The 57671-nt window shown below is 43.2% G+C and carries 58 protein-coding genes (2 of these 58 only partly in view); 42 read left to right on the forward strand and 16 right to left on the reverse strand.

The window, feature by feature from the left end; all coding sequences use genetic code 11:
* The 3 genes from LU297_RS09330 to maiA form a co-directional block, all read left to right on the forward strand.
* Positions 1-119: the 3' portion of a fumarylacetoacetate hydrolase family protein gene (locus tag LU297_RS09330; RefSeq protein ID WP_263076241.1), read on the forward strand. 880 nt of this gene lie to the left of the window's left edge; the window shows 119 of its 999 coding nt (coding positions 881-999); its start codon lies off the left edge, out of view; the stop codon is at positions 117-119.
* Between the two features lie 153 nt (positions 120-272).
* Positions 273-1658 (forward strand): Na+/H+ antiporter NhaC family protein, encoded by a 1386-nt coding sequence (locus LU297_RS09335; protein ID WP_263076242.1) that lies wholly within the window; start codon positions 273-275, stop codon positions 1656-1658.
* Positions 1659-1713: 55 nt separating this feature from the next.
* Entirely contained in the window at positions 1714-2349 is a 636-nt protein-coding gene (maiA, locus tag LU297_RS09340) for a maleylacetoacetate isomerase (RefSeq protein ID WP_263076243.1), read from the forward strand.
* A 60-nt stretch (positions 2350-2409) separates the two neighbouring features.
* Here maiA and LU297_RS09345 read toward each other — a convergent pair whose 3' ends face one another.
* Positions 2410-3903 (reverse strand): DUF3360 domain-containing protein, encoded by a 1494-nt coding sequence (locus tag LU297_RS09345; RefSeq protein ID WP_263076244.1) that lies wholly within the window; start codon positions 3901-3903, stop codon positions 2410-2412.
* A gap of 328 nt (positions 3904-4231) precedes the next feature.
* On the opposite strand from LU297_RS09345, the gene LU297_RS09350 reads away from it, so the two are divergent.
* The 4 genes from LU297_RS09350 to LU297_RS09365 all read left to right on the forward strand — a co-directional run bounded on the left by LU297_RS09350 (position 4232) and on the right by LU297_RS09365 (position 6101).
* Positions 4232-4411, forward strand: coding sequence for a DNA gyrase inhibitor YacG (locus LU297_RS09350; RefSeq protein WP_263076245.1), 180 nt, complete (start codon positions 4232-4234; stop codon positions 4409-4411).
* A 59-nt stretch (positions 4412-4470) separates the two neighbouring features.
* Positions 4471-5349, forward strand: coding sequence for a threonine/serine exporter family protein (locus LU297_RS09355; RefSeq protein WP_432806257.1), 879 nt, complete (start codon positions 4471-4473; stop codon positions 5347-5349).
* On the forward strand, positions 5349-5801 hold the full coding sequence (locus LU297_RS09360; protein WP_263076246.1) for a threonine/serine exporter family protein: 453 nt from the start codon (positions 5349-5351) through the stop codon (positions 5799-5801). The genes LU297_RS09355 and LU297_RS09360 overlap by 1 nt, the downstream gene beginning before the upstream one ends.
* Before the next feature lie 123 nt (positions 5802-5924).
* Positions 5925-6101, forward strand: a complete 177-nt coding sequence (locus LU297_RS09365; protein ID WP_263076247.1) for a ribbon-helix-helix domain-containing protein — start codon at positions 5925-5927, stop codon at positions 6099-6101.
* Positions 6102-6154: 53 nt separating this feature from the next.
* Here the strand turns inward: LU297_RS09365 and LU297_RS09370 are convergent, their stop codons facing one another.
* Positions 6155-7315, reverse strand: a complete 1161-nt coding sequence (locus LU297_RS09370; protein ID WP_263076248.1) for a cupin domain-containing protein — start codon at positions 7313-7315, stop codon at positions 6155-6157.
* 194 nt (positions 7316-7509) lie between these two features.
* Between LU297_RS09370 and prmB the strand changes: the two genes are divergently transcribed.
* The 3 genes from prmB (at position 7510) to LU297_RS09385 (ending at position 9654) form a co-directional block, all read left to right on the forward strand.
* A complete protein-coding gene (gene prmB, locus LU297_RS09375; protein ID WP_432806292.1) occupies positions 7510-8565 on the forward strand; it encodes a 50S ribosomal protein L3 N(5)-glutamine methyltransferase in 1056 nt (351 codons plus the stop codon).
* Between the two features lie 73 nt (positions 8566-8638).
* Positions 8639-9412 carry a protein NO VEIN domain-containing protein gene (locus LU297_RS09380; RefSeq protein WP_263076250.1) on the forward strand — a complete coding sequence of 258 codons (774 nt, stop codon included), beginning with the start codon at positions 8639-8641 and terminating at the stop codon, positions 9410-9412.
* Positions 9406-9654 (forward strand): hypothetical protein, encoded by a 249-nt coding sequence (locus tag LU297_RS09385; protein ID WP_263076251.1) that lies wholly within the window; start codon positions 9406-9408, stop codon positions 9652-9654. Before LU297_RS09380 ends, LU297_RS09385 begins: the two co-directional genes overlap by 7 nt.
* Positions 9655-9739: 85 nt before the next feature.
* Here LU297_RS09385 and LU297_RS09390 read toward each other — a convergent pair whose 3' ends face one another.
* The gene (locus LU297_RS09390; RefSeq protein ID WP_263076252.1) at positions 9740-9877 is read right to left on the reverse strand and encodes a hypothetical protein; all 138 of its coding nucleotides are present in this window, start codon (positions 9875-9877) and stop codon (positions 9740-9742) included.
* Between the two features lie 92 nt (positions 9878-9969).
* On the opposite strand from LU297_RS09390, the gene aroC reads away from it, so the two are divergent.
* The 7 genes from aroC (at position 9970) to LU297_RS09425 (ending at position 18156) form a co-directional block, all read left to right on the forward strand.
* Positions 9970-11058 carry a chorismate synthase gene (gene aroC, locus LU297_RS09395; protein ID WP_263076253.1) on the forward strand — a complete coding sequence of 363 codons (1089 nt, stop codon included), beginning with the start codon at positions 9970-9972 and terminating at the stop codon, positions 11056-11058.
* 129 nt (positions 11059-11187) lie between these two features.
* Complete coding sequence (locus tag LU297_RS09400; protein ID WP_263076254.1) at positions 11188-11655, forward strand: hypothetical protein; 468 nt, start codon at positions 11188-11190, stop codon at positions 11653-11655.
* 71 nt (positions 11656-11726) lie between these two features.
* Complete coding sequence (locus LU297_RS09405; protein WP_263076255.1) at positions 11727-12389, forward strand: thiamine phosphate synthase; 663 nt, start codon at positions 11727-11729, stop codon at positions 12387-12389.
* Positions 12390-12415: 26 nt separating this feature from the next.
* Positions 12416-15982 carry a transcription-repair coupling factor gene (mfd, locus tag LU297_RS09410; RefSeq protein WP_263076257.1) on the forward strand — a complete coding sequence of 1189 codons (3567 nt, stop codon included), beginning with the start codon at positions 12416-12418 and terminating at the stop codon, positions 15980-15982.
* Between the two features lie 100 nt (positions 15983-16082).
* Positions 16083-16520, forward strand: coding sequence for an HIT domain-containing protein (locus tag LU297_RS09415; protein WP_263076258.1), 438 nt, complete (start codon positions 16083-16085; stop codon positions 16518-16520).
* Between the two features lie 513 nt (positions 16521-17033).
* Positions 17034-17459, forward strand: coding sequence for a 2-amino-4-hydroxy-6-hydroxymethyldihydropteridine diphosphokinase (locus LU297_RS09420; protein ID WP_263076259.1), 426 nt, complete (start codon positions 17034-17036; stop codon positions 17457-17459).
* A 58-nt stretch (positions 17460-17517) separates the two neighbouring features.
* Positions 17518-18156, forward strand: coding sequence for an FMN-binding negative transcriptional regulator (locus LU297_RS09425; protein ID WP_263076260.1), 639 nt, complete (start codon positions 17518-17520; stop codon positions 18154-18156).
* Positions 18157-18198: 42 nt separating this feature from the next.
* Here the strand turns inward: LU297_RS09425 and LU297_RS09430 are convergent, their stop codons facing one another.
* The 4 genes from LU297_RS09430 to LU297_RS09445 all read right to left on the reverse strand — a co-directional run bounded on the left by LU297_RS09430 (position 18199) and on the right by LU297_RS09445 (position 23396).
* Entirely contained in the window at positions 18199-19203 is a 1005-nt protein-coding gene (locus LU297_RS09430) for a M48 family metallopeptidase (RefSeq protein ID WP_263076261.1), read from the reverse strand.
* A gap of 5 nt (positions 19204-19208) precedes the next feature.
* Complete coding sequence (locus LU297_RS09435; RefSeq protein ID WP_263076262.1) at positions 19209-20288, reverse strand: YjgN family protein; 1080 nt, start codon at positions 20286-20288, stop codon at positions 19209-19211.
* Between the two features lie 115 nt (positions 20289-20403).
* Positions 20404-21444, reverse strand: a complete 1041-nt coding sequence (locus LU297_RS09440) for an LpxL/LpxP family acyltransferase (protein WP_263076263.1) — start codon at positions 21442-21444, stop codon at positions 20404-20406.
* On the reverse strand, positions 21441-23396 hold the full coding sequence (locus LU297_RS09445; RefSeq protein WP_263076265.1) for an ATP-binding cassette domain-containing protein: 1956 nt from the start codon (positions 23394-23396) through the stop codon (positions 21441-21443). Before LU297_RS09445 ends, LU297_RS09440 begins: the two co-directional genes overlap by 4 nt.
* Positions 23397-23607: 211 nt before the next feature.
* Between LU297_RS09445 and LU297_RS09450 the strand changes: the two genes are divergently transcribed.
* The 12 genes from LU297_RS09450 to ykgO all read left to right on the forward strand — a co-directional run bounded on the left by LU297_RS09450 (position 23608) and on the right by ykgO (position 32807).
* Positions 23608-23826, forward strand: a complete 219-nt coding sequence (locus tag LU297_RS09450) for a SlyX family protein (RefSeq protein WP_263076266.1) — start codon at positions 23608-23610, stop codon at positions 23824-23826.
* A 207-nt stretch (positions 23827-24033) separates the two neighbouring features.
* The gene (locus tag LU297_RS09455) at positions 24034-25521 is read left to right on the forward strand and encodes a hypothetical protein (RefSeq protein WP_263076267.1); all 1488 of its coding nucleotides are present in this window, start codon (positions 24034-24036) and stop codon (positions 25519-25521) included.
* 252 nt (positions 25522-25773) lie between these two features.
* Entirely contained in the window at positions 25774-26451 is a 678-nt protein-coding gene (gene rpe, locus LU297_RS09460; protein ID WP_263076268.1) for a ribulose-phosphate 3-epimerase, read from the forward strand.
* Entirely contained in the window at positions 26448-26747 is a 300-nt protein-coding gene (locus LU297_RS09465) for a hypothetical protein (RefSeq protein WP_263076269.1), read from the forward strand. The genes rpe and LU297_RS09465 overlap by 4 nt, the downstream gene beginning before the upstream one ends.
* Complete coding sequence (locus LU297_RS09470) at positions 26747-27049, forward strand: hypothetical protein (protein WP_263076270.1); 303 nt, start codon at positions 26747-26749, stop codon at positions 27047-27049. The genes LU297_RS09465 and LU297_RS09470 overlap by 1 nt, the downstream gene beginning before the upstream one ends.
* Positions 27050-27107: 58 nt before the next feature.
* Entirely contained in the window at positions 27108-27743 is a 636-nt protein-coding gene (locus LU297_RS09475) for a hypothetical protein (protein ID WP_263076271.1), read from the forward strand.
* A 57-nt stretch (positions 27744-27800) separates the two neighbouring features.
* Positions 27801-28742 carry a signal recognition particle-docking protein FtsY gene (ftsY, locus tag LU297_RS09480; protein ID WP_263076272.1) on the forward strand — a complete coding sequence of 314 codons (942 nt, stop codon included), beginning with the start codon at positions 27801-27803 and terminating at the stop codon, positions 28740-28742.
* A 16-nt stretch (positions 28743-28758) separates the two neighbouring features.
* Positions 28759-29271, forward strand: a complete 513-nt coding sequence (locus LU297_RS09485; protein ID WP_263077392.1) for a methylated-DNA--[protein]-cysteine S-methyltransferase — start codon at positions 28759-28761, stop codon at positions 29269-29271.
* 97 nt (positions 29272-29368) lie between these two features.
* Positions 29369-30388 (forward strand): quinone-dependent dihydroorotate dehydrogenase, encoded by a 1020-nt coding sequence (locus tag LU297_RS09490; protein WP_263076273.1) that lies wholly within the window; start codon positions 29369-29371, stop codon positions 30386-30388.
* 10 nt (positions 30389-30398) lie between these two features.
* Entirely contained in the window at positions 30399-30905 is a 507-nt protein-coding gene (locus LU297_RS09495; protein ID WP_263076274.1) for a CvpA family protein, read from the forward strand.
* Positions 30906-30980: 75 nt separating this feature from the next.
* Entirely contained in the window at positions 30981-32504 is a 1524-nt protein-coding gene (purF, locus tag LU297_RS09500) for an amidophosphoribosyltransferase (protein ID WP_263076275.1), read from the forward strand.
* A 162-nt stretch (positions 32505-32666) separates the two neighbouring features.
* Positions 32667-32807, forward strand: coding sequence for a type B 50S ribosomal protein L36 (gene ykgO / locus LU297_RS09505; protein WP_263076276.1), 141 nt, complete (start codon positions 32667-32669; stop codon positions 32805-32807).
* A 164-nt stretch (positions 32808-32971) separates the two neighbouring features.
* Here the strand turns inward: ykgO and LU297_RS09510 are convergent, their stop codons facing one another.
* Positions 32972-35011: a UDP-glucose:protein N-beta-glucosyltransferase gene (locus LU297_RS09510; RefSeq protein WP_263076277.1), complete on the reverse strand. Its 2040-nt coding sequence runs from the start codon at positions 35009-35011 to the stop codon at positions 32972-32974.
* 372 nt (positions 35012-35383) lie between these two features.
* On the opposite strand from LU297_RS09510, the gene LU297_RS09515 reads away from it, so the two are divergent.
* Together LU297_RS09515 and LU297_RS09520 are read left to right on the forward strand one after the other, a co-directional pair.
* On the forward strand, positions 35384-35815 hold the full coding sequence (locus LU297_RS09515) for a NirD/YgiW/YdeI family stress tolerance protein (protein WP_263076278.1): 432 nt from the start codon (positions 35384-35386) through the stop codon (positions 35813-35815).
* Positions 35816-35968: 153 nt separating this feature from the next.
* Positions 35969-36688 carry a YoaK family protein gene (locus LU297_RS09520; RefSeq protein WP_263076279.1) on the forward strand — a complete coding sequence of 240 codons (720 nt, stop codon included), beginning with the start codon at positions 35969-35971 and terminating at the stop codon, positions 36686-36688.
* Positions 36689-36698: 10 nt separating this feature from the next.
* Here LU297_RS09520 and folE read toward each other — a convergent pair whose 3' ends face one another.
* Positions 36699-37304 carry a GTP cyclohydrolase I FolE gene (folE, locus tag LU297_RS09525; RefSeq protein ID WP_263076280.1) on the reverse strand — a complete coding sequence of 202 codons (606 nt, stop codon included), beginning with the start codon at positions 37302-37304 and terminating at the stop codon, positions 36699-36701.
* A gap of 228 nt (positions 37305-37532) precedes the next feature.
* Between folE and LU297_RS09530 the strand changes: the two genes are divergently transcribed.
* Positions 37533-38354 carry an enoyl-ACP reductase FabI gene (locus LU297_RS09530; protein WP_263076281.1) on the forward strand — a complete coding sequence of 274 codons (822 nt, stop codon included), beginning with the start codon at positions 37533-37535 and terminating at the stop codon, positions 38352-38354.
* Between the two features lie 62 nt (positions 38355-38416).
* Here LU297_RS09530 and LU297_RS09535 read toward each other — a convergent pair whose 3' ends face one another.
* From LU297_RS09535 to lipB, 3 genes are all read right to left on the reverse strand, one after another.
* Positions 38417-39574 (reverse strand): sugar transporter, encoded by a 1158-nt coding sequence (locus LU297_RS09535; RefSeq protein ID WP_263076282.1) that lies wholly within the window; start codon positions 39572-39574, stop codon positions 38417-38419.
* Positions 39575-39692: 118 nt separating this feature from the next.
* Positions 39693-40223, reverse strand: coding sequence for an inorganic diphosphatase (locus tag LU297_RS09540; protein ID WP_263076283.1), 531 nt, complete (start codon positions 40221-40223; stop codon positions 39693-39695).
* 50 nt (positions 40224-40273) lie between these two features.
* Entirely contained in the window at positions 40274-41014 is a 741-nt protein-coding gene (gene lipB, locus LU297_RS09545) for a lipoyl(octanoyl) transferase LipB (RefSeq protein ID WP_263076284.1), read from the reverse strand.
* Between the two features lie 287 nt (positions 41015-41301).
* Between lipB and pncB the strand changes: the two genes are divergently transcribed.
* A complete protein-coding gene (pncB, locus tag LU297_RS09550; RefSeq protein WP_263076285.1) occupies positions 41302-42549 on the forward strand; it encodes a nicotinate phosphoribosyltransferase in 1248 nt (415 codons plus the stop codon).
* Positions 42550-42577: 28 nt separating this feature from the next.
* The gene (locus tag LU297_RS09555; protein ID WP_263076286.1) at positions 42578-43462 is read left to right on the forward strand and encodes a glycosyltransferase; all 885 of its coding nucleotides are present in this window, start codon (positions 42578-42580) and stop codon (positions 43460-43462) included.
* A gap of 34 nt (positions 43463-43496) precedes the next feature.
* Here the strand turns inward: LU297_RS09555 and xseB are convergent, their stop codons facing one another.
* The gene (xseB, locus tag LU297_RS09560) at positions 43497-43712 is read right to left on the reverse strand and encodes an exodeoxyribonuclease VII small subunit (RefSeq protein ID WP_263076287.1); all 216 of its coding nucleotides are present in this window, start codon (positions 43710-43712) and stop codon (positions 43497-43499) included.
* A 276-nt stretch (positions 43713-43988) separates the two neighbouring features.
* Here xseB and LU297_RS09565 point away from each other — a divergent pair, with 276 nt between their 5' ends.
* Positions 43989-45431, forward strand: coding sequence for an SLC13 family permease (locus LU297_RS09565; RefSeq protein WP_432806258.1), 1443 nt, complete (start codon positions 43989-43991; stop codon positions 45429-45431).
* A gap of 66 nt (positions 45432-45497) precedes the next feature.
* On the opposite strand, the gene LU297_RS09570 is transcribed toward LU297_RS09565, so the two are convergent.
* Positions 45498-46442 carry a LysR substrate-binding domain-containing protein gene (locus LU297_RS09570; RefSeq protein ID WP_263076288.1) on the reverse strand — a complete coding sequence of 315 codons (945 nt, stop codon included), beginning with the start codon at positions 46440-46442 and terminating at the stop codon, positions 45498-45500.
* A 414-nt stretch (positions 46443-46856) separates the two neighbouring features.
* On the opposite strand from LU297_RS09570, the gene LU297_RS09575 reads away from it, so the two are divergent.
* The 3 genes from LU297_RS09575 to LU297_RS09585 are packed head-to-tail and all read left to right on the forward strand — an operon-like array spanning position 46857 to position 50587.
* Positions 46857-48398, forward strand: a complete 1542-nt coding sequence (locus LU297_RS09575; protein ID WP_263076289.1) for an AmpG family muropeptide MFS transporter — start codon at positions 46857-46859, stop codon at positions 48396-48398.
* Complete coding sequence (prmC, locus tag LU297_RS09580; RefSeq protein WP_263076290.1) at positions 48391-49242, forward strand: peptide chain release factor N(5)-glutamine methyltransferase; 852 nt, start codon at positions 48391-48393, stop codon at positions 49240-49242. Before LU297_RS09575 ends, prmC begins: the two co-directional genes overlap by 8 nt.
* 58 nt (positions 49243-49300) lie before the next feature.
* Entirely contained in the window at positions 49301-50587 is a 1287-nt protein-coding gene (locus LU297_RS09585; protein ID WP_263076292.1) for an ABC1 kinase family protein, read from the forward strand.
* Between the two features lie 66 nt (positions 50588-50653).
* Here the strand turns inward: LU297_RS09585 and LU297_RS09590 are convergent, their stop codons facing one another.
* Positions 50654-52033, reverse strand: a complete 1380-nt coding sequence (locus LU297_RS09590; protein WP_263076293.1) for a DUF3482 domain-containing protein — start codon at positions 52031-52033, stop codon at positions 50654-50656.
* 205 nt (positions 52034-52238) lie between these two features.
* Between LU297_RS09590 and LU297_RS09595 the strand changes: the two genes are divergently transcribed.
* From LU297_RS09595 to ruvA, 4 genes are all read left to right on the forward strand, one after another.
* Entirely contained in the window at positions 52239-53441 is a 1203-nt protein-coding gene (locus tag LU297_RS09595) for a phosphoglycerate kinase (protein WP_263076294.1), read from the forward strand.
* 151 nt (positions 53442-53592) lie between these two features.
* Entirely contained in the window at positions 53593-53868 is a 276-nt protein-coding gene (locus tag LU297_RS09600; protein ID WP_263076295.1) for a hypothetical protein, read from the forward strand.
* 235 nt (positions 53869-54103) lie between these two features.
* Entirely contained in the window at positions 54104-55141 is a 1038-nt protein-coding gene (fba, locus tag LU297_RS09605) for a class II fructose-bisphosphate aldolase (RefSeq protein WP_263076296.1), read from the forward strand.
* Between the two features lie 83 nt (positions 55142-55224).
* Positions 55225-55839 (forward strand): Holliday junction branch migration protein RuvA, encoded by a 615-nt coding sequence (ruvA, locus tag LU297_RS09610; RefSeq protein ID WP_263077395.1) that lies wholly within the window; start codon positions 55225-55227, stop codon positions 55837-55839.
* Positions 55840-56518: 679 nt separating this feature from the next.
* Here ruvA and LU297_RS09615 read toward each other — a convergent pair.
* Positions 56519-57671, reverse strand: partial view of a ShlB/FhaC/HecB family hemolysin secretion/activation protein gene (locus LU297_RS09615; RefSeq protein WP_263076297.1) — the 3' portion only. Its footprint extends 791 nt past the window's final position; the window shows 1153 of its 1944 coding nt (coding positions 792-1944); its start codon lies beyond the right edge, outside the window — the gene reads right to left on this strand; the stop codon is at positions 56519-56521.

The following is a 57671-nucleotide window of genomic DNA, read 5'->3' on the forward strand; positions in this document are numbered from 1 at the left end:
AGAGTGGCAAACCCCAAACCGAATTTTTGGATAATGGCGACACTGTCAAGATTTATATGAATGACAAAGACGGCAACAGCATTTTTGGCGAGATTGTTAATACGGTGAAGACGATTTGATTATTTGGCTTTGCCGATAAATGGCTTAAAATGTCAATGAATGGTCGTGTGGTTTTGTTTGGATTGCACGACCATTTTTGATTATAATACAAAATATTTTATGATGACAAGGGTATGAGTTATAATGTCATCAAATGGTTATAAGGAATTTTTATGAGCAATCAAACCCCTCTTCTACACCTAACCCCCAAACAAGCCGTCCCCATTGCCGTCATCGTGGTCTTTGTGCTGGCTTTGACGATGATTAAATGGGGCTTTGTGCCCTTGTTGTCGCTACTGATTGTCATTTTAGGTCTGTTGCTGTTTGGTTTGTCAAAGGGGCTAAAATTTGACGATATGCAAGAGCGAATGATAGGCGGCGTGTCCACAGGTATGGGGGCGATTTATCTGTTTTCGTCCATCGGTCTTTTGGTGTCTGCTTTGATGATGAGTGGGGCGATTCCCACTTTGATGCATTATGGTTTTGGGGTGTTAAGTGCCGAGTGGTTTTATCTGTCTGCCTTTATTTTGTCAAGCGTGGTGGGCTTGGCGTTGGGTAGCGGTTTTACCACTTGTGCCACCGTGGGTGTGGCGTTTTTGGGCATGGCAAGCGGTTTTGGGGCAAATCCTGCGATTGTCGCAGGAGCGGTGGTCTCTGGGGCGTTATTTGGCGATAAGATGTCGCCTTTGTCCGACACCACCGCCATTGCCGCAAGCATTGTGGGCGTGGATTTGTTTGACCATATCAAAAATATGATGTACACCACCATTCCTGCGTGGCTGATTACCGCCATTATTTTTATGTTTATGCCGTCAGCGACAGGCGATTTGTCGGCGGTGGTAGAATTAAAAGACAATCTGTTAAAAAGCGGATTGGTGCACGGATATACATTAATTCCCTTTGCCATTTTGATTGTGATGGCTTTGATGAAAATCAACGCCATCTACGCCATTTCAGCCAGCATTGTTACCGCCATTGTGCTAACCTACACCCATTCTAACCCCACCTTATCACAAATGGGTGGCTGGTTCTTTACAGGCTATGCCTTGCCAGAGGGTGTGGATTTGGGCGATGTGGGCAAACTGGTTTCTCGTGGCGGTTTGCAAAGTATGTTTTTTACCCAAATTTTGGTGATTTTGGCATTATCCTTAGGCGGACTGCTGCAAGGTCTTGGTATTTTGCCTGCCCTACTTGATGGAATGAGACACCTACTTACCAAAGCCTCTCGTGGTGTGGCAGCCGCTGCCTTTACTTCCTTTGGTATCAATATCTTGGTAGGCGAACAGTATTTGAGCCTATTATTATCAGGCAACGCCTTTTTGCCAGAATATAAGCGTTTGGGACTGCACCCAAAAAATCTATCACGCACCATTGAGGACGCTGGTACGGTCATCAATCCCCTTGTGCCGTGGGGCGTGTATGGCGGATTTTTGACAGGGGTGTTTGGTATGCCTGTGATTAGTTATGTGCCATTTGCCTTCTTTTGTTATTTGTGTTTTATTTTGACGCTGATTTTTGGTTTTACTGGATTTACTTTGACCAAAATTAAGCCTGAATAATGCCAATGGGGTGTGTTGTTGCACGCCCTTTTTTTATATTTTAAAGGAAAAAACAATGAAACTTTATTCGTATTTTAGAAGTTCGGCAAGTTATCGGGTGCGTATTGCCCTAAATATTAAAAATTTGCCTTATGAGATTGTCCCTGTTCATTTGGTTAAAGGCGAACAAAAATCAGACGATTATAAAGCCAAAAACCCAAGTGGTCTTATTCCTGCTTTGGAATTAGAAAATGGCAAAGTGATTACCCAATCAATGGCAATTTTGGATTATTTGGAAAATGAATATCCAGCCATACCATTATTACCAAAGGATAATGTCAATAGAGCCATTGTTTTGTCAATGTGCAATATCATTGCTTGCGATACCCACCCTTTAAATAATTTAAGGGTGTTAAAATATTTAACAGGCGAATTAAATATCAGTGATGAGCAAAAACAAGATTGGTATGCCCATTGGATTTTGGTGAATTTTACTGCCTTAGAAGAATTATTAAAAGTTCATAGCGGTCAATACTCGTTTGGTGATGAAATTACTTGGGCGGATATTTGTTTAATCCCACAAGTGTATAATGCCAATCGCTTTAAGGTGGATTTGACCAATTTTCCTAATATTTTAAAAGTGGTGGAAAATTGCCAAACATTAGAGGCGTTTATCATAGCCAGTCCAGAAAAACAAGTGGATTTTGAATGATGTTTTGATGAATAAAAAAAGACCGATAAAGAATATCGGTCTTTTTTATTGGGTTGGATTTTATACTCTAAATTGTGGTAGCAATGCAGGAATGCCAGGAAGCATACCAACCGCTGCCATAATGGCACATAAAATCGCAAAACCTACCAAAGGAATAATCACTCGTCCGCTTAGACCCAATTCACGACTGCGTTCTTTGTCGCCAATCAAGCCCAAGTTGTCTAGCATCATGGTCAAAGACCAGCCAAATACAGGATTTACTAGGGCAGAAGCAAAGACAACGATGGCAGCAGATTGAGTGGTTTTGCCTTTACGAGTCATCTCCATGCCAGCTTCAAGCAATGGTACAAATACCGCTACAATCAGGGCAGTGGATAGTACAGGCTGCCATACCGCTAAGTCCATCGGATAGCCCCAAAGGCTGGCAATGATACAGAAGACGGCAGTCAAAATTGCACCTGCTGGAATGGGGCGTTTGGCGATGGCGGCAGGTACAATATATGTACCCCATGATGAGGTAAAGTTAGCACCACCAAGCACAGAGCCTGCCGCTTGACGCAATGAGCAGACAACCATGGTATCATCGATGTTCATGTGTGTGCGTTCTGAACGCTCGGGATAGCTGATTTTTTGGAAAACTTGGTGACCTAAGAAATCAGGCGACCACATGGCAACCGCCAAAACAGCAAATGGGAATACCACTACAAAGCTTTTGAAATCAGGCAGACCCAAAGTCCAGCCAGTGCTTTCGCCCCACCAGTAAGCAGGACTCATTGGCGGCAAGCCTGGTGCAGTTTTGAATTCAAATGGTGCACCCAAAGCAAAAGCAAGAATACCTGCCAATGCACAACCCACAGGGACGGCAAGCCAGCGTTTTTGCCAATGTTCAAGCAGGGCGTACATAATAATCGTGGCTAAGATAATAATGAATGAAATGTGCGGCATGCCGATATTGCTTGCCCAAGCATTCATGTTTTTGACTTGTCCTATTAAGCCAACAAAGCCCAAGTACAGCAACAATCCGCCCGCCACACCATTACTGGTTAATCTGGCTAAGAGCGAACCTCCTTTAAACACTGCTAAGAGTATCCCAAAAATACCAATCAATAAGCCAAACGCCAACGGGTGTCCACCTGCGGTAACCACCAGAGGAATCAGAGGGATTAAAGGGCCGTGTGTGCCAGGTAAGTTTGAGGTTGGTAGAAATAGCCCTGAAAATAATAGGATAATAACAGAGGCAATAAGCATTTCATATCGGACATTTTCCAAAATGAATGCCTCGCCCAAGCCAAGTGGTGTCGCAAATGCCGCTGCCATCGCACCAACCATCACGATTTTACCAATTGTACCAGCCATCGCAGGGATGGCATCTTCAAATTCAAATCGGTAATCACGGAAAGGAAGGTTGATTGCCCAGCGTTTTGGCTTCATGATTTGTAATTCATGATTTAGATAGGCATCTCTGGACGCAAAACTAGAACTTGGCTTATGTAATTCCTGATAGCTTTTTGATGACATTTCGTCATCTGACCAGCTGCTATTGACATCACTCATGGTGTTCTCCTTAATCGTTGTGATGACAAAATATACCAATCAATCCTTTGCAAAACAGCCATTTGCAATCAAAATTCTTTTGATGATTTCCAAGCAATAACTAAGTTTCCTTATTTCGTTGGTTTTTTGCCATGAACTTTTGTTATTTTTGGAAACGACTTCCTTTATCTTGGGTTGATTGGCAGTCCAATTTGCTTAAATGATTTAAAGCACCGTGATTATAGCTTGCTTTAAGTCATCTGTAAAATAAAAACTTTATTGGATTGATTTTTATTGATAAAATAAAGCGAATTTTTCGATTTTTTGATAAATCCCATGTGATGAAGCCATGACTGATGTAGTTTGTTATCCTTGTCCCACTTGTCAGCAGCCTGCGATTTGGCAAGACAATCCTAATCGACCATTTTGTTCTGAGCGATGTAAACTGATTGACTTAGGTGCTTGGGCTGCCGAAGATTATAAAATTCAAGCACAGGATTCGCCATTTAGCCAAGAGCTGGACGGTTGATTTTTGTGATGAAAGCAGTCGCTGCAACAACCCTCAGCCAAGACAGTAGGACAACAAATATGCCATCAATACACCAGTCTGTTAGCATGACAAACACCGCTGATGGTCAGATTCCTGATGAGATTTTGGGTGAGATGACAGGCATTACCTATCAAGACCAGCAACGCATCACCAGATTGTGCGTGCGTTGTGCGTTGCTGTTCATGCAGTATGGTGGCGAATCTGCGGTGGTGGTTGATTTGACCAAGCGTCTGGGCGTGGCATTGGGGGTAAATGGGGTTGAATGCGGTTTGTCATTCAATGCCGTCACGCTGACCACCATCTACCAAGGTCGCTGTATCACGACGGTGCGAAATACGGTGCATCAAGGCATCAATGTGAGTATTTTGGTACAAATCCAGCAAATTGTGATGCAAGCAGAAGCGACACGCCAGCAAAATCATGCGGTATCTGTATCATTGATTGGGCAAATTGAAACAGCATTTGACCAGATGGATAGGACGACTTATCCTAATGCCTTAATGGCGTTATTTGTCGGTTTATCTTGTGCCTGTTTTGCTTATCTGAATGGCGGTGGCTTGGCGATTTCAGCGATTACTTTGGTGGCAGGATTTGTTGCCATGAGAATGCGTCTTTACTTATCCGCCCATCATTTCAATCCATTTGTGGTGGTCATCATCACGGCATTTGTGGCGACTTTACTGGGTGCGTTTGCCTACTTTTTCAAATTGGGCGACAATGCTGATATTGCGGTGGCGGCAAGCGTGTTGCTACTTGTGCCTAGTTTTCCCATCATCAACTCACTTTCCGACATTCTAAAAGGCTACATCAATATGGGCGTGGGGCGATGGATGTTTGCCACGATGCTGACTTTGTCTGCTTGTGTGGGTATTGTGATTGCACTGATTTTATTACAGATTCCACATTGGGGGCTTTGATGGATTTTATCCAAGACATTATATTATCTTGCATCATCACTTTGGGTTGGTGCTTGATGTTCACGCTACCAAGACGGTATATTGGGCATTGCATGGTTATTACGGCATTGGGTTTTGGTTCTAGGCTGGTGATGACGCATTTTGGGGTGCATTTGGCGGTGGCGACTTTTTTTGGTTCGATGTTTGCCAGCTTTTTGGGGGTATATTTTGCTCAGCGATACCGTTTACCGCCTAAGGCATTGATTGTGCCGAGTTTAATCTGCATGATGCCTGGTATCGCCGCCTACAAAGCGATGGTGAGCATGGTGCAAATTGGCTATTTTGGCTTTTCGATGGAGTTATTTGTCCTGATGATGTCGTATTTTTTTGATGCAATTTTTGTGATTTCGGCATTGGTGTTAGGCTTATCCATTCCAGGCATTCTTTTTTATCGCCGTAAGCCGATTGTTTGACAAACCGTCCATCATTTCGTCTTATTTTTTTGTGCAAAAAATAGCCAAAAATTCAATTTGTCATTGCAATATGCACACATTTGCCGTATAATTGCCAGCTTTTTAGTATGTAGGAACATGACGATGACTCAGCAAGCCGATCACGAAAAACAAACCACTTTTAATATGCGTGTGGATAAAAACTTGGTGGAGCAATTTAAGCAGGCGGCTCGTGCCAATAATCGTACCGCCAGCCAGCTGTTGCGTGATTGCATGATTGATTATGTTAAGAAAAATCGCCAAGCAGACATGTTTAAATGATTCATGTATCAAACAAAAAAGCACCCAAATCAGGTGCTTTTTTACTTGGTTTTTTAAACCAAAATCAGCCAATTATCGTTGAGCCAAGTTGTCAGGCTGGTCAGGATTTCTTTGCCATCAATATCATCAATGGCAATCGCATCGCCTGAGGTTAGCGTTTGTAATAGTGATAATTCTTGCTCATTTAGACAGATATTTTCGCCATTGATGAACCACTGACCCTGATGATGTACAAATCGACAAGCAGGATTGAGCATCAGGCATTCGCCATCGTTGAGTCGGTCGGACAGCTCATCATCACTAAGCTCATCTTCAAAAGATAGCAACTCATATTGGCGTTTGCTGACCAATTCGGCAACCGCCTGAGTGATGATGGCGTCTCCTTTGTCGCTATTTAGGGTAGCAAGCAGTTCGTTTTTGATGGCATTGATGCTTTCTTTGCTCAATTCAAAAGCGTCCGCTTGGTAACTTTGTGGCAAAGTCATCACGGTAAACAGCTCGCTTTGCGTGGTGGCGACATCAGCGATTTCATCAATGACTTGCACCAAATTTGGACGGCGAAAACCAAATGAGAAGGTAAGACAGTCATCTTGGGCGATGCCGTGATGGCTTAGGCGTGGCGGTACATACAGCACATCGCCAGCTTCTAGCACTTCATCAAAAATAATCTCGCCCATGTCATCTAGCAGGCGAATGGGCTGACCTGCCACAAATGGCGTGCCAGCATCGCACATTTTGCCCAGTTGCCAACGGCGAGACCCATAACCTTGTGCCAAAAAGACATCATATTCATCATAGTGAGCCCCGACCGAGCCGCCTTTTGGGGCGACAGAGACCATGATGTCGTCTTGTTGCCATTTTGGAATAAAATCAAAGGCTTGCCACAGTTCGCCCAGCTCAGGCGACCATTGTTCCAGATTTTGCACCAAAATCGTCCATAGGGTTGGTGTACTATCGATGTCATCTTCACTCAGTGGCGATGATTTTAGCGACCACTGCATGGGATTATCGTCATGCTGACTGATGAGGCGTGCAGATACCCCATCTTCTACCGCCAAGCCCAGCACATCATCAGGCTCAAACATGCCCACCAAAGCAGGCAAGCCTTGTTTAATCAATAAAGGTTTTTTTTGCCAATATTCAGCAAGGAAAATCTCTGGCGTGATTCCCTCTGGCAGGCAAAATTGATTTAGTGTTTCGTGAAGGTTGTTCATAATTAACTCGTGATATTGGATTTGTGCCTAGTGTAACAAGTTTTTGGCATAAAACCAATAAAAAAGCTTAAAAGTCATGGTAAATTTAGCGTCTTTTCTTTATAATGGCGGGTATCTATCAATAATTTTTTTGACAATAAAGGTTGATTATGTCTGAACATGACGATTTGGCAGAGCAAGAATTTGATTATGCAATGAGCGAAAATGGCGAGCTGACCCAAGCAGATATTGCAGCATTGTATGCTGAGCTTGCTGAGGCAGAAAATGCCTTAGTTACCATTCGTGATTTTATCCGTTTTGTCGTAACAAAACTGCGTCAATATGATGTCGTGGTGGCACAAGGCACAACCGATGAATTTGCCGAAGCGGCGGCGATTGTACTGCATTCGTTATCATTGGAGTGGTCAGCTGATGAGCAGATTTTGGAATGTAAACTTACGCCCAGCGAAAAACAAGAAGTGCTGACCTTGTTGTCTGAACGCATCATTCAGCGTAAGCCGTTGTCTTATTTGATTAACTTAGCGTATTTTTGTAATTTGCCATTTTATGTGGACGAGCGAGTTTTGATACCTCGTTCCCCGATTGCCGAGCTGATTAACCAAAAATTCTATCCATACTTTGATGTCGATGATGCCAAAAAATCAGAATTTTTCCAACATGGATTGGCAGAAAAACAACTGTCCGCCCCAGAAAGGATTCTTGATTTGTGCACAGGTTCTGGCTGTATCGCCATCGCTCTTGCTAAGGCATTTCCTGACGCCAATGTGGACGGAGCAGATATTGATAAAGACGCCTTAGAAGTGGCGTGGACGAATGTTGAGCATCATGAGATTGAACATCAGGTCAATCTTTTAGAGAGTGATTTATTTGCCAAAATCCCTGCTGAAAATCAGTATGAACTCATCGTCACCAACCCGCCTTATGTGGATGCAGCTGTGATGGCAGAACTACCACCAGAGTTCTTGCACGAGCCAGAACACGCCTTGGCAGCAGGGCAAGATGGTTTGGATTTGGTGCATCAGATTTTGTACCATGCCCCTGATTATCTAACCCCTGACGGCTTGCTTGTGTGCGAGGTGGGCGATAGTGAATGGGCGTTGCGTCAAGCCTATCCTGAGATTCAGTTTGAATGGCTCAACTTTGAAAAAGGCGGTAGTGGTATTTTTGCCATCGATTATGAAGAGTTGATGGAATATCGTGATGAATTTGCCCGCCAAGTAGAGCGAGTGACAGGTGTAGCATTAGCGTGAGCAAATATGACCGCCTACTGATGGTGAGTTTGGTAGGCGGTTTTGGTCGTATTTGTGCGATTGGTTATTTGTGATGAGTTCTTTGTCCAGACATCAACATTATCAGTTGTTAAATTTGCTTGGTTATGGATTGGCAAAATTTAATCGTGATTTTATCCAGCAGTTCAACTGCACCAATAAAGAGCAATTTTATCAATATTTTGTAGATTTTGGCATTGTAGAGACCAAAAGTGTGGTTAAAAATCGCCAAGATTTATTTGATCCATATTTTGATAATGGTCGTCAAGGTTGGTGGCAGAAAAAAGAGGTCTATGAGCATAGAAAGATTTTAATTGATGGATTGTTTGGCAATGAAAATGTCATTGGCTATGCCAACATTATTAAACTGATTTTGCAGAATGAGTATCAGATTGATGATTTCTTGATTAAGGAAGATATAGAGCCAATCATACAATCCAAATTCAAAAAGATGCAAGAAACTGGTTTGGAAGCTGAACTTTATTTTATGCAGAATTATCAAAATATTGGGTTATTTAGTAATGGAGTTTTGCAAGACGCACGATTATTTGGCGATGGCTATGATTTTCAAATCAAAACAGGTTCAAATAATTATTTAGCGGAAGTCAAAGGCATTCGCCAAAATCAGGGTAAAATTCGCTTGACTGAAAATGAGTACATCAAAGCCTGCGAGTATAAAAATGATTATATTCTGACTTTGGTGCTAAACTTAAATGAAATCCCAAGATTTTTGACGATTGAAAATCCAATTCATCAATTAAATTTTAAAGAAGTAATGTTGCAATCCAAACCGATTAAAGAATATCATTTGGAGCGTGAGATATGCTGACTTTTGGGCAGAAAAAAGCATTATTCTTTAAATGCTTAAATGATAAAAATGGTTCTTATGGCGACATCATTCGTGATGAAGTGATGTTTTATTTTGATGATTTGGAAAATGATTTGGGCTTCTTGGATAAATATCAATCACAAGAAGAGATAGGTCATTTTACCAATATGTTGATTTCAAAAATCATCATGAATGAACATCAAGACAGTTTAGAAAATATCCTTATGTATTATTGTCAGTAATTTTCCACCATGAAAATTCTTTCAAACAAAGATATGTCATTTGGGTTATCACACTAGATGGTCAAATTCTAACTTCAAAAGTTTGTCAAGAGAACGGCAAAGCCCTAATGACCAACCCAAATTCTGCATTGGCTGATTGGTTGTTACGCCAATGATTGAATTTAAAAGAAGGCGAATTGGCAGGTAATGAACGACTAGAATTGATGGATTGTGATAGTGTCATTATTACCAAAATTGATGCAAATAAATATGTAATTAATAAGGCCAAATTTGGTAGTTATGAAACTTTTATTGAACAGTTAAAGTGAGTATATTATGTCAGGCAACACCATTGGAAAATTATTTACCGTAACCACCTGTGGCGAGTCGCACGGTGTGGGTTTGATGGCGATTGTGGACGGTGTACCGCCCAATTTGCCACTCACCGAAGAAGATTTGCAAATTGAATTGGATAGAAGAAAACCCGGCACTTCCAAATTTGCCACGCAACGAAAAGAAGATGATAAGGTAGAAATCATCTCTGGCGTGTTTGAAGGCAAAACGACTGGCACACCCATTGGACTACTTATCCGTAACACCGACCAAAAGTCCAAAGATTATGGCAACATTGCAACAACCTTTCGCCCCAATCACGCCGATTATGCCTACACGATGAAATATGGCTTTCGGGATTATCGGGGCGGTGGGCGTTCGTCTGCACGAGAGACGGCAATGCGTGTGGCGGCAGGGGCGATTGCCAAAAAGTATCTTAAAGAACGCTTAGGCATTGTCATTCGTGGCGTTGTTACCCAAATTGGCACGGAAAAAGCGGAGAAATTGGATTGGGACATTGTAGATACCAACCCATTTTTTTGTGGTGATGAGACCGCAATTCCACGCTTTGAACAGCTCATCACAAGTTTGCGAGAGCAGGGGACAAGCTGTGGGGCAAGGCTAGAAATCTATGCCGAAAATGTGCCTGTGGGGCTTGGCGAGCCTGTGTTTGACCGCCTTGATGCCGATATTGCTTTTGCGATGATGTCTATCAATGCGGTGAAGGGCGTGGAGATTGGCGATGGTTTTGATGTGGCAGGGCAGTTTGGACACCAAGCCCAAGATGAGCTTACGCCCAATGGCTTTACTGCCAATCACGCAGGCGGGATTTTGGGTGGCATATCAAGCGGTCAGACCATTAAGGTTGCCATTGCCCTAAAACCGACTTCTAGCATTACAACGGCTGGCAAATCCATTGACCTAGATGGCAATCCTGTTGATGTCATCACCAAAGGTCGCCACGACCCTTGTGTGGGGGTGCGAGCTGTACCGATTGCTGAGAGTATGCTGGCGATTGTTCTCTTAGACCATTATTTACGCCATCGGGGGCAAAATAGCGATGTGGTACAGCCGTTAAAACCGATAGAGTGATTTTGGACAAGGTACTAAGGATTTACTATGCTATCCAATATAAAACGCAAATTTTTACCAATAATGTGTTTGGGGTTATTGTCTTTTGGGCAATCAAGTTTTGCTAATGAACCAACTGAACCAGCTTTAATGGATTGGTACAAAATGGTTGCTCCCAATTATATTCAATTTCAACAAATATATGACGAAAAATTGGACGGTACAGTATTTTCACAAATGCTTCGCCCAAGCCGTGAGCAGATTTTTTCAGACCAAAAACTAAGTTCCGAGCAAATACAACTGGGAGCCAAGTTGTCCGAGCAAGCCTATTATCATTGTATGGTTTGGGGGTATGACCATTTGACAGCGATGTTTGGCGATGATGATAAGATTGCTGATGGTATTTTTGCATTATGCCAAGACCATGAAGACATCTATGATATTTATAATATTTTGCTGGCGTCCGACCATTACGGCTTTGAAATGACCGAATATAAGGCGTGGCAACGCATTCAAGAAAATAAACAAAAAGGCATAAGAGACAATAGCGATTTTCGTCAGGCGGTCAAAAAACAACTCGCTCAACTAAACGAGGCGTCAAGTACCATCAATGAATAATCCGATGATGAACTGCTTATTTGGATTGAATGATTGGTGTCTTTGATGAGTCATTAAGCAAGGATTATATCATGAACGGACAAAGCAAAGACAAAGCACCTAAACTGTACTTATTAACTAACGATGATGAGATAGATACCCTGCTTGATAAACTACAACGAGCCTTTGAGACAGGAGCGGTGTCGTTATTGCAAATTCGCCGTAAAGCCACTTTAAAACAATATGACCTTGCCACCGTGTACAGGGAGGCGGAGCTAATCATCAGCCTTGCCAATGATTATGATGTTGGCGTGGTCATCAATGAAGATTTGGAGTTGGCATCACATTTTGGCACAGGATTGCATTTGGGCAAACGAGATGGCAATGTGCGTGTTGCAAGAGAGATTTTGGGCGATGATGCCATTATTGGCACAAGCTGTTATGCAGATATTGCATTGTTTAAAGAGGCTAAACGAGAAGGGGCAAGCTATGGCTCTATGGGGACGATTTTTGCGTCCATCACCAAGCCTCGTGCCAGCATCATTCCAAGAGCAATTTTAAATCGTGCTACGCAGGTGGCGTTACCACTTTGTGCCATTGGCGGGATTGCCTTGGATAACATCTACCAGCTTAGAGATGATTTGAATGGACATGCCATCGAGTATATTGCGGTCAGTTCAGACATCATGGGGCATTCATCAGACAGCATTGCCAGTAAATGCCAAGCGTGGCGAAACAAACTAGAAAATTGGTAAATTTATTTTAATTATTCTAATCAATCATGACAAACCATCAGCACATATTTCCATCACTTACCCCCATTGAGACCACCAAAGCTGGCTACAAAACCACCATCGCCAAGCCCAAAGATGCGGCATTAAGTTATTATTTAGCGGCATTATCCCACCAGCAAAATCGTCTGATTGTGATGGTGGCAAATTCATCGCATGAGGTCAATCGACTAGAAACGGAGCTGGCATTTTTTGGGGCAAAAGTGCAGGTTTTTGCTGATTGGGAGATTTTGGCTTATGACCAGTTGTCAGTGCATCAAGACATTGTTTCAGAACGCATTGAGACTTTGACTCACATGCCCACGCAGGGTATTTTGTTGGTCAATGCACAGACGCTGTCGCAACGCATCGCTCCGCCATCGTGGCTTTTGGGTCAGCATTTTGACCTTAAAGTGGGCGATGTCTTTGACCTAGATACCCAAAAAGCACGACTGACCAAAGCAGGTTATGCGTTGGTGGATAGTGTGTTCGAGCCTGGTGAGTTTGCGGTGCGTGGCAGTATCATTGATGTGTTTGCCATCGGTCAGGTGTTGCCGTTTCGATTGGATTTGTTTGATGATGAAATCGAGAGCATTCGCTTTTTTGACCCAGAAAGCCAGCGAACCATCAGTGATGATGAGCTTGCCAAGATGGCCAAAGATGGTTTGTCTGGTCTGAATAATATCAACAGTCATAAACTGCCCAAAACTGCCAAGATTAATCAGTTTAGCCTACTGCCTGCCAAAGAATTTCCCTTTGAAGAGGCCAAAGAGCAATTTCGACAAAATTTTGCCAGTTTGTTCATCAATACCAGTGCCAGACGGGTTGATTTTTATCAAGAGGTGATGTCAGGAATTGCACCGCAGGGCATCGAATTTTATGCACCGCTGTTTTTTGAATTTGAATCATGGTTTACCCAAGGTCATTTATTTGCTTACCTACCCAAAAATGCTGTGGTTGTGCGGCACAATAATCTGACGGCAGTACATGATGAGCATTGGCAACAGGTGCTTTCTCGTCATCAGGCACGAGCCCATGACAAAGATGTGCCTGTGATGCCTCCTGATTATCTGTTTTTGCCAAGCAATGAGTTTCATCAGCTTCTTAATCAATATCCACAAATTGTGCTTGATGATGGTGATGATGAGCTGGGTAGCAAGTCAGGATTGGTGTTGCCAATCAATCATCAAGCATCAGAACCGTTGGAGGCGTTGCTTGAATTCATCAAAAGCTGTGGCGTACCTGTATTGCTGGCAGCAGAGACCGCTGGTCGTCGTGAGATTATTTTAGAATTATTAAAAAATAAGCTATCGGTTAGCTTGGTGGCAGACTTTTGGGAATTTATCCAAAGACGTGATGAGTTTGATGCACAGCACATTGCTTTGACGGTCGCTCCTTTGGAACAAGGGGCGTATCTGACCCACGAACTTAGGTTTTGTGTCATCAGTGAGCCACAGATTTTTGGTCGGCAGGTATTGCAAACTCGCCGCCGCCGTCAATCCAGCATTTCTCAGGCTTTTTTGGTTAAGTCAGTTACTGAGCTTAGTGAAGGGTCGTTGGTGGTGCATTTGGAGCATGGTATCGGTCGTTATCAGGGCTTGATTGTGCTAGATGTGGGCGAGGGTGAGCAAGAATTTATTCATTTAAAATATGCTGATGATGCCAGCATTTATGTGCCAATCACTCATTTATCTTTGATAGGGCGATATAGCGGTACTGATTCTGAGGCAGTGGCATTATCCAAAATTGGCAGTGGCAAATGGGAGAAATCCAAACTAAAAGCCTTAGAACAGATTTATGATGTGGCGGCAGAGCTGCTTAATGTTCAGGCTCGTCGCAATGCCAAAGAGGGCATCAGTTTTGATATTGACATGGCTCAATATGAACTGTTTGCCAGTCAGTTTGCCTATGAAGAGACGCTTGACCAGATGGTTGCCATCGATGCAGTGTTGCATGACATGAAACAATCCAAACCAATGGATAGGCTCATCTGCGGTGATGTGGGTTTTGGTAAGACGGAAGTTGCCATGAGGGCGGCATTTGTGGCGGTGCAGGCGGGCTATCAGGTGGCGGTGCTTGTACCAACCACACTATTGGCAGGACAGCACGAAGATAGCTTTCGCAGTCGTTTTGCTGATTGGCCGATACGCATTGAAAGTTTATCTCGATTTGGCAATAAAAAACATCATGACGCTGTGCTTGAAGAGCTGGCATCAGGCAAAGTGGATATTGTCATTGGCACGCATAAATTATTGCAAGATGACATCAAATTTGCCAACTTGGGTTTGATGATTGTTGATGAAGAGCATCGTTTTGGGGTGCGTCATAAACAAAAAATCAAGAGTCTGCAAAGTGATATTGACAGTCTATCAATGACTGCCACGCCAATTCCTAGAACGCTAAACATGGCATTGTCGGGCATGCAGGACATTTCCATCATTGCCACACCTCCTGCCAGACGATTGGCGGTCAAGACCTTTTTGATGGCAAAATCAGATGAAATCACCAAAGAGGCGATTTTGCGAGAGATTTTGCGTGGTGGTCAAGTATATTATTTGCACAATGATGTGGCAAGCATTGAATCAACCGCTGAGCGTTTATCAGAGCTGATTCCTGAGGCACGAGTGGCGGTGGCTCATGGACAAATGGCAGAAAAAGAGCTATCAGCGGTGATGAGTGACTTTTATCACAAAAAATATCATATTTTAGTGGCAAGCACCATCATCGAAACAGGCATTGATATGCCAAACGCCAATACCATCATCATCAATCGTGCCGATAAGTTTGGTATTGCTCAGCTTCACCAGCTGCGTGGCAGGGTGGGGCGTAGCCATCATCAGGCTTATTGCTATTTGTTAGTGCCATCACTCAAAGGGCTAAGCAGTGATGCTAAAAAACGCCTCAATGCCATCACTCGTGCCAATACATTGGGAGCGGGTTTCATGCTTGCCAGTGAGGATTTGGAGATTCGTGGTGCTGGCGAGATTTTGGGCAAAGAACAAAGTGGCAATATGCAAACCATTGGCTTTGGGCTGTACATGGACATGCTTGAAAGAGCCACCAAAGCCATCAAATCAGGCAAAACCCCGAGTTTGGCAACACCACTTGACTTGATGAGTGAGATTGACATTCATGCTTCTGCGTTAATTCCTGATGAGTATTTGGGCGATGTTCATGAAAGATTGTTATTTTATAAACGAATCAGCCAAACCGATGACATTGATGAGCTTATCAGCATTCGCACGGAGATGATTGACCGTTTTGGGACTTTGCCAACCCCAGCTCACAATCTGTTTGCTGTACATCGCTGTCGTATTCGTGCCAAAGTTTTGGGCATTGCCAAAATTGATGCAACTGCTCAGAGTATTGGCATTGAGTTTAAACCAGACACGCCCGTGGACGGACTTGCCATTATTAAACTGATTCAAAGTGGCGATGCTTATCGCATGAATGGGGCGACTTTTTTAAAATACACCAGCAAAACTTCGATGGATGCCCAGACACGACTTGATAAGATGGCGGAGTTGTTGGCTTATTTTGAGCAAAACACCATCAAGCATGATGCTGACGCTGGATAATAATGCCAAAATTGACCCACAAAAGCACCTGTAATAATGGCAATATTTGTGCTACAATATTGCCAAGAATGATTTAATTTAATGACTATAAGAGATAACCATGTTCCAACTACACCCACAGCTTGCTAAGGATACTTTTTTGGTGGGCGATTTTCCTTTGTCCACAGTGCGTTTGATGAATGATTGCCAGTTTCCTTGGCTGATTTTAGTGCCACGAGTTTCTGGCATCAAAGAAATTTATGAATTAAGTGCTGCCGATCAGGTGCAATTTTTGCGTGAATCCAGCTGGGTTTCTAGCCAAATGGCAAAAATTTTTGGTGCTGATAAGATGAATGTGGCTGCATTGGGCAATCAAGTACCACAGCTGCATTTTCATCATATTGTCCGTTATCAAAATGATGTGGCTTGGCCAAATCCTGTTTGGGGCAGACCTGCCATTCCATATACGGTCGAAGTTTTGCAGCACATGCAACAAACTTTGATGATGGCGTTGCGTGGTCATCATGAGATGCCATTTGATTGGAAGATGAGTGTATAGATGATAAGTGATTGATTTTCTTGATATTTTTATCAAATCAATCCAGAATAATCCAGAAACAGCCCGAGTAATATTAGGGCTGTTTTTGCTTTAAGGTGATACTTGTTGCAATCAGTGGACTGATGATGGTCATGCAAAGCAACATCACGCATTTGTCTTATCGTGGATTAACCCATCACGCAAGCCAAATAATTGGTGTATTTTTGTTTGTGCTAATAAAAATTTCTTTATGGCGACTGGCTTGGTCTTAGGTTGCCAATCGTTTGGTGCGTGTCATGCACATCTACTTAACCGCATCATTTGTTCAGCTGTCCGTTTGTTTTGGGCTGATAATCAGCCAAGAGCTGTGATAAATCTGATTGCACACGAATGAGTGCTTAGGTATAATAAAAAACCTTTTTTCAAGACATCTTTAACGCTTATTCGATGAATTTATGATGAAACGATGCGAATCAGCCCACATGATTGACCCAGTCACTTTGTCGCCAACTGATGATAGATTGGGTGCATAAAATGGCGATAAAAACCGTACTATTGGGATTGGGTAGTAATGTTTGCCAAGATAAATTAAATCAAGGTATTTTGTTGCTTGGTTCATTAGGTTCGTGTGTGGTGTCTGATGTGATTAGTGGACAAGATTACACGGCATGTAGCCGACGCACCTATGACAATGTCTGTCTGTTATTGTCATTGACGCACGAAAATGAATTGGTTGATTTATTAGATATATTTAAAAAAATAGAAATACAATGTGGCAGAGATTCTCGAAAAAAAACCGCTCAATATGACTACGAAGTGGCGATGGATATTGATGTTTTGGCGTGGCAGATTGGCGATGATTGGCACGCTGATGGTAGACGCTTACCGCTAAAACCACATGAAAAAATCGCTGCCAAACAAGTGGCAAAACAGTTGCTTGATTGGGGCGTGATTTATTAGTTGTGGTACTTGATGGGCGATGCTCAATCGGTATTAATCCTGTGATGGTGAGTTTTTTATGTTTATTCCAAAAGTTTTTGAGCAGACCAATCGCCAGCAACTCATTGAGTTGATGCAGGCATATCCATTGGCAACGGTGATTTTTAGTGATAACAGCTTACCTGTGGCTTGTCATATTCCTGTGTTGTATATCAATGACGAACGAGGCGAGCGATTGATTGGTCATGTACATCGTTGCAATCCTTTGTGGCAACATACAGATAAACCTTGGCTGGTGATTTTTCATGGTGCCAATCATTACATCAGTGCAAACTGGTATCCCTCCAAGCAACAAACGCACAAAGAAGTACCCACCTACAACTATCAGGCGGTGCATATCACGGTGCAAGCGACTTTGATTGAGGACTTGCCAAGTGTTAAGCAGATATTATCAATCACGACCGATTATTTTGAAGAGCATTTGGCAACCCAAATCCATCATCACCCTTGGAAAATTGATGACGCACCCAGCGAATTTATTGATAAAATGTGTCCTGCATTGGTGGCGTTTGAGATGAATATTGTGGACATTCAGGCACAATTTAAACTTAGCCAAAACAAAAGCGATGAAAATAGACAAGGCGTGATAGATGGTCTTGGACAACTTGATACTGATGCTGCTCGCCAGATGGCAATGCTTGTCAAGCACGCCAAATAAACAAAAAATCCATCAATGATTGATGGATTTTTTATGGGCGATTTATTGGTTTTTGGGCAGGTGCTGATGCACTTGTTTGATTCGTTCTTGGGTGTCAGGGTGAGTGGAAATCAGTGACCAATGACTGTGTTCATCATGTTCGTCATTGATTTTTTCAAAGAAATTTGCCAGATAAATCGGGGAAATGTTCAGGCGAGTTAATTCATCGATGGCAAATTTATCTGCTTGCATTTCAAATTGCTGAGAGTATTGTAAAGTAGCAAAGATGGTCGGAAGTCCTGTGATTAAATCAGAAGTATCGCCTGTGACCATCACAATAAGTACGCTAATGCCAAGTCCTCTGATGGCCTGTTTGAGGCTGTGTCGATGCACCAAATGACCCTGTTCATGAGCCATCACTGCCAAAATCTCATTGTCATCATTGCTAAGTTTGATGAGTTCATCGGTCAGAACGATGGTGTTGTTTGGCAAAGCAAAAGCATTGGCATCAAGCTCCTTGCCTGCTCGAATGATGACTTTGGCGGCAGGATTGCCTTCTAGCTTATCATACAGTTTGATGATTCGTGCTTGATGAGATGCTGGCAGGGTGCTATCGCCTGTCATATTCATCACTTGTTCTTCGGCAAGATTGCCAATATCCATCAGAATGTCGGCAGGCAGTCTTTGTGCAATGTGATCGCTAACCATAGGAATGCCATAGCGGTACATACCGACGATAAAAACCACCATAACCAGCAAGCCGACCAGCACCCACCGCCATGATTGCTCCATCAAGCTGATGTTTACCAGCAATCGTTGTTGCTTGGGCAGAGTGAGCCAGTCGGGCAAGTAGGGCAGCTGAGCTCTTGCACCATCGCAAAACTCTATCGCATGCCCCACATTGCCCACCGCAGGCAGATAAACATAATCTTGCTGGTCATAATATCGCTCCTGCCCTTGCCAACGAACGACCAACTGCCCTAGATGGTTTTTTGACAGCACCCCTGCATGAGCGGTGCTGATGTTGCCATCAAAAAATTGAACACAAATGGATTGATGATTGGGCATATCAATTACCAAGAAATATCAAAATCAAACACATCGCTAATCTCCTCGCCAATGGCAGAAATCTCTTCGCCTTGTGGTGTGGTCAGGTTATTTAGGTCATCAACCGCCACCAAACTTAGCGTCTGCATTTTGTAGCGATGTGCTCTGATGGCTGCCCATGCACTTAATAGACCTAAGCTGACGATGATGGCAAAATAATTACTGACGATAATCAATGCCAATTTTAATGGGCTAAAATTGACTAATTTGAGGGTATTATTACCAATCGTCATACCATCATAAGTGGCTTGATAAATATAGGCGGTCATGAGTGGCATTACCAACAAAGAAAGCAGATATAAAAAGACAATACTACCCACCATCAGTGCGTCGGCTGACGCATCAATGACATCAGCTATGCCAAAATTAAAGAAAATCACACCAATGATGGTCAAAATCATCAATAATATTGGCAAAACCGCTGCCTTATAAAAGTCGGTGATGGTTGCTTTGAAGTCAAATTTTAAATTGCCAAAATACAGATTGTTAAATTGATAGCCTCTGATTAGCCATAGTACAACAGGAAGCAGTAAACCAAAACTGACAATACTGATAAGGCTTGTTAATAAAAATAAGCCATATGTTTGACCCAAGCTGCCCTTGAAGGCAAATTTGACATTGTTATACTGGCTGTGTCTGGCATGAAATTTGAGCGTGGAGCGAAACAGCCAAGGCAGGGCGATGAATAATAAAATCGGAGTGGCAATCGCAATTTCCCAAGATAATTCTCCGCCAATCATGATTAAAGCATACAATGCGATGGCAATCAGCCGTCCAATAAGAATTTTCTTGGGATTGGCAGTGAAGTCAAATGAACGATTGTCAAGCTGTGTATTGCCATAAAAATATCGCAATCGACGCACTTTTGCCCAAGGCGAATAAATGCCAAGCGTGATGATGGTTAAAAATAAATTAACAATCCAAATCTTAAAATATTCGCCAGCATTGCCTGTGAACTTAAATTGGTGCACTGTTTGATTGGGCGGGGTAGGTGTGCCAATGTTGTCATGTTGTGTTGAGGGTGCTTGGGGTGTGAATTGTGTCATTAAAATTTACTCCATTAAATATGCACGGTTATTGTAACAATATTTCTTTAAAAATAAAATAAAAAAATCCAACCCTTTGCTAGATAAGGATTGGATTTGGGCTGTTTGGTGTAACTTATTTGCGATAATAATTTTTACCATCTGCCTGATTTTTGAAACGACGATGAAACCACATCCATTGAGCGACATCTTTTTGGATATTTTGTTCAATAAGATGATTGATACGCTGAGCATCTGCTACTTCATCATCGCTTGGATAGTTTTCTAGTACAGGGCTTAGCGTGATGTGATAATGTGGTCTGCGACCTTTGGGAATATAATCTGGGGTCTGACGCACCATGTCCATCATCATCACGGCAGGGGGATTTTTTTTGTCCATCAAAGCCAGTCGTCTTTGGGCGGTGATGGTGGCGGCAGGCACACCAAAAAAAGTCGCCATCACGCCATGTTCCAGGCCAAAGTCTTGGTCAGGAGAGTACCAAATGACCTTGCCAGCCTTAATGCGAGTGATGAGTTTTTTCATGTCCTTGCTGGAAATTTGTTCATCAAAAATATGACGACGGGCATTATAAATGAACCATTCTAACAAAGGGTTGTTTTGTGGGCGATACACACAGTCTGCGGCAAAAAATTGTGTACAAAGCCGTCCGCCCAAATCCAGCGTGGTATAATGACCGCCCAGCAAGATGACTGATTTGGCTTGTTTTTGGGCATTGACCAGATGGTGTAGTCCGCTGATGCTGAATGTTTTGACAAAATGATTGGGACGAAACCATGCACACAGACTTTCAAAGATGCCAATGCCTTGATTGATGAATACTTGTCTTGCAATTTGTTCTCTTTCTTGCGAACTTTTATTTGGAAAAGCTAGGCTTAGATTGGTTAAGGTGTCTTGTACCCGTGTTTTGGCAAGGCGATGAACCAATTTGCCAATCTGTTTGCCCAACCAAAATTGCCAACGAAGTGGTAAATAAATCAAGGGTAAAATCAATGCCATCAGCAACCAAATACCCCAATATTTGGGGTGTAAAAATTGCCATTGAAAGGCTTTTTTGTCGGCTTGATGGTTTTGTTTGTGATTGTCGGTTAAAAGTGGTGTACCTTTGGTGCTGGTTGTGGTTGGTGTGCCACAGCCACAGTTATTTTGGCAGCTCATTTTGTAACACTCTCCAACTCGTCCCAGCGTTCCAATTTTTCTAGCAGTAGTTCATCAATCTGTGCCAAGCGTTCGCTGGCGGCAGTGGCGGCGGTCAAATCTTCAATGAACCAAGAACCGTCTTCCAGTTTGGCGGAGAGTTGGCGTTGCTCCTCTTCAAGGTTGGCAATCTCATCAGGCAGGGCTTCAAGCTCTCGTTGTTCTTTGTAGCTTAACTTGCGTTTTTGTTCTTTGGGTGCGTCAGTCTTTTTGCTTTCCGTTTGGATAGGCTTATCAGCAGATTTGTCTGCCGCTTTTTCGGACTTAGACTTGGGATTGTTTGATAAAAATCTGGCGTGCTGAACCAAGTAATCTTCATAGCCGCCCACATATTCTCGCACCACACCATCGCCAGCATTATCGGCGTCAAATACCCAAGTTTGGGTCACGACATTATCCATGAATGCTCGGTCGTGACTGATGAGTAGTACCGTACCCTCAAAATTGACCACAAACTCCTCCAATAGCTCCAAAGTTGCCATATCAAGGTCGTTGGTGGGTTCGTCTAATACCAGCACATTGGCAGGTTGCAGGAGTAGTTTGGCAAGCAGCACCCGAGCTTTTTCACCACCAGATAGGGCTTTTACAGGTGTTCTGGCACGATTTGGGGTGAATAAAAAATCTTGCAAGTACCCCAAAATGTGTGTTTTTCTTGTGCCAATCTCCACATGGTCGGAGCCTTCGGAGACATTGTCCGCCACTGATTTTTCAGGGTCTAAGTCGTCTTTGAGTTGGTCAAAAAACGCAATGTTTAGATTGGTGCCAAGTCGGACTTTGCCTGCCTTGATGGCGGTATCATCAAGCCCCAAGATGGTTTTGATGAGTGTGGTTTTGCCCACGCCATTTTGTCCAATGATGCCAATTTTGTCGCCACGCAATAATAGCGTGCTAAACTCTTTGACTAGGATTTTTTGGTCATATTCTAGCGTCAGATGATTGACTTCACAGACGATTTTGCCTGATTTTTCGGCAGTATTTTGACGAAGCTCAACATTGCCCACTACATCACGGCGAGCTGCTCGCTCCACACGCATTGCTTTTAAAGCTCGTACACGCCCTTCATTACGAGTACGTCTGGCTTTAATGCCTTGTCTAATCCATGCTTCTTCTTGTGCGAGTTTTTTGTCAAACTCGGCAAAAGTTTTTTGCTCGCTGGCAAGCTCCATCTCTTTGATTTCTTGATAGCGAGCATAACCGCCAACACCCTGAGAAACATCGTAGCTGGACAGTTGCCCACGGTCAAGCTCAATGATGCGAGTGGCAAGTTTATCGACAAATCTTCTATCGTGTGTGATGAACAGTACCGTCAGGCGTTCATTGAGCAAGAAATTTTCTAGCCAATCAATGCTTTGAATATCCAGATGGTTGGTTGGTTCGTCCAGTAGTAGGACATCAGGCTGGATAACCAAGGCACGAGCCAGTAGCACTCGGCGTTTGCGACCGCCCGACAGATTGTCTAGTTTGTCATCGGCATTTAGACCCATGCTATCAATCAACGCACGGGCTTTTCTTTCAAAATCCCAACCGCCCAAAGTATCCAGTTCGTGTTGCAGTACCCCCATTGTTTGACAAGCCTGCTCATCGCCTGATACACACGCTTGGCTGGCTTGATGATAGGCGTGCAATGTCTTAGCGATGGCTGGACTGCCGCCCATCACGACATCTAGGACGCTATCAGAGCCATTTGGTACATCTTGGGCCAACATACTGACGGTTAAGCCATCTTTAATCAGCACTTCACCATCATCAGGCAGTATTTGTCTGCTGATGAGTTTAAATAGGGTGGATTTGCCCTCGCCATTGCGTCCAATCAAGCAGACTCGCTCGCCTGCTTCTAGGCTAAAATTAACGCCGTCTAGAATCGGAGCGACCCCAAATGCCAAATGAATGTTTTTTAATTGAATCAAAGCCATAATAATCGTTTGCTTATATTGATGATGCTTGATGAAATATAACAAAAAATCAACCCAGACAATCGTCTTGGCATCATGATTGTTATGATAAAATTCAAGTCGGTAAATCCTGCTATCATACCAAAATTTTTATTCAAAATGGGCAGAAAATATCGCAAAATTCATAAATTATGCTAAAATTTTTCATTGAAATCATCGATGGTGGTAGGTTATGACCGACAAAACACAAGCACAGCTCATCGAGCTACAAACCAGAATTAGTTTTTTAGAAGACACAGTAGATCAATTAAGCGATGTCATTGCCACGCAAGACAGGCAGTTGATGGATTTACAAGACCAGCTTCGCATTATTTATCAGCAAGTCACCAGCAAAGATGAGGCACAAATCGCCCCATTTGATTTGTTGGCAGACAGACCGCCACATTACTAAGTTAGCCATACAAATTGCACAAATTGCACCAAGCTAAGTAAGATTTCTTTGCATAAAATTACAAACTTGTTTTATTATTTTTGAAATTTGTTAAATTTTTACTTGTTTTTTGCCATAAATTGAATTAGGATACACTTGTACAAAACATGTGTTTACCAAATAATCGACCGATTTTTGGTCGATTTAGGGATTTTTGGAGAAAGAGAAATGAAAGCAAATGTTCAAAAGCTAAGCCTAGCGATTGCCTCTATTTTGGCGGCAGGCACTGTTCAAGCGGCAGGCTTGGATCGTTCTGGTCAAGATGTGACGGCATTTTTGCAAGATGGCACTTATGCTGAATTTGTTTATACTTATGTCGATGCTGATGTTGCAGGTCATGACAATGGCGTGCCAGCAGGTGCGGCGACCAACAACTATGTGCAGGGCAAGGCAACTGGTAAAGTAACCGAAGATTATGACTTTTTCCGTTTTGGTGTCAAAACTGATGTTAATGACCGATTTAGCGTAGGTGTCTTATATGACGAGCCGTTTGGGGCATCTGTTCATTATCAAGGCGACAGCAATTTTGTTTCGGCAGGTGGTGATGCGACCATTGCGGCATTGACTTCTGGCACAGCCTTAGAGGCGATTCAAGATACAGCAACCGCACAAGCATTTGCTCAATCAACTGCAAGCCTAATTCCAACTTTGACCGCAGGTGTTGGCAGATTGCAACAAGCCATTGCAGCAACCGAAGCGGCTGGTGGTGACGCAACCGCTCTAAAAACTCAGCTTGCGACTGTACAAGGTCAATTAGTTCAAGCAAGCACAGCCGCCACTCGTTTGGGTGCAGCAGCGAACATAGCCAAAGTCACAGAATCTCAAAAGGGTGAAGGCACCAATGTTGAGATTCGTACCAACAATGTTACTACACTATTGGGCGTAAAATTTGGCGAAAATCGCAACTTCCAAGTGTATGCAGGTCCAGCGGCACAACGCCTAAATGGTGAAGTACATTTGCGTGGTATTGCCTATCAAGGGGCACAGGGCTATGATGCCAAAATCAGCACCGATACCCAAGTAGGCTGGGTGGCTGGCGTGGCATATTCCAAGCCAGAAATTGCTCTAAAAGCCGCCTTGACTTATCGTTCAGAGATTGAACATGAAAGCGAAATCTCTGAATCTTTCCCAGCACTAGGTGCAGCAGGCATTACCACTCGTGACTTTAAAGTTACTCTACCAAAATCATTTAACTTTGATTTTCAAACTGGCGTAAATCCAACCACGCTATTGACTGCCAAAGTGCGTTATGTGCCTTGGGCTGATTTTGACATTCGTCCACCAACTTATGGCGATGCAACTGCCATAACCAATAATGGCAATCCGCTTGCCATCATCAGCTACTCAAAAGACCAATGGTCTGGCGAGCTTGGCTTGGGCAAAAAACTAAATGATAAAGTTTCTGTTTCTGGCACAGTAGGTTATGACAGTGGTGCAGGCAATCCAGCCAGCTCACTAGGTCCTATCAAGGGTTATTATAGCGTTGGTTTGGGTGCTAAGTACAACATCACACCAGAGTGGTCTATTTCTGCTGGCGGTAAGTACCTAAAATTTGGCGATGCTGATGCCAACCTACCAAACGGCATGACGGCTGGTCGTTTTGAGAAAAATGACGGCTATATTGCAGGCGTGAAGCTGGCTTATCAAGCCAAATAAATTGATGGCATTTGCCACAAAAAACGGTTTGGATAAATTCCAAGCCGTTTTGCTTTATGTTTGGCATAAATTTTGGTATGATGGGCTATTATTTCGGCTATGGTTGAAAAAAGCCCATCACACCAGTTGTTTGCTTATTGGGCAAAGCAGTGGGCGGATGGTCTGATTATTTCATCACAAATTCATCACAAAGATTTGCTTGGTGGGATTTTTTAACCTTTGCCATGATGTTCATAAAGATTTGAGGTTATGATGACAAAGCCATATTTGATTGCACCATCTATTTTGTCGGCAGACTTTGCCAGACTTGGCGATGATGTCCAAAAAGTGCTGGACGCTGGGGCTGATGTGGTGCATTTTGATGTGATGGATAATCACTATGTGCCAAACTTAACTTTTGGAGCGATGGTATGTAAAGCTCTAAAAGATTATGGCATCAAAGCACCCATCGATGTGCATTTGATGGTGTCGCCTGTGGATAGAATGATTGAAGATTTCCTAAAAGCAGGGGCTGACATCATTACTTTTCACCCAGAGGCAAGCGACCATATTGATAGAAGTTTGCAGCTCATCAAAGATGGTGGTGCTAAGTGCGGTTTGGTATTTAATCCTGCCACGCCATTGCATTACTTAGATTATACAATAGATAAAATCGACCAAATTTTATTGATGAGTGTCAATCCAGGATTTGGCGGTCAAAAGTTCATCGATGGCACACTAGACAAATTGCGTGCGGTCAGACAACGCATCGATGATAGCGGTAGAGATATTCGTCTGGAAGTTGATGGCGGTGTGAATGTACAAAATATTCGTGCCATTGCCGAAGCTGGGGCGGATATGTTTGTAGCAGGTTCAGCGATTTTTAGCCAACCTGATTATAAGACCGTCATCGATGCGATGCGTGATGAATTAAGCAAGGTGTCAAAGTGAGTAAAACTGCGGTTGTGCCAACGGTATTCACCGCTGGACTATGCCTGTCGTCCATTGTGCTGAGCACGGCAGGCTATGGTTTTCGTCTGATGTTAGGCGAGAGTGTCAGCGAGGTGCTTAGGCACGCCATCATGGTTGTGCCTGTCTTTGTGGTGGGTGTGCCTGTTTTGGTTTGGCTGGTCAGTATTGTATTGAATAAGTTTGCCCACACCAACATTCACCCAAAAAACGCCCTAACTTTGGGCTGGCTACTGTCCACAGTGGCGATACTATCCATCATGGGGGTGTATAGCTGATGATTAATCACCTGATTCCTGATTGTATCACACCCAGTCAAATTCCTAAGGGTCTAATTTTATTGTTGATGATGGCGTGTTTGCTCATTGGCTTGTCAGGGCTTCGTTATGGCGGTATTGAAGGCTGGCTGCATACTGCTGAAAATTGGGTGCTTTGTTTGATTTTGATACCCAGTTTTACCGCCTTAATCGCAATGCCCATCAAGTATCGAGACCCAAGTTTTGATATTAGGATGGCGTATTATCTGGGTATGTTTGTGGCATTTTTATTCATGATGGCAAAACTTCGCTATTGGCGATGACTTGAAAAAATGGATGGTAATCCTCATATTTTGTCATCATAACAATAAGGTGGTATCAATGACCAAAAAATCAACAGAACTGCTTAAAGATTGGCAGCACATGGACACGGCACAGCGTCTGTCTTTGCTCGAATCTTTGATGGAAAAAGGCGAGTTAAATGAAGAGGTGGTGGCTGCTTTGCACGAATTATTTGTGCAGGAAGTGGCGTTGATGCAAGAAGAGGTTGTGGCAGGTACAGCAGATGAAACCACCATTGAGATGCTGGGTCATTTGGAGCTTTTAGGTTTAACGCCAGCACCAGCACCAAAAAAACGCCGCACTCGCAAAAAAATTGTTGAAGCTCAGACGAAAGCAGATGCCTCTTGTGATGATGTTGCATTGACGGAAGAAGCACCAACCGCTCCCAAAAAACGCCGCACTCGCAAAAAGAAAGAAAAAACCACTCAGTTTGCCCAAGAGACTATGTTAGAATTCATCGAAGATGACAGTGGTACGATGATTTTGCGAGAATTAAACGATGATGAACCTTTGGTCTCCATCAGTTTTTCTGATAAAGTAAAATCGCTGATGGGCATTGACACCAGAATGGTGGGTCAAGCGATGATTCATGCTGCGATTGCCAGTGTATTGCAACGCCAAAGTAATTTTTATCATGCCCATGTTTATGATGAAGAGCCAGTACGATTTAGCTAAATAGATATTGGTATTTTTTAAGTTTTATCCAATAGTTTTTTTATAAAAGAGTGAATGATGAGCGAAAAAGAGCAGGGTGGCTGGTTTGCCCGTATGAAAGCAGGGTTATCTAAGTCGAGTAAAAATCTGACTGAGGGACTGGTGAATGTCTTGGTTGGCGGTAAGGAAATCGACGATGAGCTGTTTGAGGAAGTTGAAGACCAGCTTTTGGTGGCGGATATTGGGGTCAATGCCACAAACCGCATCATCAAAAATCTGACCGAGCAGACCGCTCGTGGGGATTTGATTTATTCACATTCTTTGTATAAAGCCTTAAAATCTGAATTAACCCAAATTCTTGCACCAAAAGTTGAACCATTGGTGATTGACACCAATAAAAAGCCCTATGTGATTTTAATGGTGGGTGTCAATGGCGTGGGCAAAACCACCACCATTGGCAAACTTGCCAAACGCTTACAGGGCGAGGGTAAATCTGTGATGTTGGCGGCTGGCGATACTTTTCGGGCGGCGGCGACAGAGCAATTACAAGTTTGGGGCGAAAGAAACGGCATTCCTGTGGTGGCACAAGGGCATGGCTCAGACAGTGCCTCGGTGATTTTTGATGCGATGCAGTCTGCCAAAGCTAAGGGCATTGATGTGTTGATTGCAGATACCGCAGGACGACTACAAAATAAAACACACCTGATGAATGAGCTTGAAAAAGTGGTGCGTGTGATGAAAAAAGCAGACGAAACCGCTCCGCATGAGACGATGATTGTGCTAGATGCTGGCACAGGTCAAAACGCCATCAATCAGGTTCAGGTATTCTCTGAGGCTGTCAATTTGACAGGCATTAGCATCACCAAATTGGACGGTACAGCCAAAGGCGGTGTGGTGTTTAATATCGCCCAAAATACCGACATTCCTATTCGTTTTATCGGTGTGGGCGAAGGCATTGATGATTTACAGCCTTTTGAGCCGACCGAATTTGTGGACGCTTTGCTTGACAAAGATGAATGATGATATCTCCGCACCAATGGTGGGTGTGCAGTACACCCCGCCATTATCATTGCCAATGTTGCGATTGGTTGCCAATCAAAACGGACTGATTTGTCTGGCTTGGCAACCAAATTGGCAACAACCATCTGACTGGCAAGTTCATTGGCAATCTGCAAGCGAATTATCCAGCCAAGATGTTGCCCAGCATATCTTGTTGCAGACCATCAGCCAGTTGAATGAATATTTTGCAGGACAGCGACAGCAGTTTGATGTACCGCTTAATCTACAAGTGGGTACGGTTTTTCAACAAACCGTCTGGCAAGTGTTATGCGATATTCCTTATGGTCAAACCATCAGCTATGCACGACTTGCTCAGTTGATTGGCAAGCCCACCGCTTATCGAGCCTGTGCCAATGCCAACGGCAAAAATCCTATCAGTATCATCATACCTTGTCACCGAGTGATTGCCAGTGATGGTGGTATTGGTGGCTATACGGGCGGTCTTGACATTAAGCAAAAACTGTTACAAATTGAATGCTCTTTTCCTTAAAATATTATGCCAATAAACCCAAAACTTATGCTAAAATTTAGGCAATTTGTGCTATAATTTACCAAATCAATACACCACCACTTTGGGGAACGGCTTTATGTCTTATGCGTTACTTCGCCCTATACTGTTCACGATGGATCCCGAACAGGCTCACGAGAAGACGCTAGAAATGCTTGAAAAGGCAAATAATGCCAATCTGCTGGGGTTTGCCTATGGTAAGCAGAGCCTGCCAACAACCTGTATGGGCATCAATCTGCTTAATCCAGTAGGCTTGGCGGCAGGTCTGGATAAAAATGGTGCATATATTGATGCCTTATCCGAGCTTGGATTTGGATTTTTGGAAATCGGTACGGTCACGCCACGACCACAAGCGGGCAATGACAAACCACGCCTGTTTCGCATTAAAGAAGCTGGGGCGATTATCAACCGCATGGGTTTTAATAATGATGGCGTTGATGTGATGATTGCCAATATCGAAAAAGCCAAATACCAAGGCGTACTTGGGATTAACATCGGCAAAAATGCCATCACGCCTGTGGAGCATGCCTTAGACGATTATGTGTATTGTTTGGAGCGAGTGTATCCTTACGCCAGCTATATCACCATCAATATTTCAAGCCCCAATACCAAGAATTTACGAGATTTACAAAATGCTGATGCCTTATCAGCATTGCTTGAAGGTATTAAGACCTGTCATCTTAGACTTGCCAATGACTATGGTTTTTATGTACCGCTTGCCCTAAAAATCGCCCCTGACTTGGATTTGATGCAAGTAGATACCATCTCTCGCACTGTGTTAAACTTTGACATTGATGGTTTGATTGCGACTAACACGACCTTGTCTCGCACAGGCGTAGAGGGCTATAAGCACGCAGGCGAGGCGGGCGGTTTGTCTGGTCGTCCTGTCAATCATCAAAGTACGCTGATTTTGTCTGAGTTTGCCTATCGTTTATCGCATCGCATGGATTTGATTGGCGTAGGTGGTATTGATGATGGTGAGCTTGCCCTCAAAAAAATCCACGCAGGGGCAAAAGCGGTGCAGCTGTATTCAGGGTTGATTTACAAAGGCCCAGCCTTGATTACTGATTGTGTGCAAATGCTGGCGGATTATCGATGAGAAAATGACGATGAGCATACTTGATATCATCATTAGTCTTGTGGTGCTGGCTGGGCTGTGGCGTGGCTATCAGCACGGCGTTGTCAAAACCTTTGGCTCGCTGATTGCATGGGCGGCTGCTCTTATCATCGCCTCAAAATGGGCAGATGAGTTGTCCATTTTTTTGACGATGATAGATAATCGAGTGTTTCAGATTGCTTTGGCGTTTGTGTTGATTGTGTTGGCTGTGCTATTATTGGTGCAGATGATGGCAGGTGCTTTAACCAAAACCATCAATGCTTTACACATTGGTTTTTTGAATCGAATTGCTGGTGGATTGCTTGGAGCAATGCTTGGCGTGCTAAAAATTTTGATGGTATTAAGTGTTGCAGCACCATTATTGGTTCAATTACCCATCTGGAAAGAGTCGATTTTGGCACAAAATTTATTGCCTTATGCACCGATGGCAAGAGTGTTGATTGGCAAGACGGTTGGTGAGGCTGTCCATCAGCTTGAAAATCCTTACCAGTCATTGTGAAGATAGACGCCAGCAGCAATTTAGCTGTTGGCTATTTTTATGTTTTTATTTTGATTTATTCAATTTGGAGTGAATATGTGCGGTGTAATCGGCATTATGTCCCATGAGCCTGTCAATCAAATGCTATATGATGGTCTGACCATGTTGCAACATCGTGGACAAGATGCAGCTGGTATTGTAACTCTCAAAGACAATCGATTGTTTTTACGAAAAGATAATGGCATGGTGCGAGATGTATTTTTGGATAAGCACATGATGCGATTGGTGGGTAATTGTGGTATCGGTCATGTTCGCTATCCAACGGCTGGCACTTCAAGCACTGCCGAAGCTCAGCCTTTGTATGTCAATTCTCCTTATGGCATCGCATTGGCACACAATGGCAATCTGACCAACGCAGATGTGCTTGCCAAGGAACTGTATGAAGAGGATAGACGACATCTAAACACACAGTCAGACTCAGAGGTGTTGCTTAATATCTTTGCTCATGAGCTACAAAAAGTAAATAAAAATACTTTGCAAGCTGATGATATTTTTGAATCACTAAAAGCTGTGTATCATCGATGTCAAGGAGCGTATGCGGTGGTTGCTCTGATTACAGGGCATGGTATGTTGGCATTTCGAGATCCAAACGGTATTCGCCCTTTGGTGTATGGTCGCCGCTTGACTGATGCAGGGGTGGAATATATGGTGGCGTCAGAATCGGTGGCGTTGCAAGCACTTGGTTTTGAGCTGGTGCGTGATATTGCCCCAGGCGAGGCGATTTTTATTGACCTTAATCACAATGTCTTTACCCATCAATGTGTGGAAGTGCCAGCAGGACAGTACACACCTTGTATTTTTGAATTTGTTTATTTTGCTCGCCCTGATTCTATTATTGATAACATTTCGGTACAAAAAGCTCGTATGCGTATGGGCGAAAGACTGGCTGAGCAAATCCTGCGTGAATGGGGCGAAAACCACGATATCGATGTTGTTATCCCAATTCCTGATACTTCTCGTAATGCAGCGATTGAGCTGGCATTACGACTGAATGTCAAATATCGAGAGGGCTTTAACAAAAATCGTTACATTGGACGCACTTTCATCATGCCTGGTCAAAGCCAACGCAAAAAATCGGTGCGTCAAAAGCTCAATGCTGTGCCATTTGAGTTTAAAAATAAAAATGTGCTGCTGGTTGATGATTCCATTGTGCGTGGCACAACTTGCCGTGAAATCATTCAAATGGCTCGTGATGCAGGGGCGAAAAATGTATTTTTTGCGTCTGCCGCACCGCCTGTGTTATTCCCAAATGTCTATGGCATCGATATGCCCGTGCGTTCGGAGTTGATTTCATCTGGACGCAGCGTCGAAGAGGTGCGAGAAATCATCGGTGCAGACAGACTAATTTTCCAAGAGTTGGACGGCTTGATTGAGGCAGTCAAGGACACAAAGTACAGCAGGGTCGATGGTTTTGATTGCTCGGTATTTGACGGTTGTTATATTGCTGGTAAGATTGATGAGGAATATTTGGCAATCTTGCAAAACAAACGCAATGATGCCGCCAAATCCGCCCAAAGTGGCTCATCGCCTGTGGATATGACTGGCGTATCTAGCATCTGATGATACATCAAATCGCTCAATATCAATTGGGCGATTTTTTATTTATCTAGGATAATAAATGACAGTGATGTGTTATTAAGAATTATTCGCAAATTTGCTTGCATCTTAATTAGATTATGTTATAATATTTCTATATTGTTAGATTATCCTAAGGAGGGAATGATGCAAGTACTAAGTTCACTAAAATCTGCCAAAAACCGCCATGAAGACTGTCAAGTGGTGCGTCGTCGTGGTCGTATTTTTGTGATTTGCAAAAGTAATCCACGCTTTAAAGCGGTGCAAGGCTACAAGAAAAAGCGTTAATGTGATTCTAATGGCTTAATGACGATAAAGTCATTTGCTTGAACAACCCCCGATTTAAATTGGGGGTTTGTTTTTGATGGATTATCGGTGTATTGTTCACATTGATGTGGCGAAGATGGATAAAAAATAAAAGCACCCCAACTTGGCGTGCTTTTATGGTTGAATTAGGCATCGGTTTTTTTAGGTCTGCCTACCTTCTTTTTTGGTGCTTCATCGGTGGCGACTTTTTTGGGTCTGCCTACCTTCTTTTTTGGTGTATCTGCTGTCTTGGTGTCAGCTGTTTTTTTGCGAGTGCTTTTTTTGGCTGGCAGTTTAATGTCGCTGACATCAACACCATTTTTATCCGCCCAAGCGTGTAGTTTTTCAACAAAGGCTCGTCCCATCGGGCTAGGGTCGCCACTAAATAGCGTCTGCAAGCCGTTGTTATCGATGATTTGGCGACGAAGTGCAAGGCGTTCCTCGTGGTTTTCAGCCAAACGAATCACTCGCTGTACATATTCATCGACTGTATTGGCAATCAGCCATTCTGGCAAGCCCAAACGCTTAAACAAGCCTTCGTCAATGTGTTCATGAACCTCATCGCCTGTTTTACAAACACCAACCAAGCCCAGCGTGACCATGTCAATGATGCCATTGGTATTGCCAAATGGGAACGGATTGACCAACAAGTCGCAGTTATGCAAAGTAATGAGGTAATCTTGATAAGGCGAATGTGGGTGAGCTGTGGCAGAATCGCCTAAATAGCTCTTAATAAATCGCTCAACATAAGGGTGCGTCACCCCCATTGACTGACCCAAAGCAAAGTGATAATGAATCTTGACTTTGGCGGTGTCACGAATGACACGCAAGGCATTTAGGAAATAAGGGTTTAGCTTCATGGTGGTGGAAGCAATACCAATGTTCACTACTTCTGGATTTTCACGAAGTTTATAATCAACTTTTGTTGGAGCAAGTGCTGATGGCACATAAGGTAGTGCATCTTTTGGCAAACGAATCAATTCTTCGCTAAAACATTCTTCTAAGCCAACATAATCATCTTCAACAATCACATATTCGATGAATTCAGAATGCGTCGTACCAGGGTGTCCCAGTGCAACTGCTTGGATTGGAGCAAGGCGAGTGTTGCTGGCAAAAATCGTGGTCAAATCCATGCCAATGCTTGGCATGTACAAAATGGCAGGTTGTACTTTGTCGCAGACATCACGAATGGCTTGAAGTTTGCTAATCACGCCTTGGTTTGAATCTGGCAATTTGTGAAATTCATCAAAAACTTCTCTACCTAAGGCATCAACATACTCACTACCAATGCCAATGATATAAAAATGCTCTCGTGCAGCTATCATTGATGTTGAATGCGTACGATAGATGGAATGTATGGAATTAAAATGTTCTAATACCACAACCATCACAGGTTTGCCATTGATACGACCAATACTATTAACATTTCTATCTTGCCAGTTAAGATGTGTAACAAGATAAGAGCGAATCAGTGCGTTTACGCCTTTTTTGACATCGTGTTTATTTTTGGCAGTGTCATAGCTGCAATGCATATATACATCATGAGTGATGTTTGAAGGAAGATTGGCTAATGAGTCTATTTCTTTTAACTTATTGGGCAGCCATTGCAGAATTGCCGCACGCTTACTGAATGCGGCATCAGTCCCGATAAAGCGAGGGGACTGCAGGGCAAAACATAAAGAAGCACAAAGATTTTTATCGACCGCCCACAGGGCATCAAGACTGATTGAAATTTCAGATTCTGGCAAATATAAAATACAAAATTTAATCAGCGTTGATTGTTTGTTATCAAGGATAAAATTATTTTTGTCTGATTTGTCAGGATTGATATTATAGGTTTGCAAAATGTGGTCAGCATTAACATAAGGTGAGCTGGCAAAAATCAACGAAATCCAACGCTGATGTGCCAAAATACGAACCGCACCTGATTGTGAAATGATAAGTTCTGGATCGGTGAAAAGCTGAGTGATGGCTACTGCCATGCGAGTACAAAAATATACTGTCTGTTCGTTTGGTAGATTGGTCAGCGATTCAGGATAATCAATCTTAATGCCTTGAAGATTACCAAAATTGGCATCTAGTTTAATTAAAATATTAAGAAGCTCGCCACAGGCTTCCTCGTATTTTTTTTCTGCAACCAAAGTTTCAAAATACAATACGCTTGGCATGGTTTGAGGTTCTGACATAATATTTCCTTAGAAAATCAGCAAATCAGTGAATGTAAAAATTGGTCATATTATAAACATTTTTTGTTTGATAAAATAGGGAGGTCTACAAAATTCACTCATAAAAATTACACATTGATAACATTAATTTCAGCAAAATTTAAGGTTGATATATTAAAATATCATTTCATCAGCATTGTGATACAATGTATTCATTAAAATGCTTTTGTGTTTGGATTGTGATTTTTTTAAAAGCGTGTTGCTAACAAGTCCTTGATGGCAAGCCAAGTTGCAAGTTAAGCCAAATTGATATTTGCTTTTTGTCGCCTTAGGATAAATAATTCATTTAATCCAAACCGTCTTATTATTGCTTGAATTTTAATCGGAGTTCGTATGAAAAAAATCGCATTAGCGTCAGTAGTCGCTGCTTTGGTTGCAGGCTTGACAGCGTGTAACAATACCCCAGCAGCCAGCGAAGTGGTACTACCAAAAAGCCAAAACAACACCGCTGTTGTCAATCAACCAGCGGCAAATACTGCCGTCAACTCACATGCAGTTGCCAACCAAATCAGCCCAATTTCAAGCCTTGCCAATGCTCGTGATGAAAGCATGGTTCGCTTGCAAGGCAAAGTGGTGCGTGCCTTGCCAGATGAAAAATACGAATTTGCTGATGCCACAGGCACGGTCATTGTGGAGATTGACCACGAATTATGGATGGGTCGTGCCATCACGCCAAATGATGTGATTACTATTGTTGGCGAGGTTGATGTTGAATATCGTCCAACCAAACAAGTCATCATCGATGTTCAAAGCATTGAGTTTTAATCAGATGCGTTAAGCACATCGCTCATTAGCAAAATAAAAAAGCACAAGATACGACTTGGTATTTTGTGCTTTTATTTTTGAGCAAAAATCATTAAAATGATTGATAAAGAGGTAAAAAATCACTGAATCAACCATCAAAAATAAGATGACATCATGAAACAAACCAAAGATTTTCTTCCTGCTTGGGTGCTGCTTGGTGCGGTAGTGCTGGCATTTTGTGCAGGGATTTTAAATACAACGGCTTTGATGGGATTTACGCATGTATCAGCATCACATGTTACAGGCAATGTCAGTGCAATATCGGTGGCGATTTTGTCGGGTGATTGGGCAAATGCTAAGTTATTTTTGATGTCGATTTTTTCATTTTGGCTTGGTTCGGTGCTTAGCGGCATGATTATTGGTTCAAGTGAATTAAACATCACACGGCATTATGGCTATGCCATGTATCTAGAAGTGGTGCTATTGGGATTAAGTCTTGCTTTATACCTTAATAACAACGAATACGGGCAGATGATGATTGCAATGGCGTGCGGATTGCAAAATTCAATGGTGGCGACTTATGGCGGAGCGGTGGTTAGAACGACACACTTGACGGGCACGACATCAGACTTGGGGGCGACGGTGGGTAATTGGCTGGTGGGTCGAAAGGTTAGTCTAAGCAAGGTGATTTTGCACAGCGGTCTGTGGTGGGCATTTTTCTTTGGCGGGTTTTTGGCGGTGGTGCTATATCGGCAGATGGGTTATTTGTCGATGACTGTGCCGATGGGCATTATTTTGGTGGCGGCAATCAGCTATACTCGCATGGATAAATGGTACAATGCCGCCCAAAGAGCGGCACTTCGCCAGCGACTGTTTCGAAAAAAGCATCGTTAGCTTTGGCTTTTTATCCAAAAGCAGGAGAACGCTTTGGAATGGCCTCCAAAAACTCTCGGCGTGCATCGTGATTTTGGGTAAATTCACCCAGCATACTCACGGTACGAGTGGTGGATTGTTGCTTGCCCACACCTCGCATCATCATGCACATGTGGCTTGCGTCCATCACAACCGCCACGCCACGACACCCTGTCAGTTCTTCAATGGCGGTGGCAACCTGTTTGGTTAGGTTTTCTTGGATTTGTAGGCGACGAGCGTACATATCGACAATGCGAGCCACTTTGGACAGCCCGAGCACTTTGCCATCAGGCAGATAGCCCACATGAGCCACACCATAAAATGGCAAAAGATGATGCTCGCACAATGAATAAAATTCAATATTTTGCACCAAGACCAACTCTGGATTGTCCGAAGCAAACACCGCATCATTGGCAACGGTTTGTAAATCTTGATGATAGCCACGAGTCAGATAACCAAAGGCTTTTGCAGCACGCATCGGGGTATCTAGCAGACCTTCACGAGTCAGGTCTTCGCCCACGCCTGCAATGATATTGGCATAATGCTCAGAAATGGCTTGAAAATCTGGCGTAAAATGAACGGTATCAGAATTTGACATAGTAGTTTAGCAATAAAATCCAAAAGATATAGCTTAACGCAAAATCAAATTTTGTAAAGAGTTAATCTCGAAAAATCGTTGAAATTTTATAAAAACTGGTTGAAATTTTCTCAATCAACGATTTTTGATGCAATAAGTTTACATTTGTACTTAATTTCTACCGCTTTTAACAAAAGCGTGTTATAATGGGGCAAATTTTTCATCATCTATTGATTAAGGAAACAAACCATGCTACTAAAAGGTCAGCGTTTTGTGGTGACTGGCATTGCCAGTAAGCTATCCATCGCTTGGGCGATTGCTGAAAGTTTACATCGTGAGGGTGCAGAGTTGATTTTAACTTACCCAAATGACAAGATTAAAAAGCGTGTTGAGATGGCGGCAGAAGCGTTCAATGCCGTGGCGGTGATTGAGTGCGATGTGGCGTCTGACGCTTCTATTGAAGCTTGTTTTACCCAAGTGTCTAAGCATTGGGGTCAAGGCGAGGATAAAGGTGTTAATGGTATCGTACACGCCATTGGTTTTGCCCCAGCTGACCAGCTTGACGGCGACTTTACCAATGCCACCACTCGTGAGGGTAGTCAGATTGCTCATGACATTTCTAGTTATAGTTTTGTGGCACTTGCCAAAGCGGGTCGTGAGCTTCTTGCGGCAAGACAAGGTTCGTTATTGACGCTGACTTATGAGGGTAGCATTTCTGTATTGCCAAACTACAATGTGATGGGTATGGCAAAGGCAAGTTTGGAAGCCAGTGTGCGTTATTTGGCATCATCACTGGGCGGTCAGGGCATTCGTGTGAACGCCATCAGTGCAGGGCCAATTCGTACTTTGGCAGCCAGTGGCATCAAGTCATTCCGCCGTATGCTTGATGTGAGTGAAAAAATCGCCCCCCTGCAACGCAATGTTAGCCAAGAGGAAGTGGGTAATGCAGCCTTGTTCTTGCTATCTCCTTGGGCAAGTGGTGTGACGGGCGAGATTTTATTCGTTGATGCTGGCTTTAATACGGTTGCCATCAGCGAGCAGATTATGGCGATGGCAAGTGATGATGAATAATTCATTTTACTGCCCAAAAAAGCACGATGTTTTGTCGTGCTTTTTTGTTGGATAATGGGGTGTTAGATGCTTTTTCGAGCAGTTACGACAAATAGAACTATCGCACTAAGGACGATGGCGGCTGACACATAACCAATCATGCCCAGCCCCAGATGTGTGATGGTCAATCCGCCAATCATTGCCCCTGCACCGATACCAATATTAAAAATGCCTGAAAAAATAGACATCGCCACATCGGTTTCACGGCTGGCGTGTGTCAATAGGCGAATTTGTAGAGCCAGACCAGCCCCTGTATTGGCAATGCCCCAAATCAAGATGACCATCATCCAAGTTGATATTTGACCAGACAATAGAGCAAAGGACGATAAAGCGATAAAGATGGTGAATAGGGCTGTTTGAATGAATGTCAAGCCATGTTTGTCATAATACCGCCCAAACAACAGACTGCCAATCACGCCTGCCACGCCAAAAATCAGCAAAGTGCTGGTGGCAACTTGCCCGCCAAGTTGAGCAAAGGTAATGACAAACGGCTCAATGTAGCTATAAGTGGTAAAATTGGCGGTAACAATCAAAACAATCAATAGATAAATCATCAAAATGGGCTTGTTCTTGATGACGAATGGCAAGCTGGATAAATCACCTGTGTTCTTGGCGGGCAGTTTGGGTAAATAATACGCCAAAAGTCCAGCAACCAGTAGGCTGATGATACCAATGATACCAAAACTACTTCGCCAGCCCAGCCATTGCCCAAGCAGTCGTCCAATCGGCAATCCCAATACCATCGCCAATGCACCACCTGTGGACAAATAGCCTAAGGCTTTACTTTGCATGTCTTTTGGAGCAAGGCGTACTACCAAACTGGCAGTAATCGACCAAAAAATAGCATGTGCAATCGCAACCATCGCTCGTGAGATGAGTAGCATCATAAAACTGCTTGCCAAATACGACACCAGATGACTGATGGCAAACAAGACAAACACAAAGAGTAGTAATTTTTTACGCTCCATTTTGGCGGTGGCAAGCATCATGGGTAAAGAAAGCAGAGCCACAATCCAAGCATAGATGGTCATCATTACGCCTGTTTGACTGTTATTCATACCAAAACTTGTGCCAATATCGCTCAATAGGGCAACGGGAATGAACTCTGTTGTATTAAAAATAAACGCTGACAAGGCTAAGATGATGACAGGAATAAGACCGTTATTTTGTGTGTTCGTCATGATGGCTTGATGAAATGTTTGGTAGGGCTTGGTTTGATGGCGTGTGATTAACTGCCAATGTCAGATAAAAATTCCCCCAAGTGAAACACTGGGGGAAATGATGAACCAAAACAGCTGATTATTTGTCATTCCAGCGTTGCTGGCTTTCTTTGATGACTTCTTTGGCGACATCAATACCAAAGAAACCTTCAACTTTGGTTGTGCCAGCTTTTTTCAAATCTTTGTAGTGGTTGAAATGAAATTCTAGTTGCTTGATGAACTGGGCTGGCAAATCTTCTAGGCTATTGTAAGCATTACCATTGTTGCGGTCATCAGCTGGTACAACAATCACTTTGTCGTCCACTTCGCCATCGTCCACAAATTTCATCACGCCAATGACCTTAGCTTTTAGGAAAATGCCTGTGGTCAAAGGCTGGTCGGTAATGATGAGTGCGTCTAGCTCATCGCCATCTTCGTCCAAAGTTTGTGGGATAAAACCGTAGTTGCAAGGCTTGGCAAAAGCAATCGGCTCAACACGGTCAAGCTCAAAGCATGCCAATTCACGATTCCACTCAATCTTGTGGTTTGAGCCTGTTGGAATCTCAACCACGACATTGATGATACCGCTATCAACATCGCCTGCGTCTAGAATTTTGTTAAAGTCTGCCATAATGTACTCCGTTGGAAAATATCGCCATCACTATGATGGAACAATAGTGGCTATTGTAGCGTATCTATTGGGCGTAGTGCAAGGCGTCCAGCACGGCGGTCAGCAATATTTTTGACAAATTGCTGCACAAAGTCTGCCATGTCTTGCTCGCTAAACAGACCAAAACTTGCCAATTTTGCCATTGGCATACCTGCATAGCCACAGGGATTGATGGCATTAAAAGCACTCAAATCATTCACCAGATTGATGGCAATGCCATGATAACTAAATCCTTGCTTAATCTTAAAGCCCAAGCTGGCAATTTTGCCCAGCATATCGCCATCTTGATTGTAAATGTACACACCAGGGGCATCACGACGAGCCTTGGCGGTCAGCGTTGGTGGTAGATAGCGTTGGACGACATCTTCGATGGCTTGTTCGGCATGACTGACCAAGTCTCGTACGCCCAGACCTAAGGCGTGCAAATCAAATAACCAATACACCACCAGCTGTCCACGCCCATGCCAAGTCACTTGACCGCCTCTGTCAGTCTGAATGATGGGTGTGTCTGTGCGATACAAGATATGCTCAGGCTTGCCAGCTTGCCCTAAGGTATAGACATCTTGGTGTTCAACAATCCATAGCTCGTCAGGGTGTACGATGCCTTGTTTTTTATCGGCAATACGAGCCAGCGTGCTATCAAGCATGGCTTGATGAGTGTCTTGATAGGGAGCATCGTCAAGTAGGCGAATGGTTAGATGGTCATCGTTGTTAAACAAGCCAGCCAAACGACTGGGTGTAATGCTATTCATATTATCTGATGGTATAAAAAATAAAACATTGCCCTATGATAGGGGCTTTGCTACAAAAAAGCAAGCCATCAACCATCGGTTGTTTTAATTGCTGCACAGGTAAGCTGTTGTCAAATCGGTTTACAAAATTCTTGATAAAATTTGGTAAATATCCTGCAAAGCTGGGTTGTTTTTGATATGATATGGGGTGTACTTTGCCAAAGGAATGGGATATTGGTGGCTTAGATACAAGCCATTGGCGTGCAAAGGAATGGTAAAAATTTTGCTAAGACAATGAAGGAATGCTTATGCAAACCGCAGTTCAAACCAAGCCTGCGTTTAAACCCATCATCACTTCGCTGCTTGATAATGATTTGTACAAATTCACGATGCTACAAGCGATGTTGCATCAATTTCCACAGACGCACAGCGTATATCGTTTTCGTTGCCGCAATCATGACCAGACCGCCTATCCACTTAGTGAGATTCAGGCGGATTTAGAAGAGCAGTTAGATGCGTTATGCCAACTTCGCTTTACCCAAGATGAGCTGGATTATCTGCGTGGACTTAGATTCATTAAGTCTGATTTTGTGGATTATTTGGAGTTATTTGCCCTAAAACGCCGCTTCATTACGGTGTCCATTGATGATGAGAATCGTCTGTCTATTGATATTGAAGGACCGATGATTCAGGCAATGTTTTTTGAAATTTTTGTGCTGTGTATTGTCAGCGAGTTGTATTATCGTCGTTTGGTGACCGATGAGATTTTGGCACAAGGACAAGCCAGACTTGACCAAAAAATCAACCTGCTCAAAGAATGTCATGCACGCCAGCAACAGATGGGCATTGCAGGACAAGAGGATTTGGCATTTAGCGTGGCGGATTTTGGTACTCGCCGTAGATTTAGCAAAGAGTGGCATTATCATGTGGTCAAGACATTGGTCGAATCCTGCCCAAAAATCGTGCGTGGCACAAGCAATGTTTATCTTGCCAAAGAGCTTGGCATCACACCGATTGGGACGATGGCACATGAGTTTATGCAGGCATTTCAAGCCTTAGATGTGCGTTTGCGAGACAGTCAAAAGGCGGCATTAGAATGCTGGGTGCGTGAGTATCGTGGCGATTTGGGTATTGCCTTGACTGATGTGGTGGGCATGGACGCATTTTTAAGGGATTTTGATTTGTATTTTGCCAAACTGTTCGATGGGCTTCGTCATGACAGTGGCGACCCATACGAATGGGGCGAAAAAGCAATCGCTCATTATGAAAAACTCAAAATCGACCCACGCACCAAGATTTTGACTTTCAGCGATGGTTTGACTGTTCAAAAGGCGTGGGATTTACATCAGTATTTTTTGGGCAGAATCAAGACAGGGTTTGGTATTGGTACGAATTTGACCAATGATTTGGGCATAACTCAGCTTAATATTGTCCTAAAATTGGTGGCGTGTAACGGTCAGCCTGTCGCCAAGATTTCCGACAGTCCTGGCAAAACAATGATTGATGATGATACTTATTTGGCATATCTAAAACAAGTATTTGAAATATCTGAATAATAGCAATATAAAAAAGAGCGAAATGGCGATGCTTAATATTCTACAAAATCAATATCAACCCATCAAATCGCCAGCTATTAGCTTCATCGTGCCTGTGTATAATACGATGGCGTATTTGGCTCAATGTTTGGACAGTATTGTCTGCCAAACGATAGACAAGGAAATCATCATCATTGATGATGGTTCAACCGATGATAGCTTGTCCATCATATTGGATTATGCCAAGCGGTATCCTGACATTCGTGTGCTACATACCAAGAATGCAGGATTGTCTGCGGCACGCAATCAAGGCTTGCGACTGGCACGAGGTGATTATGTGTATTTTGTGGATTCTGATGATTATCTGGGTACAGATAGATTTGAGGAAATCTATCAGGTGGCAACACAGACCAATGCAGATGTCGTCAAAATGCAAAGAGAGTTGTTTTTGGACGATAATCCAAATTGTCGTGAGCTATGGCAACCAGTGTCAAAGACATTGGCAGAAAATGAAGCCATGCTGTATCATGGCTATGGTTTTTTTGTTGCTTTGACACACAGTCGATGGGTGCCGTGTGTATGTTGGAGTATGTACAAAAAAGATTTTCTGTTAAAGCATGGACTGTATTTTATTGAAGGACTTAAAGCAGAGGATCAGATTTTCTATACGCAGCTCTTAACCGTAGATGAAAAGCTGCTGGTGCTTGAATTGCCTATTGTTGCATACCGATACAGACATGGTAGGATAACAAGCATTTCCAATAACCAGCAAGACCTGCAATATGTTCATGATTTGTCGGAAAATATAAAATTGCTGAAAGCTTGGCAGCATCAGCACGATTTCCCCAAAGAGGTGCAGGCAGGCGTGGCGTATGTGATTGAGAATCTAGAATATGCCATACAGCATCGCACCCAGCCTGACACTACTATCTGAGTATTTTTTATGCCCATCCATTAGGCTAATGGGATTATTCTATTGGTAATTGGCTGTTTTCAAAAGCACTGTTTAGGGCATTTTCCACCGCTTCAATGCGAGATTGGCAGACACGATATGCCGCCAATGAGGCTTCAACAATATTCACCAAATTATCAATATCCAGTTGTTCTGATTGTTCCAACTGTTCGGCATTGGTTTTAAGGATTTGGTAGGCTTCTTGAAAACTTTCGGGTGCTGTATGACTCATGGGTTTGACCGTTTATTCATCAATATCGCTAACATTCTAACGGATTTTTGCAAATTTGTTAAGTAAAATATGGCGATGATATTGGGCGATGAGTGTTTTGACTTAGTAACTTGGCGGTCAGCTGTTTTTCATATTGACAATAGACCCCATTCATTCGTAAAATTGTGTTGAAGAATGTTGCTGTTTTATTAAGCAATTTGTCAAGGCACAGCACAAGGTAATCATGCTGCTGGCGTGGGTGCTGTGTTTATTTTCTTTCATAACGAGTAATTGATTATGACCAATAACACTCAACAAGAATCGGATTACACGCTTAGAACCGATTTTCAGCATAATGACAATCATACGCCACCATCGGGAACTGTGCGTAGCGATGCCATTAAAGGGGTTGTCATTACGATTTTGGCGGCGATTGTTTCCTATTTTTTGGCAACAATTTTACCATTTGAGCCACTTGCTAATAAGGGTTTGGCTTTATTGACATTTGTGGGTATTTTATGGCTAACCGAAGCCATTCATGTAACTGCAACGGCAATTTTGGTGCCGATTTTGGGTATTTTCTTGGGCATTGAAGATTTTGATACCAAAAAAGCCCTGACCAGCTTTGCAGACCCAATCATCTATGTATTCTTTGGTGGTTTTGCTTTGGCGGCAACACTACATGTACAAAAGTTGGATAAAAAAATCGCCTATGGCATCATCAGTTTGGCAGGTGGTCATTTAGGTCGTGCAGTTTGGCTGATTTTTGCAGTCACGGCAGCGTTGTCGATGTGGATTAGTAATACAGCAACCGCAGCAATGATGTTGCCTTTGGCGGTGGGTTTGTTATCCCAAGTTGATGAAGCCAAAGACCGCAACACTTTCATCTTTGTATTATTGGGGATTGCATATTCAGCATCAATTGGTGGTTTGGGTACGATGATTGGTTCTCCGCCAAACGCCATTGCTGCCAAAGAGTTGGGCATTGGTTTTAGCGAATGGCTATCTTTTGGTTTGTCAATGATGCTGGTGATGATGCCATTCTTGCTTGGTACGATGTATTTGGTGTTGCGTCCTAATCTTAACCAAAAAGTGCAGATGAAAGAGCAAGAAACCATCGCTTGGACTACGCCACGCATTTTAACCATTGTGATTTTTGCAATCACAGCACTGTGTTGGATTTTTGGTAAGCAATTAGGCGAAGCTTATGGCTTTAAAGCACCAGATACAGTGATTGCCTTGTTTGCTGCGGTGGCGGTATTGGGTCTAGGCTTGGTCAGCTGGAAGCAGGTTTCTGACAATACTGACTGGGGTGTATTGATGCTATTTGGTGGTGGTATCGCTTTATCAAACATCATGAAGGATTCTGGTGCATCAGCGGTACTGGGCGAGACCATTGCCACCACAATGGCATCAGCATCGCCACTGATGGTGATTTTAGTGATTGCTGCATTCATTATTTTCTTGACGGAATTTACCTCCAACACCGCATCAGCTGCATTGCTTGTACCATTGTTTGCACCAATTGGTGTCAGACTTGGTTTGCCACCAGAGGTGTTGGTGATGGTCATTGGCATTGGTGCATCTTGTGCCTTTATGATGCCTGTGGCAACACCTCCTAATGCCATTGTGATGGGTACAGGTCATGTCAAACAAAAAGACATGATGAAAGTAGGCTTTTGGCTCAACATTGTTGCCATTGTCATTGTTACCATTTGGGCGTATTTCTTTTTAACCTAAGTGAGCAAATCTGAAAAAAAATCCCCAAGCATTATCTTGGGGATTTTTTTGTGAGGGTGTTTGGATTTATGGCTGGGCAAATTGAGCTTGGCAAAGTTTGATGAATTCATGCCCAAATTTGCGAATTTCGCTATCATCTCTGATGGCAATCCAACTGGTAAAACGACCAAAGTGAGTGATGGGAATGGCAACCAAATCAGGATAATGACTTGGCTGATACGCCATTTGGGCGATAATGCCAATACCTAAGCCTGCTGATACATAGGTGCTAATCACATCGGAGTCTAGGGCGGCAAGCACAATCTCAGGGGTAAATCCTGCTTGGGCAAAGGTTTTATCAATTGCCCCACGACCTGTAAAGCCGCCATGATAGGTTACCAAAGGATAACTTGCTAATGTGGGCAAATCCACACCATCAACCACCCCTGCATATTGTGCCAGTTCATGATTTTTTGGGACGATGATGACATGAGACCAGTCATAATATCGATGACAACGCAAGACATCGTTATTCAGCAATGACTCGGTTGCAATCCCAATATCTGCCTGTCCACGAATGACCATCTGAGCGATGGTCTCTGGGTCAGCCTGTTGTAATACCAGATTGACCTTATCAAATTTTTGGCGAAATTCTTTGACGATTTGTGGTAAGACATAGCGAGCTTGGGTGTGGGTGGTGGCAACTGTCAGCACGCCTGCTTGGGCATTGTTAAAATCAAGACTAAGATTTTCGATGGTGCGAATCTCAGCAAAAATCGCCTCAATGTGTGGCAACAAAGCCTTGCCGATGGGTGTTAGTCCTGTTAGGCGTTTGCCTTGACGAGTAAAGACATCTGCTTTAAGCTGATTTTCAAGAGCAGCAATCTGCTTAGATAGGCTAGATTGACTGGTATAAAGCAGCTCAGCAGCTTGGCTTAGATTATAGCCATTGACCACGGTGTGCCAGACGGTTTCTAGCTGTTTGAGTTGAATTTGTAGATGTCTTTGGTTGATGACGATGTCGATTGCCATGAAAATCCTTGTTAAAAACGATTATTTAAGAACATAATGAATTAAAAAATATGATTATTCGCATTGAGATGGTTTATGGTTACTATCTAAAACCAAATCCAATATCAGTTTTCATATTAGCTTAATATCTGGTGCATGTGCATCAAATTACTGCCCATCATACAAAATTTCCTCCAAAAAAGGTAGTCAAAATTAACAAAGTCTTTGTGCTGTATGGTAAAACAAGCCATGATATTTATTGATGACGCATTTTTGGCTATTTGGCGGGATTATTGGTCGGCATGGCGTCATCAAGATGAAGTGTGTGACCAAAATAAGAAAAATTTGTGAAATTTGACAAAAACCCTTTGCAAGCATGACCGTGTTGGTCTAATATGTATCCATTTGGTTAAATGATATTTTTTTGAGGGAAATATGTCAAATACTGGACAAGGCACGATGAGTGCTTGGCAAAATTTTGAGCGGGCTTATTTAAACCGCCAAGCATTGTCGCTACTGTTTTTGGGTTTTGCGGCTGGTGTGCCAATTTTGCTGGTTTTTTCAAGTTTGGGCTTATGGCTACGAGAGGCGGGTATTGATCGTGCGACAGTCACGATGTTTGGCTGGGCAACTTTGGCATATTCCTTCAAATTCATTTGGTCGCCACTGGTTGATGCCTTGCCATTACCAATACTTAAAAATTACTTAGGTCATCGCCGTTCATGGTTGTTTTTGACACAGATTTTGGTGATTGTGGCATTGGTGCTGATGGCGATGTTTGACCCAGCGTCTGGCGAATCGGCATTGTATCTGATGGCTTTTTCGTGTGTCTTATTGGGCTTTTCGGCGGCATCACAAGACATTGTGATTGATGCTTATCGTATCGAATCTGCACCCGCCTCCATGCAGACGGCTTTATCAGCCAGTTATGTGGCAGGTTATCGCATTGGTATGATTGTTTCTGGTGCAGGTGCGTTGTACTTGGCGGATTTTTTTGGGTCAAGCATGGAGGTGTACAGCTATGCTGCTTGGCAAAAAACTTATTTGATTATGGCGGCAGTAATGCTCATCGCTGTCTTTACCACGCTTGGCATTAAAGAACCAGCCATCGACAGAAAGCCTATCGGCAACGACACCAAAGACTACGCTCGCTTGGTGCTAGTGTTTGGATTATCGGTGGTGGCTTTTATCATCGGTTATAATCTGATTGGCGGTGCATTACCAGAGACTGATGGTGTTTTGACGGGCTTTTTGTTAGGTAGTGTGCAGTTTATTGGCAGTATTTTCTTGTTTGGCTTGACAAGCTGGTTGTCGGTCAATGCTGGTGTCGCCCCCAAGAGTGTCGTACAGCAGGCGTGGCTGACACCCGTCACAGAGTTTTTTGAGCGTTATGGTAAAAAAGCCATTTATGTCCTTGCTTTGATTGGTCTGTATCGTGTTTCTGATGTGGTGGCAGGCAATATTTCTAACATCTATTATCAAGAATTAGGATTTAGTAAAACCCAAATCGCCACAGCGGTCAAGATGGTCGGTGTATGGGCAGGGATTGTTGGGGGATTTATTGGTGGTTATCTTGCCCAAGCAACCAACATCATGCGTGCGATGACGATTGGGGCGATTTTGGCGTGTCTGACTAATCTGCTATTTGTTGCTTTGTTCTATTTGCCAAATGCACCGATGATGTACACCGCTGTGATTATTGATAATTTGGCGGCAGGTCTGGCAAGTGCAATATTTGTGGCGTTTTTATCAGCATTGACCTCCATTCGCTTTACGGCAGTGCAATATGCGTTATTTTCATCATTGATGACTTTGTTTCCAAAGGTGCTTGGTGGATACTCAGGGGCGATTGTTGAGGCGACCAACTATTCATTTTTCTTTGGATTTACTTTTGCGATTGGTTTGCCTGTGTTGATTTTGATTTATCTGGTTAATAAGCACATTCAAATCGGTCAGCCTAAGATTGGCGATGAATAAAATGATACAGTCAGGTCAGACGCTTGCACAGATTCGCCAAGTGTTTCGCACCATCAGTAGCCCACGATTGCCAATGCATTGGCTGGACGGCTGGCTGCTGGCGGTGATTGATAAGCCAAGCATCCATGTGATGACAGAGCCAAATGATGTCCCAACAGACCAGCAGATTATCCGTATCAATGAGGGTGTTGAGCGTATGATGGCAGGCGAGCCGTTGGCATATCTGCTTGGCAAGTGTGAATTTTGGGGCAGGGAGTTTGTTGTTAATCGCCATACTTTGATTCCAAGACCAGACACCGAGCGACTGGTGGAGATGGTGATGGCGTTTGCCAAGCCGTTGCCAGCAGGCAGGTTGCTTGACTTGGGAACGGGTAGTGGCTGTATTGGCATTACCTTAGCTTGTGAGCTTGCGGACTGGCAGGTGGTTTTGGTGGATAATTCCCCACAGGCATTAGAGGTTGCCAAGACCAATGCACAACAACATCATGCCAATACCCAATGCCAGCTTAGCCATTGGTACGATGCACTGACTGGCAATTTTGATGTCATTGTTTCTAATCCGCCCTATATTCGAAGTGATGATGAACATCTGGCAGGGTTGCAACATGAGCCAATCACAGCTTTGGTGGCTGGTGATGATGGGTTGTCAGACATCAAACAAATCATTGGTGGTGCAAAACATCATCTGAACGCAGGTGGATTGCTTGCCATTGAACATGGCTATCATCAAGGGGCATTGGTTTTTGAGTTATTTGTACAAGCAGGTTTTACTCAGGTGCAAACCATCAAAGACTACGGTGGTAACGACCGTTTGACGATGGGTATATTACCAACTGGTGCTTGAACTTGTCGGTCATTGTCCTTATTGTAGTCGTGTCCATGAATATAAACAAAGAGTTATTATGCCAAAAAATCCTTTTGACTTTGCCAAAAAAGGGCTGACACAAGGTGTGAATGTCTTAGGTCGCCTACAAAAAACCGCCAGCGTGGCAGGGCTGTCTGCCTTGCGAGTGGCAAAGGGCGAGCCCATCAATGGTCAGCTTTTAAAAGAATCTTTTGAGCAGATGGGCGTTACCTATATCAAACTGGGGCAATTTATTGCAAGTACACCATCTATATTTCCCAAAGACTATGTCATTGCATTTCAAGATTGTCTAGACCAAACCACGCCTGTGCCATTTACCCATATTCGCCAAGTACTGATTGATGAGTTGCAGACAGATGAGCGGGGGCTGGGCGATATTTTTTCGCACATTGACCCAAAACCTTTGGCATCTGCCAGCATCGCCCAAGTACATAAGGCAACTTTGGTTGATGGTCGTCAAGTGGCTTTAAAAGTCCAAAAACCTAATGTGCAGACCATCATGCAGACGGATTTGAATGTTTTGCATTCGGTATTTTGGGTGCTTGAAAAAGCAGTACCTAGCCTAAAAGCCGCCAATCTGGCTCCGATTGTTGATGAAATTCGCCAAAGAATGCTGGCGGAGACCGATTTTTTGGCAGAAAGTGCCAATATCGACCGTTTTTTGACAACCCTAAAACAAATGGGCAATGCCAAAGTTACTGCACCCACCGTGCATCATAATCTTTCTACCAAAAAGGTACTGGTGATGGATTTGCTATTGGGTCAGTCATTGATTGATGATGTTTATCAAGGGACAACCGATGAGCGTCGCCAGCTGATGAGCGATGTGCTAGACACTTGGTTTTTGGCGTTGATGATGACTGGTGAGTTTCATGCTGATTTGCACGCAGGCAATCTGATGCTGCTCAATGATGGGCGTTTGGCTTTCTTGGATTTTGGCTTGATTGGCAAAATTGACCCAAAAAGTTTGCAAGCCTGTTTTGCTTTGGTGCAAAGTTTGCAAGCAAACGACCATGACGGCATGGCAAGAGCGATGGTGGATATTGGCATGACCAAAAAAGCCGAACAAATGGACATTGACCGACTCAGTCAGGATTTGCAAAGTGTGCTTGGCAAAATCACGCCACAAACCAATGGTAATGATGGGCTAAATGCCATGATGTTAGAAATGGTTGAGATTGGCAAGCGACATGGCATTCATTTTCCACGAGATTTTGCTCTTTTGACCAAGCAATTGCTGTATTTTGACCGTTTTATGGTAACGCTTGCCCCTGATATGGACTTATTTGAGGGAGAACGCCTAAAACTGGTGAGTATGCCCTAAGCCATCGCAAAACCAAAAAAACAATGAGCCAAGAGCGTTTCTTGGCTCATTGTTTTATCTTTTGTATTAGGAAAGCTGTGCCAAATGCTCGTCCAGCACTTCTGCCAGTTCGTCCGCCAAAGTTTTTCTTAGATTGGCTTTTTCATCATAGCCTAAGGTTAGACTGCTATAATGAGGCAGGCTTCTGGCTTTTTTGAGGGATTTTGGCAGCTTACCAGTTTGCCAAGGCAGGGCATGATGCTCGGTTGTGATGGCATTGAGGCTGGCATGTCCACGATGACGCAGGCTATAATGCAGGTTTTGGGCTTGGGCGGCAAGCAGGGTTAGTGTTGCCTCATCAATCATCAAGGTTTTTACGCCTGTGGCTTTATCTTTGATGGTGCTGGTGTTGGGCAAGAGTCCGCCAAGCAAACCACCAACCGCTGTACCGAGCCCCAGACTTGCCCCAAAAGTTGCAATATCAATACCTGCACCAATAATCATGCCCGCAGCACTACCGCCAGCCGTGCGAATCCCATAGCGTGTCAGCAGTTCGCCATCAAATATATCCTGTTCTTGCCCCAAGATGTCGATTTGTTGGTCGTTAATTTGAATATGATAAAATTTATAAAGATTTAATAATTTATCATGCAAAATCGTTTGGGCTTGGCGAACGCTGTTTTGCATCAAACTTAGCGTGGGTGCAGGGTCGTCATTTTCGCTGATTTTTTGGCTAAAACTGGCCACATTGATGAGAAAATCAGCGATGAGCAAACTACCCGTTTCTTGTAGGCGTTGCCAGATGTCTTGTCGTTCTTGTTGTAGCTGTTTGATGTTTTGATGATTGCTTAATATCGCCAAATGATGCCACAATGACATTTCAGCATCAAACTCAAAAGCTACCGTATCAAAGGCACTACTGATGTGCAAGGCACGACGAGAAAGCATCTCACGCCAGTTGTGCATGTTTTGTTCATTGCCTTTGATGAAATTAAAGACAGGCAAGACGGGTGTGCCAGAGCTTGCCAAGATTGCCAATTCGTCTTTATACTTTGATAAAACAGGCTCACGAGCGTCAATCACATATAGGGCGACATCAGCATCTAGCAGACTGCGAATCACTTTGGCTTCTTGGCTAAAATCATCGGTCAGATTGGCATCTTGATGATGTACCGCCGCCAAAAATTGATGCAATCGCTCCACGCCATCAAATCGTGCATCGGTATGTTCGTGCAGATAGTTCATCACGCCTGTGGCATCTTCTAAGCCGGGGGTGTCGTGTAGTACTAGCAAAGGTTGACCATGCTCGCTTAAAATCTGCACCGCTTCAACATGGCGAGTGGTTGCCGATGCGTTTTTGACTTCGCCAAATTCACTGTCTCGTAGTAGGGTGCGAAGTAGGGAGGTTTTGCCAGTGTTGGTATGCCCAACCACTGACAGGACAAAGGGGTCAGTCGCATTGTTCATGGGTATTTATCGAAAAGAAATTTGTTGTATTATAGGGCGATTGATGATGAAAAAAAAGCCATTTGATGATTTTCTTTGTCTGAGTGAATCTGCCAAGATGGCTTGCACGATGGGGGCGGTTTGGTTTATAATTTTATTGTGTTACACTTTGTCATACTAAGACATTCATCATCTTAATTTAAGCAAAAAAGAAAAGGATACCATCATGAGCATTGTTGCAATGAAATCGCTGGATTTATCAGGTAAGCGAGTGCTGATTCGTGAAGATTTGAATGTACCCATCAAGGACGGTATCATCACCAGCGATGTACGCTTACAAGCTGCATTACCCACCATCAAAGATGCTTTGGCACAAGGAGCTATCGTACTGGTGGCATCGCATCTGGGTCGTCCAACCGAAGGCGAGATTGAAGAAAAATATTCACTCAAACCCATTGCTGACTATCTTGCCAAGCACCTAGATTGCCCTGTGCATTTTTCGACAGATTATCTACAAAATGGCGTATCAGCACAGGCTGGCGAATTGGTCTTGCTTGAAAATGTGCGTTTTAATGTTGGCGAAAAGAAAAATAGCCCAGAGCTTGCCAAGCAGTATGCCGATTTGTGCGATGTGTTTGTGATGGATGCATTTGGCACAGCTCATAGAGCCCAAGCCTCAACCGAAGGCGTGATTCGTGCCGCAGCCAAAGATGGCAAGCCTGTTTGTTCTGGCAATCTTTTGACTGCTGAGCTTGATGCTTTGTCTCGTGCTTTGGATAATCCTGCTGCTCCTGTGCTTGCCATTGTTGGTGGCTCAAAAGTCTCAACCAAACTTGATGTACTACTAAGCCTTGCTGAAAAATGTGACAGCATTGTCGTGGGCGGTGGTATTGCCAATACTTTCTTGGCAGCGACAGGCGTGAATGTGGGTGCGTCATTGTATGAGCCTGATTTGGTGGAGACCGCCAAGCAAATCATGCAAAAAACCAACATTTTGTTGCCAAACGAAGTGGTGGTGGCGGACAAATCACAAATCGACTTTGATGATTTTTTAGGCTCGCTTGCTAAGGCAGAGGCGGTGGTTAAGTCGGTCGATGCGATTGGAGATAATGAGATGATTTTGGACATCTCACAAGGCAGTGCCGAACAGATTGCCAAACATATTTTTGATGCCAAAACCATTCTTTGGAATGGACCTGTTGGGGTGTTTGAGGTAGATAAATTTGGCACAGGTACCAAAATCTTATCCTTGGCGGTCAAGGACAGTGCAGGTTTTAGTATTGCAGGCGGTGGCGATACTTTGGCAGCCATTGATAAATACCAAGTGGCTGATGATGTCAGCTATCTATCAACAGGTGGTGGTGCTTTCTTGGAATTTGTTGAAGGCAAAGAATTGCCAGCCATCGCTGCATTGGCAAGCCAAGCATAAATTTGTCAAGTGATTGGCGAAGCATATTTTGTTATTTTTTGTGATTTTGCTGGCTTAGGGCTTGTCAAAAGCACACCAAAACGCTAAACTAAGCAAGGATTTTATCAAGTTTCATCAAAGTGCATTTTTGATGACCAAAGAGAGAATGAAGATGAAAAAAATTGCATTGTTTATGCTTGTGGCCGTAACCGCAGGTGCATTGGTTGCTTGCAATAAGCCAGCCGAAGAAAAAGCGGTCGATGGTCAAGAACAAAAAACTGCCGAAGTTGCCAAAGAGGCAGAAGCTGCTGCCCAAGAGCCAGCATCAAGCGAGCCAGCCCAAGAACAGCAGGCGAATCAAGATGCACCAGCAGCTGACGCACAGCCAGCAACCACGCCACAAGAAGATACTGCGGAATCCAAAGTATCAGAAGACCAAAAGTACTAATAAAGTCCATTTGGGATTATATAAAACCAGTACGCCATCGTGCTGGTTTTATTTTATCTGATGGTATGTGATTTATAAAAATTATAATATATGTAAAATTGATTAAAAAAACCAATTATAATAATGATAAAAAACTTTGCCCAAAATCCAGCAAATGATGCACGCCATCAAAAATTTTGTTATAATAGAAAAATAACTTTGTGATACATTTTTTATTCATCATCAGGAGAACATCGTGGCATTAGTATCTTTACGCCAACTTCTTGACCATGCAGGCGAACATGCTTATGGTCTGCCAGCTTTTAATGTCAATAACTTAGAGCAAATGCGTGCCATCATGATGGCAGCGGACAAGACTGACTCGCCAGTGATTGTTCAGGCATCAGCAGGTGCTAGAAAGTACGCAGGTGCACCATTTTTGCGTCATTTGATTTTGTCCGCCATTGAAGAATGGCCGCACATTCCTGTGGTTATGCACCAAGACCATGGCACCAGTCCAGCCGTCTGCCAACGCTCGATTCAGCTTGGTTTTAGTTCTGTCATGATGGACGGTTCTTTAAAAGAAGACGGCAAAACCCCAGCAGATTATGAATACAATGTGGGCGTGACCCGTGAAGTGGTGCGTATGGCACATGCTTGTGGTGTGTCAGTAGAGGGTGAGATTGGCTGTCTAGGTAGTCTTGAAACTGGCATGGCAGGCGAAGAAGATGGTGTGGGTGCAGAGGGTGTGCTTGACCACAGCCAGCTATTGACTTCGGTAGAGGAGGCTAAGCAGTTTGTTGCCGATACCAATGTGGACGCTTTGGCGATTGCAGTGGGTACTTCACATGGTGCTTATAAATTTACTCGTCCACCAACAGGCGACATTTTGGCGATTGACCGCATCAAAGAGATTCATGAGGCATTGCCAAACACGCATTTGGTGATGCACGGTTCATCAAGCGTTCCACAAGAATGGCTACAAATCATCAATGAAAACGGCGGTCAGATTGGCGAAACTTATGGTGTGCCAGTTGAGCAGTTGGTTGATGCCATCAAGCATGGTGTGCGTAAAATCAACATCGATACCGATTTGCGTTTGGCAAGTACAGGGGCGATTCGTCGTTTCTTGAATGAACACCCAGCCGAATTTGACCCACGCAAATATTTGGCAGCGTCAATCAAGGCGATGGAAGAGATTTGTGTGGCTCGCTACGAAGCCTTTGGTAGTGCAGGTAATGCCAGCAAAATCCGCCCAATCAGCCTAGAAAAAATGGTGGATTATTATAAATAATCTTGAATACTGATTGAGTTGATAAACCAAGTTCAATATTGGGCTTGGTTTATTTTATATGAAATAAATGATGGGGTAGAATGATGATTGCGTTGATTCGAGGTGAGATTTGCCATTTGTCAGCACCAACCGTTTGTGTGATGACCCAAAGTGGTGTCGGTTATGAGATTGAATTGCCCATTCCTGATTTTTGTCAATTAACACTTGGCAGTTCGGTAACTTTATTCACGCATCTACATGTGCGAGAAGATGCCCAATTATTATTTGGCTTTTTGGAAAAGCAGGATAGGGAGGTCTTTCGAACGCTCATTAAAATCACAGGCGTTGGGGCAAAAATGGCATTGGCTATGCTTTCTGCCATGCCAGCATCACAGCTAAAACGAGCGGTGGAGATGGATGATGACCACGCCCTAACCAAAATTCCTGGCATTGGCAAAAAAACCGCTCAACGCTTAGTGATTGAATTAAAAGGCAAGCTGACCGATATTGGTGTCGTATCCATGCAAGATGACGGAGGATTGTTCCAAGTGGAGACAACAGGTTCTGTCATGCAGGTCATTGCCGAAGTAGAAAGTGCGTTGATTAGTTTGGGCTATAAAGAAAAAGAAGCCCAAAATGCCATTAAGAAAGTACAAAGTGATGAGCAGGACACCCAAGCATTGTTAAAAGCTGCCTTAAAGCAGTTGTCAGGGTTTTAAAGGCGGCTGTCCGAATATACCCATAGGAGCGATGAATGGCAACATTGCCAATTTTGCGGTCTGAAAATTCACAAATTTACAAACTCATATCAAGACAAAAAGCATGAGTATTGCAATGAGTATAAGTTTAAATTTCGTCTTATTTTTTTAAAATAACCTTGCCAGCTAGTCTAATTCGAAGTTTGTATTTTACTGGGCTGATGGAGTAAATCTAAGTTTTCTTGTTGTCTTCAAACTTTTCATATCCATTAAGACTTATCCAAATCATCACGAACAAGCCATGTCAATTTTTCTATCATCATGATTTTGGATACAAAAAGCATCAGATACAATTTTAGGGATTGCAGTCATGCCAATCAGGTAAATATTGGCATGATAAGGGAAAGCTTATCTTGGCTGGTGTGTACAAATACCTTATTTAACAAATGTTTTGTGTAATTAACTTCAAATTATAAAAATCAATAAGTTAATTAATTATATTTGATTTTTAGTTCACAAACAAGTATTTTTACCATTTTTATGCCGTATCTGTACCAGAACAAGGGTAGAAAAAGTGGTCTTTTGGATTTGAATACATGCCCATCCCACCCTCATTTAACCACCCCATAAAAAACCGCCAGCCAAGCTAATTTGCCTAACTGATGGTTTTCTGATTGATTGGTTTGCTATCAATTTGCTTTTAAAAGCTCATCCCCAAACTTACACCACTGACCCAATCTTTGTTTGAAAAACCTGTGGGCTCACTAATTGCTTTTGAGGTGAAAACATCGTAATTAAAACTTAGGTGGGGGTTGTTTGTGTTTGGTGTGTATTGTCCTTTGATACCTATGGCAGCACCTGCTAGATGTTGTCCAAGCAATAGCTCATTTTGGCTTTTGTCGTGGTTGCTAACATAACCTGCATCCAATCCTAGATAGATGGCATGGCTAGATTGGCTGTTTTGTGAGTTGTTTTGATTGGTTGTGGTGCTTTGTTTGGTTGTTTGTTGTTGATTTAGAAAGCTTGGATAAAAGCTGATATCTTGTCTTATCAAGATGCCATTATCCGCAGATAATGAACGCTCTCCATCAAAACCTCTGACGGTGTATCTGCCACCAATCGCCATTTTTAAATCTGGTGTTAGACTGTCAGTGGCGTATTGGGCTTTGAGTGTGGTGCTGTGGACAACGGGTAGTGGCTTATTTCTTATGATTGGATTGTATCTACTGGTTAGACCCAAGGTTAGCTGATAGATACCAACACGAGATGAGCCTTCATCAAACAGCTCTTCTGGCGATGGCAAGGCATTAAAAGCGGCGGTACCACGTTTATAAGAAATATCGGTGCTTAGGCTATGATTGGCTTGTTTGCCAAAAGCGGTCTCATGGCTAATGCCAAATAAATAACCTGCAGTTTTACGGGTTTGCACATCAATGGTCGTACCATCAATATCACTTTCTTGGGATTTGATATAGCCGCTAGTATATACATGGCTTTTACTGCGAGCATCTCTATGCACCAGATGAGATAATTTGGCGGTATATTGATTGGACTTACCGCCATAGACATAATCTTGGTTACTACCCGCCACAGTTTGATGGTAGGTGTAGTGATTGGCGTTGAGTTGTAATAAGCTGTTTTTAATGGGAATAACATAACCCATACTGTAATTCTTAGAGCCTTTGCTCTTATCAGACGGATAGTCTTTGTCATCATTGATTTGATTACCCAAATCTCGCCCAAAGCTAAGATAGAATAAATCATTATAGTTTGCCAGATTATCTAGGCTAAGTGTCGCCATGCCTTGATATTTGCCTGTGGATTTAGAGCCTGAATCATCAATGCTTAGACTG

Source organism: Moraxella nasicaprae, from assembly GCF_025643275.1.
Classification (GTDB): Bacteria; Pseudomonadota; Gammaproteobacteria; order Pseudomonadales; family Moraxellaceae; genus Moraxella; species Moraxella nasicaprae.

Excerpts from the sequence above, each read along its gene's own strand:
- LU297_RS09335 (WP_263076242.1), top strand. The coding sequence starts at position 273 with ATGAGCAATCAAACCCCTCTTCTACACCTAACCCCCAAACAAGCCGTC.
- maiA (WP_263076243.1), top strand. The coding sequence starts at position 1,714 with ATGAAACTTTATTCGTATTTTAGAAGTTCGGCAAGTTATCGGGTGCGT.
- LU297_RS09345 (WP_263076244.1), bottom strand. The coding sequence starts at position 3,903 with ATGAGTGATGTCAATAGCAGCTGGTCAGATGACGAAATGTCATCAAAA.
- LU297_RS09350 (WP_263076245.1), top strand. The coding sequence starts at position 4,232 with ATGACTGATGTAGTTTGTTATCCTTGTCCCACTTGTCAGCAGCCTGCG.
- LU297_RS09355 (WP_432806257.1), top strand. The coding sequence starts at position 4,471 with ATGCCATCAATACACCAGTCTGTTAGCATGACAAACACCGCTGATGGT.
- LU297_RS09360 (WP_263076246.1), top strand. The coding sequence starts at position 5,349 with ATGGATTTTATCCAAGACATTATATTATCTTGCATCATCACTTTGGGT.
- LU297_RS09365 (WP_263076247.1), top strand. The coding sequence starts at position 5,925 with ATGACTCAGCAAGCCGATCACGAAAAACAAACCACTTTTAATATGCGT.
- LU297_RS09370 (WP_263076248.1), bottom strand. The coding sequence starts at position 7,315 with ATGAACAACCTTCACGAAACACTAAATCAATTTTGCCTGCCAGAGGGA.
- prmB (WP_432806292.1), top strand. The coding sequence starts at position 7,510 with ATGAGCGAAAATGGCGAGCTGACCCAAGCAGATATTGCAGCATTGTAT.
- LU297_RS09380 (WP_263076250.1), top strand. The coding sequence starts at position 8,639 with ATGAGTTCTTTGTCCAGACATCAACATTATCAGTTGTTAAATTTGCTT.
- LU297_RS09385 (WP_263076251.1), top strand. The coding sequence starts at position 9,406 with ATGCTGACTTTTGGGCAGAAAAAAGCATTATTCTTTAAATGCTTAAAT.
- LU297_RS09390 (WP_263076252.1), bottom strand. The coding sequence starts at position 9,877 with ATGACACTATCACAATCCATCAATTCTAGTCGTTCATTACCTGCCAAT.
- aroC (WP_263076253.1), top strand. The coding sequence starts at position 9,970 with ATGTCAGGCAACACCATTGGAAAATTATTTACCGTAACCACCTGTGGC.
- LU297_RS09400 (WP_263076254.1), top strand. The coding sequence starts at position 11,188 with ATGGATTGGTACAAAATGGTTGCTCCCAATTATATTCAATTTCAACAA.
- LU297_RS09405 (WP_263076255.1), top strand. The coding sequence starts at position 11,727 with ATGAACGGACAAAGCAAAGACAAAGCACCTAAACTGTACTTATTAACT.
- mfd (WP_263076257.1), top strand. The coding sequence starts at position 12,416 with ATGACAAACCATCAGCACATATTTCCATCACTTACCCCCATTGAGACC.
- LU297_RS09415 (WP_263076258.1), top strand. The coding sequence starts at position 16,083 with ATGTTCCAACTACACCCACAGCTTGCTAAGGATACTTTTTTGGTGGGC.
- LU297_RS09420 (WP_263076259.1), top strand. The coding sequence starts at position 17,034 with ATGGCGATAAAAACCGTACTATTGGGATTGGGTAGTAATGTTTGCCAA.
- LU297_RS09425 (WP_263076260.1), top strand. The coding sequence starts at position 17,518 with ATGTTTATTCCAAAAGTTTTTGAGCAGACCAATCGCCAGCAACTCATT.
- LU297_RS09430 (WP_263076261.1), bottom strand. The coding sequence starts at position 19,203 with ATGCCCAATCATCAATCCATTTGTGTTCAATTTTTTGATGGCAACATC.
- LU297_RS09435 (WP_263076262.1), bottom strand. The coding sequence starts at position 20,288 with ATGACACAATTCACACCCCAAGCACCCTCAACACAACATGACAACATT.
- LU297_RS09440 (WP_263076263.1), bottom strand. The coding sequence starts at position 21,444 with ATGAGCTGCCAAAATAACTGTGGCTGTGGCACACCAACCACAACCAGC.
- LU297_RS09445 (WP_263076265.1), bottom strand. The coding sequence starts at position 23,396 with ATGGCTTTGATTCAATTAAAAAACATTCATTTGGCATTTGGGGTCGCT.
- LU297_RS09450 (WP_263076266.1), top strand. The coding sequence starts at position 23,608 with ATGACCGACAAAACACAAGCACAGCTCATCGAGCTACAAACCAGAATT.
- LU297_RS09455 (WP_263076267.1), top strand. The coding sequence starts at position 24,034 with ATGAAAGCAAATGTTCAAAAGCTAAGCCTAGCGATTGCCTCTATTTTG.
- rpe (WP_263076268.1), top strand. The coding sequence starts at position 25,774 with ATGACAAAGCCATATTTGATTGCACCATCTATTTTGTCGGCAGACTTT.
- LU297_RS09470 (WP_263076270.1), top strand. The coding sequence starts at position 26,747 with ATGATTAATCACCTGATTCCTGATTGTATCACACCCAGTCAAATTCCT.
- LU297_RS09475 (WP_263076271.1), top strand. The coding sequence starts at position 27,108 with ATGACCAAAAAATCAACAGAACTGCTTAAAGATTGGCAGCACATGGAC.
- ftsY (WP_263076272.1), top strand. The coding sequence starts at position 27,801 with ATGAGCGAAAAAGAGCAGGGTGGCTGGTTTGCCCGTATGAAAGCAGGG.
- LU297_RS09485 (WP_263077392.1), top strand. The coding sequence starts at position 28,759 with ATGGTGGGTGTGCAGTACACCCCGCCATTATCATTGCCAATGTTGCGA.
- LU297_RS09490 (WP_263076273.1), top strand. The coding sequence starts at position 29,369 with ATGTCTTATGCGTTACTTCGCCCTATACTGTTCACGATGGATCCCGAA.
- LU297_RS09495 (WP_263076274.1), top strand. The coding sequence starts at position 30,399 with ATGAGCATACTTGATATCATCATTAGTCTTGTGGTGCTGGCTGGGCTG.
- purF (WP_263076275.1), top strand. The coding sequence starts at position 30,981 with ATGTGCGGTGTAATCGGCATTATGTCCCATGAGCCTGTCAATCAAATG.
- ykgO (WP_263076276.1), top strand. The coding sequence starts at position 32,667 with ATGCAAGTACTAAGTTCACTAAAATCTGCCAAAAACCGCCATGAAGAC.
- LU297_RS09510 (WP_263076277.1), bottom strand. The coding sequence starts at position 35,011 with ATGTCAGAACCTCAAACCATGCCAAGCGTATTGTATTTTGAAACTTTG.
- LU297_RS09515 (WP_263076278.1), top strand. The coding sequence starts at position 35,384 with ATGAAAAAAATCGCATTAGCGTCAGTAGTCGCTGCTTTGGTTGCAGGC.
- LU297_RS09520 (WP_263076279.1), top strand. The coding sequence starts at position 35,969 with ATGAAACAAACCAAAGATTTTCTTCCTGCTTGGGTGCTGCTTGGTGCG.
- folE (WP_263076280.1), bottom strand. The coding sequence starts at position 37,304 with ATGTCAAATTCTGATACCGTTCATTTTACGCCAGATTTTCAAGCCATT.
- LU297_RS09530 (WP_263076281.1), top strand. The coding sequence starts at position 37,533 with ATGCTACTAAAAGGTCAGCGTTTTGTGGTGACTGGCATTGCCAGTAAG.
- LU297_RS09535 (WP_263076282.1), bottom strand. The coding sequence starts at position 39,574 with ATGACGAACACACAAAATAACGGTCTTATTCCTGTCATCATCTTAGCC.
- LU297_RS09540 (WP_263076283.1), bottom strand. The coding sequence starts at position 40,223 with ATGGCAGACTTTAACAAAATTCTAGACGCAGGCGATGTTGATAGCGGT.
- lipB (WP_263076284.1), bottom strand. The coding sequence starts at position 41,014 with ATGAATAGCATTACACCCAGTCGTTTGGCTGGCTTGTTTAACAACGAT.
- pncB (WP_263076285.1), top strand. The coding sequence starts at position 41,302 with ATGCAAACCGCAGTTCAAACCAAGCCTGCGTTTAAACCCATCATCACT.
- LU297_RS09555 (WP_263076286.1), top strand. The coding sequence starts at position 42,578 with ATGCTTAATATTCTACAAAATCAATATCAACCCATCAAATCGCCAGCT.
- xseB (WP_263076287.1), bottom strand. The coding sequence starts at position 43,712 with ATGAGTCATACAGCACCCGAAAGTTTTCAAGAAGCCTACCAAATCCTT.
- LU297_RS09565 (WP_432806258.1), top strand. The coding sequence starts at position 43,989 with ATGACCAATAACACTCAACAAGAATCGGATTACACGCTTAGAACCGAT.
- LU297_RS09570 (WP_263076288.1), bottom strand. The coding sequence starts at position 46,442 with ATGGCAATCGACATCGTCATCAACCAAAGACATCTACAAATTCAACTC.
- LU297_RS09575 (WP_263076289.1), top strand. The coding sequence starts at position 46,857 with ATGTCAAATACTGGACAAGGCACGATGAGTGCTTGGCAAAATTTTGAG.
- prmC (WP_263076290.1), top strand. The coding sequence starts at position 48,391 with ATGAATAAAATGATACAGTCAGGTCAGACGCTTGCACAGATTCGCCAA.
- LU297_RS09585 (WP_263076292.1), top strand. The coding sequence starts at position 49,301 with ATGCCAAAAAATCCTTTTGACTTTGCCAAAAAAGGGCTGACACAAGGT.
- LU297_RS09590 (WP_263076293.1), bottom strand. The coding sequence starts at position 52,033 with ATGAACAATGCGACTGACCCCTTTGTCCTGTCAGTGGTTGGGCATACC.
- LU297_RS09595 (WP_263076294.1), top strand. The coding sequence starts at position 52,239 with ATGAGCATTGTTGCAATGAAATCGCTGGATTTATCAGGTAAGCGAGTG.
- LU297_RS09600 (WP_263076295.1), top strand. The coding sequence starts at position 53,593 with ATGAAAAAAATTGCATTGTTTATGCTTGTGGCCGTAACCGCAGGTGCA.
- ruvA (WP_263077395.1), top strand. The coding sequence starts at position 55,225 with ATGATTGCGTTGATTCGAGGTGAGATTTGCCATTTGTCAGCACCAACC.